General features: G+C 71.9%; 58 protein-coding genes and 2 tRNA genes (2 of these 60 cut by a window edge). 27 read left to right on the top strand and 33 right to left on the bottom strand.

Annotation, left to right across the window (positions count from 1 at the left end; translation table 11 throughout):
* Positions 1 to 52, bottom strand: the 5' end (the start) of a protein-coding gene (locus FED44_RS31300; protein WP_117408489.1) for a VOC family protein. 353 nt of this gene lie to the left of the window's left edge; 52 of the gene's 405 nt are visible here — the first part of the coding sequence; the start codon lies at positions 50 to 52; its stop codon lies off the left edge, out of view.
* A gap of 311 nt (positions 53 to 363) precedes the next feature.
* Between FED44_RS31300 and FED44_RS31295 the strand changes: the two genes are divergently transcribed.
* Both FED44_RS31295 and FED44_RS31290 read left to right on the top strand, forming a co-directional pair.
* Positions 364 to 789, top strand: coding sequence for a pyridoxamine 5'-phosphate oxidase family protein (locus FED44_RS31295; protein ID WP_117408488.1), 426 nt, complete (start codon positions 364 to 366; stop codon positions 787 to 789).
* 2 nt (positions 790 to 791) lie between these two features.
* On the top strand, positions 792 to 1,796 hold the full coding sequence (locus FED44_RS31290; protein ID WP_138462921.1) for a zinc-dependent alcohol dehydrogenase family protein: 1,005 nt from the start codon (positions 792 to 794) through the stop codon (positions 1,794 to 1,796).
* Here FED44_RS31290 and FED44_RS31285 read toward each other — a convergent pair.
* On the bottom strand, positions 1,783 to 2,448 hold the full coding sequence (locus FED44_RS31285; protein WP_117408486.1) for a CBS domain-containing protein: 666 nt from the start codon (positions 2,446 to 2,448) through the stop codon (positions 1,783 to 1,785). The two genes, FED44_RS31290 and FED44_RS31285, sit on opposite strands and share 14 nt — an antisense overlap.
* Positions 2,449 to 2,583: 135 nt before the next feature.
* Here FED44_RS31285 and FED44_RS31280 point away from each other — a divergent pair, with 135 nt between their 5' ends.
* From FED44_RS31280 to FED44_RS31270, 3 genes are read left to right on the top strand one after another with little or no spacing between them, the layout of a single operon-like run.
* Entirely contained in the window at positions 2,584 to 4,242 is a 1,659-nt protein-coding gene (locus tag FED44_RS31280; RefSeq protein ID WP_117408485.1) for an NAD(P)/FAD-dependent oxidoreductase, read from the top strand.
* The gene (locus FED44_RS31275) at positions 4,239 to 5,672 is read left to right on the top strand and encodes an ATP-binding protein (protein WP_138462920.1); all 1,434 of its coding nucleotides are present in this window, start codon (positions 4,239 to 4,241) and stop codon (positions 5,670 to 5,672) included. Before FED44_RS31280 ends, FED44_RS31275 begins: the two co-directional genes overlap by 4 nt.
* Before the next feature lie 31 nt (positions 5,673 to 5,703).
* Positions 5,704 to 6,567, top strand: coding sequence for an NAD(+)/NADH kinase (locus FED44_RS31270; RefSeq protein WP_182875462.1), 864 nt, complete (start codon positions 5,704 to 5,706; stop codon positions 6,565 to 6,567).
* A gap of 1 nt (position 6,568) precedes the next feature.
* Here FED44_RS31270 and mgrA read toward each other — a convergent pair whose 3' ends face one another.
* The 5 genes from mgrA to FED44_RS31245 all read right to left on the bottom strand — a co-directional run bounded on the left by mgrA (position 6,569) and on the right by FED44_RS31245 (position 10,363).
* Positions 6,569 to 7,573 carry an L-glyceraldehyde 3-phosphate reductase gene (gene mgrA, locus FED44_RS31265; protein ID WP_138462919.1) on the bottom strand — a complete coding sequence of 335 codons (1,005 nt, stop codon included), beginning with the start codon at positions 7,571 to 7,573 and terminating at the stop codon, positions 6,569 to 6,571.
* A 108-nt stretch (positions 7,574 to 7,681) separates the two neighbouring features.
* Entirely contained in the window at positions 7,682 to 8,458 is a 777-nt protein-coding gene (locus tag FED44_RS31260) for an aminotransferase class IV (protein ID WP_208759274.1), read from the bottom strand.
* 58 nt (positions 8,459 to 8,516) lie between these two features.
* The gene (locus FED44_RS31255) at positions 8,517 to 9,143 is read right to left on the bottom strand and encodes an alpha-ketoglutarate-dependent dioxygenase AlkB (protein ID WP_117408481.1); all 627 of its coding nucleotides are present in this window, start codon (positions 9,141 to 9,143) and stop codon (positions 8,517 to 8,519) included.
* 29 nt (positions 9,144 to 9,172) lie between these two features.
* Positions 9,173 to 9,805, bottom strand: coding sequence for a hypothetical protein (locus FED44_RS31250; protein WP_138462917.1), 633 nt, complete (start codon positions 9,803 to 9,805; stop codon positions 9,173 to 9,175).
* A 255-nt stretch (positions 9,806 to 10,060) separates the two neighbouring features.
* Complete coding sequence (locus FED44_RS31245; protein WP_244302431.1) at positions 10,061 to 10,363, bottom strand: hypothetical protein; 303 nt, start codon at positions 10,361 to 10,363, stop codon at positions 10,061 to 10,063.
* Between the two features lie 142 nt (positions 10,364 to 10,505).
* Here FED44_RS31245 and FED44_RS31240 point away from each other — a divergent pair, with 142 nt between their 5' ends.
* A complete protein-coding gene (locus FED44_RS31240) occupies positions 10,506 to 11,846 on the top strand; it encodes a helix-turn-helix domain-containing protein (protein WP_138462916.1) in 1,341 nt (446 codons plus the stop codon).
* A 52-nt stretch (positions 11,847 to 11,898) separates the two neighbouring features.
* Here FED44_RS31240 and FED44_RS31235 read toward each other — a convergent pair whose 3' ends face one another.
* Positions 11,899 to 12,552 (bottom strand): HAD family hydrolase, encoded by a 654-nt coding sequence (locus FED44_RS31235; protein ID WP_138462915.1) that lies wholly within the window; start codon positions 12,550 to 12,552, stop codon positions 11,899 to 11,901.
* Between the two features lie 381 nt (positions 12,553 to 12,933).
* Here FED44_RS31235 and FED44_RS31230 point away from each other — a divergent pair, with 381 nt between their 5' ends.
* Complete coding sequence (locus FED44_RS31230) at positions 12,934 to 13,845, top strand: hypothetical protein (RefSeq protein ID WP_138462914.1); 912 nt, start codon at positions 12,934 to 12,936, stop codon at positions 13,843 to 13,845.
* Between the two features lie 125 nt (positions 13,846 to 13,970).
* The gene (locus FED44_RS31225; RefSeq protein ID WP_138462913.1) at positions 13,971 to 14,171 is read left to right on the top strand and encodes a hypothetical protein; all 201 of its coding nucleotides are present in this window, start codon (positions 13,971 to 13,973) and stop codon (positions 14,169 to 14,171) included.
* Positions 14,172 to 14,371: 200 nt separating this feature from the next.
* Here the strand turns inward: FED44_RS31225 and FED44_RS31220 are convergent.
* Positions 14,372 to 14,448: transfer RNA gene (locus FED44_RS31220), tRNA-Lys, on the bottom strand.
* A gap of 136 nt (positions 14,449 to 14,584) precedes the next feature.
* On the opposite strand from FED44_RS31220, the gene FED44_RS31215 reads away from it, so the two are divergent.
* Positions 14,585 to 14,947 (top strand): PRC-barrel domain-containing protein, encoded by a 363-nt coding sequence (locus tag FED44_RS31215; RefSeq protein WP_117408475.1) that lies wholly within the window; start codon positions 14,585 to 14,587, stop codon positions 14,945 to 14,947.
* A gap of 118 nt (positions 14,948 to 15,065) precedes the next feature.
* Here the strand turns inward: FED44_RS31215 and FED44_RS31210 are convergent, their stop codons facing one another.
* Positions 15,066 to 15,662, bottom strand: coding sequence for a nucleotidyltransferase (locus tag FED44_RS31210; protein WP_117408474.1), 597 nt, complete (start codon positions 15,660 to 15,662; stop codon positions 15,066 to 15,068).
* A 55-nt stretch (positions 15,663 to 15,717) separates the two neighbouring features.
* Here FED44_RS31210 and FED44_RS31205 point away from each other — a divergent pair, with 55 nt between their 5' ends.
* Complete coding sequence (locus FED44_RS31205; protein WP_117408473.1) at positions 15,718 to 16,218, top strand: DUF1360 domain-containing protein; 501 nt, start codon at positions 15,718 to 15,720, stop codon at positions 16,216 to 16,218.
* A complete protein-coding gene (locus FED44_RS31200) occupies positions 16,215 to 16,706 on the top strand; it encodes a DUF6328 family protein (RefSeq protein ID WP_117408472.1) in 492 nt (163 codons plus the stop codon). The genes FED44_RS31205 and FED44_RS31200 overlap by 4 nt, the downstream gene beginning before the upstream one ends.
* Positions 16,707 to 16,761: 55 nt before the next feature.
* On the opposite strand, the gene FED44_RS31195 is transcribed toward FED44_RS31200, so the two are convergent.
* Positions 16,762 to 17,724 (bottom strand): TIGR03557 family F420-dependent LLM class oxidoreductase, encoded by a 963-nt coding sequence (locus FED44_RS31195; RefSeq protein WP_138462912.1) that lies wholly within the window; start codon positions 17,722 to 17,724, stop codon positions 16,762 to 16,764.
* Positions 17,725 to 17,844: 120 nt separating this feature from the next.
* On the opposite strand from FED44_RS31195, the gene FED44_RS36135 reads away from it, so the two are divergent.
* Positions 17,845 to 17,994, top strand: coding sequence for a GPGG-motif small membrane protein (locus FED44_RS36135; RefSeq protein ID WP_165900798.1), 150 nt, complete (start codon positions 17,845 to 17,847; stop codon positions 17,992 to 17,994).
* Between the two features lie 141 nt (positions 17,995 to 18,135).
* Here the strand turns inward: FED44_RS36135 and FED44_RS31190 are convergent, their stop codons facing one another.
* Both FED44_RS31190 and FED44_RS31185 read right to left on the bottom strand, forming a co-directional pair.
* A complete protein-coding gene (locus FED44_RS31190) occupies positions 18,136 to 18,864 on the bottom strand; it encodes a metallophosphoesterase family protein (RefSeq protein ID WP_208759273.1) in 729 nt (242 codons plus the stop codon).
* Positions 18,861 to 19,106: a BON domain-containing protein gene (locus tag FED44_RS31185; RefSeq protein WP_117408470.1), complete on the bottom strand. Its 246-nt coding sequence runs from the start codon at positions 19,104 to 19,106 to the stop codon at positions 18,861 to 18,863. Before FED44_RS31185 ends, FED44_RS31190 begins: the two co-directional genes overlap by 4 nt.
* A 499-nt stretch (positions 19,107 to 19,605) precedes the next feature.
* Here FED44_RS31185 and FED44_RS31180 point away from each other — a divergent pair, with 499 nt between their 5' ends.
* The gene (locus FED44_RS31180) at positions 19,606 to 20,814 is read left to right on the top strand and encodes a glycosyltransferase (RefSeq protein ID WP_138462911.1); all 1,209 of its coding nucleotides are present in this window, start codon (positions 19,606 to 19,608) and stop codon (positions 20,812 to 20,814) included.
* A gap of 27 nt (positions 20,815 to 20,841) precedes the next feature.
* A complete protein-coding gene (locus tag FED44_RS31175; RefSeq protein ID WP_117408468.1) occupies positions 20,842 to 21,756 on the top strand; it encodes a glycosyltransferase family 9 protein in 915 nt (304 codons plus the stop codon).
* Positions 21,757 to 21,886: 130 nt separating this feature from the next.
* On the opposite strand, the gene FED44_RS31170 is transcribed toward FED44_RS31175, so the two are convergent.
* Positions 21,887 to 23,026, bottom strand: coding sequence for a DNA topoisomerase IB (locus tag FED44_RS31170; RefSeq protein WP_138462910.1), 1,140 nt, complete (start codon positions 23,024 to 23,026; stop codon positions 21,887 to 21,889).
* Positions 23,023 to 24,072 (bottom strand): glycosyltransferase family 9 protein, encoded by a 1,050-nt coding sequence (locus FED44_RS31165; protein ID WP_117408466.1) that lies wholly within the window; start codon positions 24,070 to 24,072, stop codon positions 23,023 to 23,025. The genes FED44_RS31170 and FED44_RS31165 overlap by 4 nt, the downstream gene beginning before the upstream one ends.
* Positions 24,073 to 24,271: 199 nt before the next feature.
* Between FED44_RS31165 and rfaE2 the strand changes: the two genes are divergently transcribed.
* The 4 genes from rfaE2 (at position 24,272) to FED44_RS31145 (ending at position 28,898) form a co-directional block, all read left to right on the top strand.
* Entirely contained in the window at positions 24,272 to 25,717 is a 1,446-nt protein-coding gene (rfaE2, locus tag FED44_RS31160) for a D-glycero-beta-D-manno-heptose 1-phosphate adenylyltransferase (RefSeq protein ID WP_117408465.1), read from the top strand.
* Positions 25,718 to 25,727: 10 nt separating this feature from the next.
* Positions 25,728 to 25,976, top strand: a complete 249-nt coding sequence (locus FED44_RS31155; RefSeq protein WP_133306076.1) for a hypothetical protein — start codon at positions 25,728 to 25,730, stop codon at positions 25,974 to 25,976.
* 10 nt (positions 25,977 to 25,986) lie between these two features.
* Entirely contained in the window at positions 25,987 to 26,979 is a 993-nt protein-coding gene (locus FED44_RS31150; protein ID WP_138462951.1) for an SDR family oxidoreductase, read from the top strand.
* A 92-nt stretch (positions 26,980 to 27,071) separates the two neighbouring features.
* The gene (locus FED44_RS31145; protein WP_138462909.1) at positions 27,072 to 28,898 is read left to right on the top strand and encodes a transketolase; all 1,827 of its coding nucleotides are present in this window, start codon (positions 27,072 to 27,074) and stop codon (positions 28,896 to 28,898) included.
* A gap of 102 nt (positions 28,899 to 29,000) precedes the next feature.
* Here FED44_RS31145 and FED44_RS31140 read toward each other — a convergent pair whose 3' ends face one another.
* Both FED44_RS31140 and FED44_RS31135 read right to left on the bottom strand, forming a co-directional pair.
* Positions 29,001 to 29,393 (bottom strand): ChaB family protein, encoded by a 393-nt coding sequence (locus tag FED44_RS31140; RefSeq protein WP_138462908.1) that lies wholly within the window; start codon positions 29,391 to 29,393, stop codon positions 29,001 to 29,003.
* A gap of 42 nt (positions 29,394 to 29,435) precedes the next feature.
* Entirely contained in the window at positions 29,436 to 29,693 is a 258-nt protein-coding gene (locus tag FED44_RS31135) for a DUF6458 family protein (RefSeq protein WP_117408497.1), read from the bottom strand.
* Between the two features lie 85 nt (positions 29,694 to 29,778).
* On the opposite strand from FED44_RS31135, the gene FED44_RS31130 reads away from it, so the two are divergent.
* The gene (locus FED44_RS31130; RefSeq protein ID WP_208759272.1) at positions 29,779 to 30,318 is read left to right on the top strand and encodes a shikimate kinase; all 540 of its coding nucleotides are present in this window, start codon (positions 29,779 to 29,781) and stop codon (positions 30,316 to 30,318) included.
* Between the two features lie 35 nt (positions 30,319 to 30,353).
* Here FED44_RS31130 and FED44_RS31125 read toward each other — a convergent pair whose 3' ends face one another.
* The 3 genes from FED44_RS31125 to FED44_RS36130 all read right to left on the bottom strand — a co-directional run bounded on the left by FED44_RS31125 (position 30,354) and on the right by FED44_RS36130 (position 32,517).
* Positions 30,354 to 30,821 carry an ATP-binding protein gene (locus FED44_RS31125; RefSeq protein ID WP_165900797.1) on the bottom strand — a complete coding sequence of 156 codons (468 nt, stop codon included), beginning with the start codon at positions 30,819 to 30,821 and terminating at the stop codon, positions 30,354 to 30,356.
* Between the two features lie 353 nt (positions 30,822 to 31,174).
* On the bottom strand, positions 31,175 to 32,170 hold the full coding sequence (locus tag FED44_RS31120; protein ID WP_167521640.1) for an aldose 1-epimerase family protein: 996 nt from the start codon (positions 32,168 to 32,170) through the stop codon (positions 31,175 to 31,177).
* Between the two features lie 107 nt (positions 32,171 to 32,277).
* The gene (locus FED44_RS36130) at positions 32,278 to 32,517 is read right to left on the bottom strand and encodes a hypothetical protein (RefSeq protein ID WP_117408459.1); all 240 of its coding nucleotides are present in this window, start codon (positions 32,515 to 32,517) and stop codon (positions 32,278 to 32,280) included.
* A 359-nt stretch (positions 32,518 to 32,876) separates the two neighbouring features.
* On the opposite strand from FED44_RS36130, the gene FED44_RS31115 reads away from it, so the two are divergent.
* Complete coding sequence (locus FED44_RS31115; protein WP_138462906.1) at positions 32,877 to 34,052, top strand: cytochrome P450; 1,176 nt, start codon at positions 32,877 to 32,879, stop codon at positions 34,050 to 34,052.
* 34 nt (positions 34,053 to 34,086) lie between these two features.
* Here the strand turns inward: FED44_RS31115 and nhaA are convergent, their stop codons facing one another.
* The 7 genes from nhaA to FED44_RS31080 form a co-directional block, all read right to left on the bottom strand.
* A complete protein-coding gene (nhaA, locus tag FED44_RS31110; protein ID WP_138462905.1) occupies positions 34,087 to 35,445 on the bottom strand; it encodes a Na+/H+ antiporter NhaA in 1,359 nt (452 codons plus the stop codon).
* Positions 35,446 to 35,596: 151 nt separating this feature from the next.
* Positions 35,597 to 35,670 (bottom strand) — tRNA-Lys (locus FED44_RS31105).
* 73 nt (positions 35,671 to 35,743) lie between these two features.
* The gene (locus FED44_RS31100) at positions 35,744 to 36,316 is read right to left on the bottom strand and encodes a hypothetical protein (RefSeq protein ID WP_138462904.1); all 573 of its coding nucleotides are present in this window, start codon (positions 36,314 to 36,316) and stop codon (positions 35,744 to 35,746) included.
* Positions 36,317 to 37,315: 999 nt separating this feature from the next.
* The gene (locus FED44_RS31095; RefSeq protein ID WP_117408452.1) at positions 37,316 to 37,702 is read right to left on the bottom strand and encodes an OsmC family protein; all 387 of its coding nucleotides are present in this window, start codon (positions 37,700 to 37,702) and stop codon (positions 37,316 to 37,318) included.
* A gap of 4 nt (positions 37,703 to 37,706) precedes the next feature.
* The gene (locus FED44_RS31090) at positions 37,707 to 38,771 is read right to left on the bottom strand and encodes a HAMP domain-containing sensor histidine kinase (RefSeq protein ID WP_138462903.1); all 1,065 of its coding nucleotides are present in this window, start codon (positions 38,769 to 38,771) and stop codon (positions 37,707 to 37,709) included.
* Entirely contained in the window at positions 38,768 to 39,481 is a 714-nt protein-coding gene (locus tag FED44_RS31085) for a response regulator transcription factor (RefSeq protein WP_117408450.1), read from the bottom strand. Before FED44_RS31085 ends, FED44_RS31090 begins: the two co-directional genes overlap by 4 nt.
* A gap of 54 nt (positions 39,482 to 39,535) precedes the next feature.
* Entirely contained in the window at positions 39,536 to 39,811 is a 276-nt protein-coding gene (locus FED44_RS31080; protein ID WP_117408449.1) for a hypothetical protein, read from the bottom strand.
* Positions 39,812 to 40,007: 196 nt separating this feature from the next.
* On the opposite strand from FED44_RS31080, the gene FED44_RS31075 reads away from it, so the two are divergent.
* Positions 40,008 to 40,379, top strand: a complete 372-nt coding sequence (locus FED44_RS31075) for a phage holin family protein (protein ID WP_117408496.1) — start codon at positions 40,008 to 40,010, stop codon at positions 40,377 to 40,379.
* Positions 40,380 to 40,413: 34 nt separating this feature from the next.
* Here FED44_RS31075 and FED44_RS31070 read toward each other — a convergent pair whose 3' ends face one another.
* Positions 40,414 to 41,628 carry an MFS transporter gene (locus tag FED44_RS31070; protein WP_244302430.1) on the bottom strand — a complete coding sequence of 405 codons (1,215 nt, stop codon included), beginning with the start codon at positions 41,626 to 41,628 and terminating at the stop codon, positions 40,414 to 40,416.
* Between the two features lie 258 nt (positions 41,629 to 41,886).
* Here FED44_RS31070 and FED44_RS31065 point away from each other — a divergent pair, with 258 nt between their 5' ends.
* Positions 41,887 to 42,975 (top strand): LacI family DNA-binding transcriptional regulator, encoded by a 1,089-nt coding sequence (locus tag FED44_RS31065; protein WP_244302428.1) that lies wholly within the window; start codon positions 41,887 to 41,889, stop codon positions 42,973 to 42,975.
* Here FED44_RS31065 and FED44_RS31060 read toward each other — a convergent pair.
* The gene (locus FED44_RS31060; RefSeq protein WP_117408447.1) at positions 42,911 to 44,188 is read right to left on the bottom strand and encodes an MFS transporter; all 1,278 of its coding nucleotides are present in this window, start codon (positions 44,186 to 44,188) and stop codon (positions 42,911 to 42,913) included. The two genes, FED44_RS31065 and FED44_RS31060, sit on opposite strands and share 65 nt — an antisense overlap.
* A 70-nt stretch (positions 44,189 to 44,258) precedes the next feature.
* Here FED44_RS31060 and FED44_RS31055 point away from each other — a divergent pair, with 70 nt between their 5' ends.
* Positions 44,259 to 45,263, top strand: a complete 1,005-nt coding sequence (locus FED44_RS31055; protein ID WP_138462902.1) for an ArsR/SmtB family transcription factor — start codon at positions 44,259 to 44,261, stop codon at positions 45,261 to 45,263.
* A gap of 17 nt (positions 45,264 to 45,280) precedes the next feature.
* On the opposite strand, the gene FED44_RS31050 is transcribed toward FED44_RS31055, so the two are convergent.
* The 3 genes from FED44_RS31050 to FED44_RS31040 all read right to left on the bottom strand — a co-directional run bounded on the left by FED44_RS31050 (position 45,281) and on the right by FED44_RS31040 (position 48,467).
* The gene (locus tag FED44_RS31050; protein ID WP_117408445.1) at positions 45,281 to 46,174 is read right to left on the bottom strand and encodes a carbohydrate ABC transporter permease; all 894 of its coding nucleotides are present in this window, start codon (positions 46,172 to 46,174) and stop codon (positions 45,281 to 45,283) included.
* Entirely contained in the window at positions 46,171 to 47,055 is an 885-nt protein-coding gene (locus tag FED44_RS31045) for a carbohydrate ABC transporter permease (protein WP_244302427.1), read from the bottom strand. The genes FED44_RS31050 and FED44_RS31045 overlap by 4 nt, the downstream gene beginning before the upstream one ends.
* 125 nt (positions 47,056 to 47,180) lie before the next feature.
* Positions 47,181 to 48,467, bottom strand: a complete 1,287-nt coding sequence (locus tag FED44_RS31040) for an ABC transporter substrate-binding protein (RefSeq protein WP_117408443.1) — start codon at positions 48,465 to 48,467, stop codon at positions 47,181 to 47,183.
* A 230-nt stretch (positions 48,468 to 48,697) separates the two neighbouring features.
* Between FED44_RS31040 and FED44_RS31035 the strand changes: the two genes are divergently transcribed.
* Positions 48,698 to 50,599, top strand: coding sequence for an ABC transporter ATP-binding protein (locus FED44_RS31035; protein ID WP_138462901.1), 1,902 nt, complete (start codon positions 48,698 to 48,700; stop codon positions 50,597 to 50,599).
* Positions 50,600 to 50,723: 124 nt separating this feature from the next.
* Here the strand turns inward: FED44_RS31035 and FED44_RS31030 are convergent, their stop codons facing one another.
* Positions 50,724 to 51,122 carry a MerR family transcriptional regulator gene (locus FED44_RS31030; protein WP_117408441.1) on the bottom strand — a complete coding sequence of 133 codons (399 nt, stop codon included), beginning with the start codon at positions 51,120 to 51,122 and terminating at the stop codon, positions 50,724 to 50,726.
* A 167-nt stretch (positions 51,123 to 51,289) separates the two neighbouring features.
* On the opposite strand from FED44_RS31030, the gene FED44_RS31025 reads away from it, so the two are divergent.
* From FED44_RS31025 to FED44_RS31015, 3 genes are all read left to right on the top strand, one after another.
* Positions 51,290 to 52,975 carry a pentapeptide repeat-containing protein gene (locus tag FED44_RS31025; RefSeq protein WP_138462900.1) on the top strand — a complete coding sequence of 562 codons (1,686 nt, stop codon included), beginning with the start codon at positions 51,290 to 51,292 and terminating at the stop codon, positions 52,973 to 52,975.
* Between the two features lie 45 nt (positions 52,976 to 53,020).
* Positions 53,021 to 53,932, top strand: a complete 912-nt coding sequence (locus tag FED44_RS31020; RefSeq protein WP_138462899.1) for an aldo/keto reductase — start codon at positions 53,021 to 53,023, stop codon at positions 53,930 to 53,932.
* Between the two features lie 312 nt (positions 53,933 to 54,244).
* A protein-coding gene (locus FED44_RS31015; protein ID WP_138462898.1) for an MFS transporter crosses the window boundary here: on the top strand, positions 54,245 to 54,885 show its 5' portion. It continues 601 nt past the right edge of the window; the window shows 641 of its 1,242 coding nt (coding positions 1-641); it begins with the start codon at positions 54,245 to 54,247; the stop codon falls past the right edge of the window.

Raw genomic sequence — 54,885 nt, 5'->3', positions numbered from 1 at the left:
TCGCGGCCCGGTCGGCGGAGCGCACGAGCACGCGGCCGCTCAGCACCTCCATCAGCGCCTCGCTGGGTGATCGGCGTGTGGTTGTCCGTACGGCCTCATCGCGGCGTCCTTCCCGTTGTGGTGATGACGGGGGGTCCTCCCCGTGGCGCTCCCCCGGCGGGAGTCACGTGACGGTCGTGCCCATCCGGGGCATGCGACTAAAGGAGGGATTACGGCAAACGACGGCCAAGGGAGGAGACGCGGCCAAGGGTCTTTCGTCCCCCGGAACGTGACGGACGGCGGTGCCGCCGCCGGCGCCGGGGACGGGACGCTGGTCACGCGCCGAACGAGGCCGTAGGACCCGACTGTGAAGAAGAGGAACGCATGACTGAGAACACCGCACCCGCCGGCCTGCCGCACCTGGAGAAGCTGGACCGCGACGACTGCCTGCGGCTGATCTCCCCCGGGGGCGTCGGCAGGATCGCCTTCACCCACCCCGGCGGCCCGGTGATCCTGCCGGTCAACTACACGGTGGAGCAGGGCGCGGTGCTGTTCCGCACGGCGCTCGGCGGCCCGATGGACGCCGACCTGCGCACGGGCGTCAACGGGGCCGACTTCATGGTCGCCTTCGAGGTCGACCGCATCGACGAGAGGACGCGGGAGGGCTGGAGCGTGCTCGTCCGCGGCGGAGCCCACCACGTGACGGGTGACGTGCACAAGGAGGTCGAGACGTGGGCGGGCGGCGAGCGCCCCCTCTACATCAGGATCGAGCCGGTCGAGATCAGCGGCCGGCGCATCCGGCACGGCTAGCCGTGGACGCCTGGGTCGTGGCCCACCCGGGACCGGTCGAGACGCGGCCCCTGGAGCGGGCCGGACTGCCGGACCCCGTGCCCGGGCCGGGGGAACTGCTGATCCGCGTCGAGGTGTGCGCCGTCTGCCGCACCGACCTGCACCTCGCCGAGGGCGATCTCCCCCCGAGGCGGCCCCGTACGGTTCCCGGGCACGAGGTGGTGGGGCGGGTGGCGGCCCTCGGCCCGGACACGGCGGGGCCGCCGCCCGGTTCGCGGGTGGGCGTGGCGTGGCTGCGCTCGACCTGCGGCCGGTGCCGCTACTGCCTGCGAGGCGCGGAGAACCTGTGTCCCGCGTCCGCCTACACGGGCTGGGACGCCGACGGCGGCTACGCCGAACTGCTGACCGCCCCCGCCGCGTACGTCTACCCGTTGCCGGAGGACGCTCCGGCCGAGACGCTGGCGCCGCTGCTGTGCGCGGGGATCATCGGATACCGCGCGCTGGTCCGCGCCGATCTGCCGCCGGGTGGCCGGCTCGGGATCTACGGCTTCGGCGCCTCGGCGCACCTGACCGCGCAGATCGCGATCGCCGAGGGCGCGACCGTGCACGTGATGACGAGGTCGGCGGCGGCCCGGGAACTCGCGCTCCGGCTGGGCGCGGCCTCCGCCGGGGGCAGCGCCGACCCGCCGCCGGAGCCCCTCGACGCGGCCATCCTGTTCGCCCCGGTGGGCGACCTCGTGCCGGTCGCCCTCGCCGCGCTCGACCGGGGCGGGACGCTCGCGGTCGCCGGGATCCACCTGACCGACATCCCGGTGCTGAACTACCAGCGTCATCTGTTCCAGGAGCGCGCGCTGCGCAGCGTCACGGCCAACACCCGCGCCGACGGCCGGGAGTTCCTCCGGCTGGCTTCCCTCCACCACCCTCAGGTCACGACCACGCCCTACTCCTTCTCGGCCGCCGACCGGGCGCTGGCCGACCTCGCCGCCGACCGGGTGGAGGGAGCCGCCGTACTGATCATGGACGGGTGACGGGCGGGACCACCCGGCCCAGGTCGTCGTTTTCGTACGAGACGTCGGAGTCGACGTCCACCACGCCGTCCACCCGCCAGATGTCCTCCAGCAGCGTCCTGAGCTGGGAACGCCGCTCCACACTGCCCTCCAGGTAGACGATCCCGTCCTCGACCCGGAGGGAGCACCGCCCCGAGCAGGGCCCGATCACCTCGAGGACGTCGTCGCGGATGTCCTCCGCGGAGCGGCAGAACACCCTGATCAGGTCGGATTTGCGGACCAGCCCGGTGATGCGCCCGGTCTGCTCGTCCACCACCGGAAGATCCTTGATCCGGTTCCGGTGCATGAGCCAGGCCGCCTGCCGCACCGGGGTGTCCTCGGTGACCGTGATCGCGGGAGTGCTCATGAGATCGCGCACCAGCCGGCCCGCCGCCTTCCTCCGCTCCCGGTGACGCGTGGGCCCCTCGAAGAGCAGGTCGCCCATCCGCCGGTCCATGTCCTTCAGCAGCAGGTCGTCCTCGCTGACCATGCCCAGCACCCGCCGCTCGCCGTCCACCACGGGGACCGCTCCGACGTGGAACCGGCACATCGCGGTCACCACCTCGCCGAACGAGGCGTCCGCCTCGACCGCGACCACGAACCTGTTCATGACGTCCCGGACGGTCATGGGCATCGCATCTTCCTCCCCGTCCCTCCTCAGACTTCGTCATACCCACCCGTACGGCGACCGACGAACGTCCCCCCGGCATGGGACCTATGGCCCTCCGGGGGCGGACCGGATCATGTTTATCGCCAGTACCGTGGAGACGTGCAGAACGCCGCGATCCTCACCGTCGACGACGATCCCTCTGTCTCGCGTTCGGTGGCGCGCGACCTACGCCGCCGGTACGGCGACCGCTACCGCGTGATCCGGGCGGAGTCCGGGTCCACCGCGCTGGAGGCGCTGCGGGAGATCAAGCTGCGCGGCGAGCAGGTCGCCGTGCTCCTGGCCGACTACCGGATGCCCGGGATGAACGGCATCGAGTTCCTCGAGGCCGCCATGGACGTCTTCCCGCTGGCCCGCCGTGTGCTACTCACCGCGTACGCCGACACGGACGCGGCCATAAACGCGATCAACATCGTGGATCTCGACCACTACCTGCTCAAGCCGTGGAACCCGCCCGAGGAGAAGCTCTACCCGGTGCTGGACGCGCTGCTGGAGGCGTGGCTCGCCACCCCCGCCGTGACGATGCCGGAGACCAAGGTCGTCGGGCACCGCTGGTCGGCGCGGTCGTTCGCGGTGCGCGACTTCCTGGCCCGCAACCTCGTGCCGTACCGCTGGATCCGGGCCGACGAGGCCGAGGGCGCACGGCTGCTCGCCGCGGCCGGGCTGGCCGAGGCGGACGTGCCGGTCGTGATCACCACGGACGGCAAGGCCCTGGCCCGGCCCACGGAGACCGACCTCGCCGCGCACGTCGGCATGGCCACCACCCCCGCCTCCGACCTCTACGACCTCGCCGTGATCGGCGGGGGCCCGGCCGGGCTCGGCGCGGCGGTCTACGGCGCGTCCGAGGGCCTGCGGACCCTGCTGGTCGAGCAGCGGGCGACCGGCGGCCAGGCGGGGCAGAGCAGCCGGATCGAGAACTACCTGGGCTTCCCAGACGGCGTCTCGGGCGCCCAGCTCACCGACCGCGCCCGCAGGCAGGCCCAGAAGTTCAACGCCGAGATGCTCACCACCCGCGAGGTCGTCGGCCTCGAACGGCAGGACCCGGTCACGCTGCTGCGGTTCTCCGACGACACGGCCGTCGCGGCGCACACGGTCGTGCTGGCCACGGGCGTGTCGTACCGCCTCCTGAACGCGCCCGGCCTCGCCGATCTGACCGGCCGCGGCGTCTTCTACGGCTCGGCCGCCATCGAGGCCCCGAACTGCTCCGGCGAGGAGATCTACATCGTCGGCGGGGCCAACTCGGCGGGCCAGGGGGCGGTGTACTTCTCCCGCTTCGCCCGGAAGGTGCACATCCTCATCCGGGGCGACGACCTCACCCGGTCGATGTCGCGCTACCTGATCGACCAGATCGAGGGGATCGCGAACATCGAGGTCCACCCGAACACCGAGGTCGTGGGGGGCGAGGGACGCGACCACCTGGAGCGGCTGACCCTGTGCGACCGGCGGTCCGGCCGGGTCGCCACCGTGCCGACGTCGTGGCTCTTCGTCTTCATCGGCGCCGAGCCGCGCACCGACTGGCTCGGCGACGTGGTGGCCCGCGACGGGAACGGATACGTGCTGACCGGCTCCGACCTGCTCGCCGACGGAAGCCGCCCGGCCGGGTGGGCGCCGTCCAGAGACCCCTACCACCTGGAGTCGAGCATGCCGGGCGTCTTCGCGGCCGGCGACGTGCGGGCCGGATCGGTCAAGCGCGTCGCCTCGGCCGTGGGCGAGGGCGCGATGGCGGTCTCGCTCGTCCACCGCTACCTGGAGGGCCGATGACCGAGACGCTGCCGCCGCACGAGCTGCGCACCCTGTTCCTCTTCGAGTCGCTGGACGACGGCCAGCTCGCCGCCCTGTCGGCGGAGGGCCGGGTGGAGACCCGCGCCGCCGGCACTCTCGTCTACGGCGAGGGCGAGCCCGCCACCTGCTTCTTCGTACTGCTCAGCGGCACCGTCGCGATGAGCAGGCGGGTGCAGGGCGACGAGGTCGAGGTGAGCCGCACCGGCCAGCGCGGCGTGTACGGCGGCGCCACCCAGTCGTACATCACCGGGGAGCCGCACCAGCTCTACCTCAACTCGCTGCGCGCGGTCACCGACGCCGAGTTCTTCGTGCTGCCCGCCGAGGTGATCGCCGAGTGCGTGCGCGAGTGGTTCCCGATGGCGATGCACCTGCTTGAGGGGCTGTTCATCGGCATGCGCGCCACCCAGACGGTCGTGGGCGAGCGGGAGCGGCTGCTCGCGCTCGGCTCGCTGTCGGCCGGGCTCACGCACGAGCTGAACAACCCGGCCGCCGCCGCCGTGCGGGCCACGTCCGCGCTGCGCGGGCGGGTGGCGGGCATGCGGCAGAAGCTCGCCATGATCGCCGACGGGCGGCTGGACGGCAGCCAGCTGCACGATCTCGTGGAGCTCCAGGAGGACGCGGTCAAGCGCGCCGCGTCCGCCCCCGAGCTGTCCCCGCTGGCGCGGTCCGACGCCGAGGACGCCATCGCCGACTGGCTGGACGACCACGACATCGTCGGCGGCTGGGACCTCGCGGCCACGCTGGTGGCCGGGGGCCTCGACGTGGAGTGGCTCGGCCAGATCGCCGGCGCGGTGGGCGAGGAGAACCTGGAGCCGGCGGTGCGGTGGCTCACCTACACCATCGACACCGAGCTGCTGATGGGCGAGATCGACGACGCGGTGAACCGGATCTCCAGCCTGGTCGGCGCGGCGAAGCAGTACTCCCAGCTCGACCGGGCCCCGTACCAGACCGTCGACGTGCACGACCTGCTCGACGCCACGCTGACCATGCTCCACGGCAAGATCCCGCGGGGCGTGCGCACGGTCAAGGAGTACGACCGGTCGCTGCCGCCGATCCCGGCGTACGCGGCGGAGCTGAACCAGGTGTGGACGAACCTCATCGACAACGCGCTCTGCGCGATGAACGGCGAGGGCACGCTCACCATCCGCACCTGGCGGAAGGACGGGCACCTCATCACGGAGATCGGCGACACCGGGCCCGGCATCCCGCCGGAGGTCCGGCCCCGCATCTTCGAGCCGTTCTTCACCACCAAGCCCGTCGGCGAGGGCACCGGCCTTGGCCTGGACATCTCGTATCGGATCGTCGTGAACAAGCACCACGGAGACATCCGGGTGGAGTCCACGCCCGGGGACACCCGGTTCCGGGTCGTCCTCCCCATCACCCAGGCCCCCCGCGACGACGCGCGTTAGGTCGTGCCCGATGCCCCGTACAGTGAGGGGCATGGGCATGGTCAGCACCGTCGGTCTCGTTCTGCACCCCGAGCGCGACTCGAAGGAGGCGATCGACACCATCGTCGAGTGGGCGCGCAACCGGGGCTGCCCGGTGCTGGGCCTGCCCGACGAGGTCGGGCGCATCGACTGCAGCGCGGTCGCGGTGGACGACCAGACGCTGGTGCGGCAGGCCGACCTGCTGGTCAGCCTCGGCGGCGACGGCACGATGCTGCGCACCATGCGCCTGATCGCCGGGCGGCCGACGCCCGTCCTCGGCGTCAACCTGGGCCGGCTCGGCTTCCTCGCCGAGATCGACGTCGCGGACCTCGCGCCCGCGCTGTCGGCGATCGACGAGCACAGGTACACGGTGGAGCCGCGCATGGCGGTCCGGGCGACCACCCATGACGGCCGGACGGTGACCGCCTTCAACGACATCGCGCTCGTCCGCATCCCCGGCGACGGGCTCGCCGCCGTGGCCGTCTCGGTCTACGGCGAGCCGTTCGTCCGGTACGCCGCCGACGCGGTGATCGTCTCCACCGCCACCGGGTCGACGGCGTACAGCTTCTCGGCCGGCGGCCCGATCGTCTCCCCCACCGTCGAGGGCTTCATCGTCGTCCCGGCCGCCGCGCACACGGCGTTCAACCGGGCGCTCGTGCTGTCCGCCGACGAGGAGGTGACGCTCGACGTGCTCCCGACGAGCGGACAGCTCGCGATGGAGGTCGACGGCGCCATCGGCGGCCACCTGTGCCCGGGCGACCGGCTCACCGTGACGGCGCTGCGCGCCGCGGCCCGCGTGGTGCGGCTCGGGACGACGACCTTCTACGAGCGGGCCCGCCGCAAGCTGCGGGTGAACGGCAGCGCCGAGGTCGACTAGGTCAGGCGGCGCGCAGCAGGTTCTCGATGTCGGCCAGCTCCTCCGGGCTGAGCGGCGGCGCGGCCAGCGCGGCGGCGTTCTGCTCGAACTGCTCCACCGAGCTCGCCCCGACCAGCACGGACGTGACCCGCCGGTCGCGCAGGATCCACGTCAGCGCGAGCTGCGCGAGCGACTGGCCACGCGCCTGGGCGATCTTGTCGAGGCCGCGCAGGGTGTCCAGCAGCCCGGGCGTGAGCCGGTCACGCGTGAGGAAGTGGCCGATCGCCATCCGCGAGTCCGCCGGCACCTCGCCGTCGAGGTAGCGCTCGGTCAGCAGGCCCTGCGCCAGTGGCGAGTAGGCGATGCAGCCGGCCCCGGACCGCTCGAGGACGTCGAGCAGCCCGTCCTCCGCCCAGCGGTCGAGCATCGAGTAACGCGGCTGGTGGATCAGGAGCGGGGTGCCCAGGTCGCGCAGCACCGCGGCCGCCCTCTCGGTCTCCTCCGCGGAGTAGTTCGAGATGCCCACGTAGAGCGCCTTGCCGGAGCGCACCGCCGTGTCGAGGGCGCCCATCGTCTCCTCGATCGGAGTGTCCGGGTCGGGGCGGTGGGAGTAGAACACGTCGACGTAGTCGAGGCCCATCCGGCTCAGCGACCGGTCGAGACTCGCCAGCAGATACTTGCGCGACCCCCACTCGCCGTACGGGCCCGGCCACATGTCGTAGCCCGCCTTGGTCGAGACGAACAGCTCGTCGCGGTAGGGCCGGAAGTCCGCCCGCAGGTGGCGGCCGAAGTTCTCCTCCGCCGAGCCGTACGGCGGGCCGTAGTTGTTGGCCAGGTCGAAGTGGGTGACGCCGAGGTCGAAGGCGCGGCGCAGGACGGCGCGCTGCACGTCGAACGCGTGGCCGTCGCCGAAGTTGTGCCACAGTCCGAGGGAGATCTCGGGAAGCAGCACGCCGCTCCTTCCGCTGCGCCGGTACCGCATGTCGTCGTACCGGGCGGGGGCGGGGACGTAGGGGTGCGGGATCATCCGTGACCTTTCGCTCGTGCGGCCGGGACCGGTCCTTCACCGGCGCCTTCCAAGGACTACCAGGAAACCGCACGTGTCGACGGCCGCCCACCTTGGGGCCGCCCGCCCTCAGATCGGGTCCCAGGGAACCGACTCGTAGACCTCGACCAGCGTCCGGGTGAAGTCGTCGTCCACGGGGAGCGTGACGTCGCCGATCCGCCCGACGGGTGCGACGCCGCGGGAGTTGGCCACGAAGGCCGACCGGTACGACGGCAGGCCGGCCAGCCGCACCGGCCCGCGCCGCGACCCGATCCCGGCGGCCGGGAGGCGGGCCTCCAGGAGTTGCATGGTGACGCCGCTGAGGCTGGGCGCGTCGGGCCACACGACCGACGAGCCGTCGAAGAAGCCCACGTTGGTGACGCCGCCCTCGGCGACGGTGCCGTCCGGACCGGTGAGCAGGACGTCGTCGAAGCCCTCACGCTCGGCGATCTTCCGGTGGTAGAGCTGCCCGAACCCGCCGAGGTGCTTGACGTGCGCGACGGGCCGCTCGTACGGCACCGGCTTCAGGCTCTGCGGCCCGGACGGCGGGGGCGCGGGCGGCAGCACGGCCACGAGGAGGCTCACCGCGTCCCGGCCCTCCGGCCAGAAGGCCATCATCCGCACGGAGGCGTCGCGCGCGTCGCCGGCGAGAGCGTGCCGGACGCGCTCGCGCACCAGGTCGCCGTCGAGTCCGGCGCCGAACAGCTCCCGGTTGGCGGCGTCGAGCCGGGCGAGGTGCAGGCCGAGCCCCTGGGCGCGGCCGTTCCTGACCTGCAGGGCGGTGAAGTGGCCGTAGTTGACGAGTGCGGGATGCCATAGCGCCTCGGCCGTGGGTGGGCGGCCGTCGATCTCGACCCGGAGGAACACGATCTCCACGCTACAGGGCCGCCGCCGACGGGGAAGAAGGGCACCCGCGGGCGCTCCGTCAGCGGACGCCCCGGGGGCGGAACTGCACGCTGATCCGGGCGCCGGTCACCGTGGACGACTTCGGGACCGCGTGCTCCCAGGTGCGCTGGCAGCTTCCTCCCATGACGATGAGGTCGCCGTGGCCCAACTCGTGACGCAGCGCCGTGCCCCCGCCGCGCGGGCGCAGCAGCAGCGGGCGCGGCGTGCCGAACGACAGGATCGCGACCATCGTGTCCTCCACGCTCCCCCGCCCGATCGTGTCGCCGTGCCAGGCGACGCTGTCCCGGCCGTCGCGGTAGAGGCACATGCCCGCCGTGACGAACCGCTCGCCGAGTTCCTTCTCGTAGTGGGCGTTGAGCAGGTCCCTGGCCTCGGCCAGCACCGGGTCGGGAAGCTCCTCGCCCTCGTCGTAGAACTTCAGCAGCCGGGGGACGTCCACGACCCTGTCGTACATGTGGACGCGCTCCGCGTGCCACGGCACCCCGTCGCGCAGCCGCTCGAAGAGCGCGTCGGCGCCCTGGACCCAGTGCCGCCGGACGTCGACCCAGGCGCCGCGCTCCAGCGGAGTGCGCCGCACCGAGGCGCCGAGCGGCCCCATGTGAACATCCTCGCCCCAGTCCAGCAGTGAGGCCTGAAAAGCCGTCATGAGTCCATTGTATTAGAACAACCATTCGATCATGATCGGCTCGCCCGCCACAGGGCGACCGCGAGCCAGACACCGCCGATCGCGAGCAGCAGGCCGTGGGCGACTCGCACCGCCGGCGACCCGAAGAACTGGGGGATGAACAGCGCCATCCCCGCGGCCAGCGGAGCGCCGCTCCACCGGGGCAGCACCTTCGAGCGCCCGGCGGAGACCGCGGCCAGGACGGCGCCGACGCCGAGCAGCGCGAGCCCGGACGCGAACATCGCGATCGCCACCGGGCCGAAGCGGAACTCGTCGACCAGCGCCAGCAGCGAGACGTCGCCGTCCCGCACCGCCCGCGCTCCGACGACGTTCAGCCCGAAGTCCTCCGCGCCGTAGTACGGCAGGGTCAGCCCGGCGCCGATCCAGGTCACCACCGTCGCCCGCAGGGCGAGGGGGCGGTCCAGCACCAGGTAGAGGCCGAGAGTCCCCAGCGCGAGCAGGACGAACCCGACCATCGCGAACAGGTGCGCCGCGACCCAGGCGGGCGACGCCATCGTGGCGGCCCCGGACAGCGCCGTCTCGTCCCCGTACGGCCGGACCAGCGGATAGAGGAGGAACAGGACTCCGGCCACGAGAAAGGACAGCCCGGTCAACCGGGCACGGGCGGGCAGGACGGCGTTCATGGGGGGCTCCATCGGCGAGCAGGGTTGGGACATCGCTCCGTTTCGAGAGCAATGCTCTCTCTTAGGAATGGCGATGTCAACACAGTCCCACGCTCTCAAACGGACAGGTGTGGCAGGTCTGTCACCTGAAAGGAACTGCGGCGGCAGACGGGACACAATGCGGACGAGAAGGAGATCGAACACATCCTCCAGGCGGAGGTCCTTCGGTCCGATCTCCTCGCCTGACGGCACGACGGCCGCTGACCGCGCTCCGGGTTATCCGGCGGTGGTGGAGTCCGCGACGACCGGGGCGAGATCGGCGACGATCTCGGCGGTCAACTCCTCCTGAGCGGTCAGGGCGGCGGCGAGCCCGTCGGGGTCGTCGGCGTCGAGCGTCATCGCGCACCCCCTCCGGATGGCCTCCAGGTCGACCGCCCCGCGCCTGGTGGCCCACCAGCGGCCGACGTCCGACCGCCAGATGATCCAGCCGGTGTGGACTCGCGCGATGTCCTCCAACGTGGTCATGTCACCCATCTCCAACGGCTGCTCGCGGAAGTGGGCCAAGTCAAGCGCGTCCACGACGGCGGCGGTATCAGCCAGGAGACGTCCAATCACAGCCAGTAGCCACGCGAACACGGAAACTCCCGTAGTGTCAGCGTGTCACGCCGACGCTGCGTGCATGTGGTCGCGCGAGAAGCGGTCATGCGAGGAGGGGTGCGACATGCCGGCCAGCCACCGTCATCCGCCGAATCGCCGGCTCGCATGGGAACGCCTGCAGCGCGGGTGGTCCTACGAGGAACTGTGCGAACGCATCCGTACGGCCATGCGGGCGTGCGGGGAGAAGGACACGGGCCTCACGGCGAACACCGTCCGCCGGTGGGAGACGGGCGAGCGGTGGCCGGACCCGCGCTACCGCAAGCATCTCGTGACGATTTTCGGCAAGTCCGCGAGCGAACTGGGACTGCTCACCCCCGACGAGATGGCCATGCGGCCGGTGACGGAGGTGGTGGACGAGATTGGGAGGCTGCTGAGCATGATCACCGCAGACGGCATCGACCGCTCCACGTTCCTGCGGAACCTCTTAGGCGCGGGCGTGCTCGCCCCGCTCCTCGGCGAGGGCGGCGAGCGTCTCCCGGCGGCGGTGGAGCGCGGGCGCGGGGTCGACGCCGAGTCGGCCGAGGCGTTCGCCCGGGTCGTCGACCGGCAGGCCGCGCTCTACTGGACCTCGCCCCCGGAGGAGATCTTCCAGGCGTCGGTCGCCCACACCCGGCTCGGCACGAGCCTGCTGCGCGCCGCTCCGGAGGGAGCCGTGCGGCAGACGCTCGCCGAGGCGGCCGCGCGCTCTGCCCTGCTGTCCGGCAGGGTGGCCTTCTTCGATCTGGAGGAGTGCCACACGGCCACGCGGCTGTTCCGGCTGGCCCTGTCGGCGACCCGGGAGTGCGGAGACCACGCGCTCGCCGCCGCCGTGCTCGCCCACGCGGCGTTCGTCCCCGGCTTCGACCGCCGCCGCTCCGACGCGCTGGGGCTGCTCGACGCGGCGTTCGCACACGCCTGGCACGGCGTCGGCCCGCTGACCAGGGCGTGGCTCCACTGCGTCGCCTCGGAGATCACCGCCCGGTGCGGCGAGCCCAAGGAGTGCATGCGGCACATCGACCGGGCCGACCAGATGATCGACACGAGCGGGGACGACCCTCCCTGGCTGGACTTCTTCGAGCGCGCCCGGCTCGACGGCTTCGCCGGATACAGCGCGCTCACCGCCGGCCAGCACGAGGAGGCGGCCCGCCGGCTGCGCACGGCACTCGACCACCTCGGCCCGAACGGCGGCAAACAGCGCTCGGTGCTGTTCGCCGACCTCGCCGCCGCCCACGCCCCGGCCGACGGCGACCAGGCCGCCGAGCACCTCAGGCGGGCCGTCGAAGCACTGGAGGAGCACTGGTACGCGATCGGCCATGATCGCGTCCGTGGGGTGCTGGAGGCGCTGCCGCCCGCGGCGGCGACGCGCCAACTGGGCGAACGGCTGACCGACCTCGGCCGCGCCCGGTTCTCCGAGCTCACGATGTGACCGCGGCCGCGCCGGCCACGATCAGCCGCCACTCCGGACGCCCGGGAGGCTCTCAGTCGCCGTTGTGCTTGCGGACCAGGGCGGGTAACTCGTCGAGCGAGTCGACGTGGAACAGGCACGCCCGGGCCACCGACTCGTCCTTGAGGACGTGGCCCCAGGGGCCCCGCCGTACGAGGGCGGTGCGCAGCCCGGCCCGCTGCGCGGGCCGGATGTCGTTGTCGATCCGGTCGCCCACGTAGAGAACCGACCCCGCGGGACAGCCGGCCTCCGCCACCACGCGCTCGAAGAAGGCCGGGGCGGGCTTCTCCACGCCCCAGCCGTCGGAGGTGCCGATCACGTCCACTGGCAGGCCGAGGGCGCGCAGGATGCCCTCAGCCCGGGCGGTCTGGTTGCCGGCGAGCCCGACACGCAGCCCCATCGCCCGCAGTTCGGCGAGGCACGACCGCGCGTCGGAATAGAGGTTCTCCTCGCCGAACGTCTCGGCCTGCCCCTCGCGGGCCCGGCGCTCCCGTTCCGCGTGGAGGTCGAACCCCGGCCGGAAGTGCTGGAAAGTCTCCCGGTAGTCCCCGCCACGAGCGATGACGGCGCCGAACACGGCGGAGAAGGTGTGCCGTGGCACTCCGAGCCAGTCGGCCCAGGTGCCGTACTCCCGGGTCTCGTCCACGAGGGTCTCTCCGACGTCGAAGAAGACGGCCTCCAGCCGCATCGCCACCTCCAGTCACTCGCGTTTCGAGAACGATACGCGGAGGACCGGGGTTTCACTGCCCTCGCAGGACAGCCGGAAGCGTCACGAGGCGCAGCCGTACGCGCCGCGAGCCGGATGGCATAACGGAGCTTATTCGAGTTGTACGAACACTGTGACGGTCGAGCCTTGATCGGCCAAACTGGATGCCGCACAAGGCCGCCTCCACGGCTTCGCGCAGGGCGAGCACGGTGCCCACATCCCACAGGCGGCGATGCCAGGGCCGCCAGGATTCCAGCAGTTCCTGCACGCGGGGGCGACTGGACCGGGCGCCATGTTCTCTCGCAGGGCTCTCTGGCCGATCTGGAGTCGCATGGCGATCGCGAGTACGAAGGGCTGATCGTCATGCAGGACAAGGTGCCCGCCCCGCAGGTGGCGCTCAAGTCTCCGCACTGGGTGGCGAAGGAAGAGGTGCGTCACCGCCTGCTCACTCAGTTTCCGCAGGTGACGGCCGTCCGTGCGAGTGGCGGGCTGCTCTTCCGCGTACGGGCGCGCGATCATGTCTCGGCGGTGCAGCAGGTGACCGAGCTGTTCGACCGGGTGCGCAACAGGGTGCGGTATCGGCGCGGCCAGACGGCGCTGGACGTCTATCCCAAGGTGTTCCTCACCGGCCTGGCCGACCCGCAGGACTTCCGGCGGGGCGATCCGGCGGTGACCGTGCTCTCCCTGGAACGGGTGGGCGTGCTCTACGATCTGCCCGACTCCGGCGCCCACGGCCTGCGCATCGACGACGCGCTCGAACTGGCCGCGCCGCTCACGGAGAGCTCTCCGAGCACCGCCGTCGCCGGAGCGTGGGCCGCGATCGAGTCACTGCTATTCTGCGACACCGACGAGGCGCACCGCGATGACGGCCGGGCGGTGGCCGCGGATCGCGCCGCAGCCCTGGTGACCGCCGGATGGCCGCGCGCCGAACTGACCGCGCTGAGCTACGACCTCCGCATCCGCGAGGCAGACCCGCGTCTGCGACGCGACCTCGACGTGACGCTGGGCCGGGTGGAGCGTTATCTGCGCGGCTGCTTCCGGCGCCTCTACCGCCAGCGCAACATCGTGCTGTACGGCGGATCGACGCGTTCCATCGCGCTGCCCTCGACCGTACGGACGGCGGGGCCTCTCGTCGGGGCCGCGCTCGACCGGCTCGCGCACGGTCACGCGGTCTCCGGAGTCGCCCCGCTCGACATGGCCGGCCGCGCGGAGCTGGCGTTGCGGGTGGTGGAGGACGCCGACGGCTGGGGCCTGCACGAACTGCTCGGCGCCTGAGACCGCCATGAGGCCGTCTGACCATTTACTTCCGGTAATCGACCAGATTAAATCTCTATTTCCAGATCCATGGTGGTCTGGGTCACAAGCGGTGTCGTGCCAGAGCGTACGAGGAGTGATGCCCGGTGATGTTCGCACTGGTGAAGCGGATGGCCTGCGCTCTCGGCCGGGGATTCGTACGGCTCGGGCGATACTGGGCCGCCCAGTTCGGCGTCCCCGGCGCGGTGCTGTGGTCTCCCGAGCCCGATCCGGTACGGGAGATGGACGAGGCCGAGCACTGGGACTGGTCGATCCCCTACCTCTGGTACGAGGCCTCCCAGCACTGACGCCAGCCGTTCCGGTACCCGGATCCCGCCGTGAAGTTGTTGCCGAGCGTGGCGGCCACCCGCTCGTCCGGCCGGACGGTGACCGTCCGGCCGTCCGTCTCGACGTACTGAAAAAGATCAGCGCGCCACGGCCGGAGCCGGGACGCGCTGAGCTGCTTCGTAGAAGCGGTGTCACGAACCGCGGTAGTGAACCGCGGTGATGGTGCGCCGCCAGGGACTCGAACCCCGGACCCGCTGATTAAGAGTCAGCTGCTCTAACCAACTGAGCTAGCGGCGCCCGCACCACAAGAGTAGCGGCATCCGGAGGTCTCCCGCGCCAGGGCGCGGCCGCGCCCTGTCCTGCTCTTACGTCGCCGGGGTATTCCCATTCCGTGCTCCGGGATAGGTCAGTGACGACGAAGGGAGAGTCACCCATGACACCGGATCTCTGGTCGTATCCCGACACCGTGTACGGCGCCGGAGGGCAGATGGACATCGTCGGATACGACGTCCAGGCCGTGGACGGGAAAATCGGATCTGTGGACGAGGCCACCTACGAGGCCGGCCAGAGCTACATCGTCGTCGACACGGGCCCCTGGATCTTCGGCAGGAAGGTCATGCTCCCCGCGAGCGTGGTGAAGAGCATCGACCGCGAGGATCGCAAGGTCTTCGTCACCAGGACCAAGCAGGAGATCAAGAACGCACCGGAGTACGACGAGGCGGCGGTGATGCAGCCCGAGTACCGGGACCGCCTGGCCGACTACTACGGGCGCTTCCCCCACAGCGAGGCCCTGTGACGGCATGACCGACTGACAGCATGACGAAGTGAGGGGCCGCGCCGCGACGGCGTGGCCCCTCACCACGTGCGGGCCCGCCCGGCCGGGCGGGCCCGCACGTCAGCCGGACGGAAAACCTTCATGGCCAGGTGGCGTCGGATGTCGGATTCGTAGGAGCGACGATGCGCAGTTTCTCCAGCAGCGTGACGAACGTCGAGGCGTACGGCGACGGGGCCACGACAGAGGCGACCCGGTCCCAGTCCACCTGTTCGCGCATCGCCCGGACCATCGGCAGCAGCGAGCCGTAGTCGCAGGCGTGCTCGGACAGCGGCATGATCCAGGAGATCACCAGGTCGGTGGCTTCGAGGACGGGCAGGCTCAGCGCGGCGACGTTGATCGGCTCGGCCCGGGCCAGCATGGCCTCGGTGACGGGCCGTTCGGCGAGCGAGAAGATCAGGTCGACGAGCACGCCTTCCTCGTCGAACGCCTTGACCAGCCAGTCCTCCGGTGGTCTCGCGGTCCGGAAACCCAGGCTCTCCAGGGTCTTCAGCGCGAGCGGGACGTCTTCCTCCAGCAGAGCGAAGTCGACGTCGTGCAGCGATGGCGCGGCGCCCCTCGCATATCCGGCGCAGCCTCCGGCCAGGGCGAAGCGCACCCCGGCCTCCTTGAGCCCGGAGCCGGCGCGCTTGAGCGTTTCGAGAATCGCGTCGGTGACTTCGTGACTGTGACTACCCACTCACGTCGCTTGCCCAGCAATGTTCGCCGCAAACAATCGAGGGTAGGGCGCGCTCATGACCGAGACCCTGCAGGAGATCAAGCGCGCCTACGAGGGCGAGGAGAACCGTCCGCTCTCCTCGTACACACGGGTTCTCGCGGTGTACGGCGGGGCCGTTTCCGCGTTGCTGGCCACGGCCAAGCTGACCGGCCGGAAGCCGCCCGAGAAGATCGGCCCGATGGACCTCATGCTCATGGGCCTGTTCACGCACCGGCTCTCACGGACGCTGGCCAAGGACCCGGTGACCAGCCCGTTACGCGCCCCCTTCACCCGTTATGAGGGCGTCTCCGGCCCGGCCGAGCTGAACGAGAAGGTCCGTGGTCACGGGTTGCAGCACGCCGTGGGCGAGCTGCTGACCTGCCCGTTCTGCCTGTCCCAGTGGGTGGCGACCGGATACGCCGCGGGCACGGTGTTCTTTCCCCGGCTGACCCGGCTCGCGGGCGCCACCATGGCGGCCGTGGCGATCTCCGACTGGCTCCAGTTCGCCTACGTCCGGCTGATGAAGGCCTCCGAATGAGCGAAGTGCTCGAACCCCTGGAGAACACCGACGAGAACCCGAAGGAGCGGGTCGACCGCGAGCTCGGTGAGCTGCTGCAGGGTCTGCGGGTGGCCGCGACGGGCGTGCAGGTGCTGTTCGCATTCCTGCTGACGCTCCCGTTCTCCTCCGGTTTCGGGAAGATCGACACGACCGGGAACTGGCTGTTCTACATCGCCGTCGTCAGCGCGGCGTTCGCGTCGATCTGCACGATCGCTCCGGCGACCCAGCACCGCATCCTGTTCCGGTCAGGACTCAAGGAACTGCTGCTGCGCCGGGCCAACCGGCTGGGCGTGGCCGGGGCGATGTCCCTGGCCGTCGCCATGGCCTGCTCCACCGCTCTGGTCCTGGACGCGCTGACCAGCGCCTGGCCCGCCGCGGCGGTGGGAACGGGAGTGGCGCTGCTCTGCGCCTGGCTGTGGTTCGTCCAGCCGCTGCTGTCGCTGCGCCTGGTCAGGAACGACGCCTGAGACGGGGAGCGCGACCGCGGTTCACCGCGGTCGCGCTCCGCTTCGTACGCGCGGCCTACCGTCCGTCCTTCAGTCTCGGCAGGATCTCCGCGGAGTAGAAGGAGAAGAACCCCTCCTGCTCCGGGCCGATCTGGGCGATGTAGACCTCGTCGAAGCCCGCGTCCACGTACTGGCGGATGGCGTCCAGGTGCGCCTCGGGTGAGGACCCGCAGGGCGTCGAGGCGGTGGCGGCCTCCTCCGTGACGAGCTCCGAGAGCTGCTCGAAGTGCCGCGGCAGCGGCAGGAGCTGGGCGGCCTCACCTGGAATGCCCTGATTGGGCCAGAGCCGGTGGACGGTCTTGCGCGCCTCGGCCTCGTCGTCCGCCCAGCAGACCTTGAGCCCGGCGGCCGACGGCTTGCCCTCGCCGCCCGCCTTGTGGAACGCCTCCACCATGTCGCCCGCCGGAGCGGTGTGGATGTATCCGTCGCCCAGCCGGCCGGCCAGCTCCACCGACTTGGGCCCGAAGCCCGAGATGTAGATCGGCGGAGGCTGGTCGGGAAGCGAGTACAGCCGCGCCGTGTCGACCTCGTAGAACTCCCCGTGGTACGTCACCAGCTCACCCGTCCACAGCTCGCGGATGACGTCGACGGCCTCCTCCAGCATCCGCTGCCGCTCTTCGGCGGGGGGCCACTGGTCGCCGAGGATGTGCTCGTTGAGCGCCTCGCCGGTGCCGACCCCCAGGCGGAACCTCCCGTCGAGCAGGATCTGGGCGGTGGCCGCCGCCTGAGCGATGATCGCCGGGTGGATGCGGATGATCGGACAGGTGACCGCGGTCGTCACCGGCAGCGAGGTGGCCTGCGAGACGGCTCCGATGACGGACCACACGAAGGAGCTCTCCCCCTGCTCGTCGAGCCAGGGGTGATAGTGGTCGGAGATCCAGAGAGCCTCGAACCCGGCCTCCTCGGCTAATTTCGCCTGCCGTACGAGCTCCTTGGGATCGTGTTCCTCGCTCGACAGAAAATATCCGAAAGTAGTCATGTATCACCACATGCCCGAATCAGGTCAAGCAAACGTAACAATGTGTGCTTTGGCCGCAAATTCATTCGGGCTCAGGACTGGATGATGTTACGTGCCCCCTCGCGAGGGCAGTGGAGGGCCATGGCTACTCTGCTTTGGATCATCGCCGTGGTACTGGTCATCGCCGGGATCTACGTCATCCTGGCCCGTCGGGACATCCTCTGGGGGATCGTCCTCATCGTCCTCGGGTTCCTCATCGGCCCCGGGGGTGTCAGCATCTTCAATCCCTAGCCGCGTACACCCTGATCTGGCACCACTCTGATCTCATACGGAACGGCGACCGGTTCCAACAACCGGTCGCCGTTCCGTATCCGGCGGACGCCCGCCGGGGCGCGTCGTCCGCTCGCCCGGCGGTCGCGCGGCAGCGGTCGCTCAGCAGTCGTCGCCGTTGAGGCAGTAGACGGTGTAGGCGTGCTTGATGACCGGCAGGGCCACGTTGCGCACCCGGATGCCGCCGGGGGTGACGCCCTTCTCCGTGCCCGCGTGCGCGTGCCCGTGGATGAACAGGTCGGCGCCCTCCGCGTCCGCCGCCTCGGCCAGCATGTAGCTGCCGAGGAACGGATAGATCTCCGGAGGCTCGCCCATCAGCGTGTCCTTGACCGGGGAGTAGTGGCTGAGCACGATCTTGTGGTCGGCGTCCAGTTCCTTCAGCGCCCGCCGCCACCTCTCGGCGATGTCTTTGGTGTGCCGGACGAACGCCTTCGTCTCCGGCTCCCCGAACTCGCTGGCGCACTTCCCGGCGAAGCCGCCGCCGAAGCCCTTGCCGCCGGCCACTCCCAGCCGTACGCCGTCGACGGGGACCACGGTGCCCTCGTCGTCCAGCACGGTGATGCCCGCGTCCCGCAGGAGGTCGATGATCTCCTGGTTGTGGTCGGAGTGGTAGTCGTGGTTGCCGAGCACGGCGACCACCGGAATGGGCAGGCCGCTCAGTTCCTCGGCGACCACCCGGCCCTCGGCGATCGTGCCGTGCCTGGTGAGGTCGCCCCCCACGAGCAGCACGTCGGCGCGGCGCTCGATGCCCTCGATCTTCTTGCGATAGTGGCCGCGCAGGTCCTCGCCCAGGTGGATGTCCGCTACGGCGGCGATGCGCAACTCCGTCACAGGTGTTCCTCCTCTCCCGGCTCCCGCACCTCCACCAGACTGATCTCGTTGTGTACGTGCAGGCCCGGAGCAGCTTCGCGGGCGACGTTCTCGATCTGGTGCCGCCGCTCGTCGCAGGACACCTGCCCGCGCAGGTAGACCTGTTCTCCCCGCACGTCGACCCGGATGCCCAGCTCGGTGGTCCGTTCGTCCTCCGCGAGAGCCCGCTGCACGCGGGCCGCGACATAGTGCGGCGTCTCCATCTCTGAACCCCCTAGGCCTTTTAGATGAGCGCTGCCCGGAGCTTCCCTGGCGAAACCACTGGCCTTTCCCGGCGAAAACACTGGTTTGGCGGGCCCCAGGGGGTTAAGGTGGTTGATATTCCTGGTGCCTAAGACGCAGGTACCTCCTTGGCGTGAGCATGCCATGTTGGAGGAGCGTCTTGGGAACGTGCGACCAGTCTTCCCCCCGCCCTGAGAGAACCGCCGCGGGCACGGAACACATCGGCGTCGGCACCTGTCTCCCCCTCCTCTCCGACGGCTCCCACGCCGCGGCCTCCCCCCTGACGGCCGCCCCCGGCGACGCCCCTGCGGCGCGCGCCCTGCCGCTCACGGGCCCCGGGCCCGCCCTCCGCCCCTCGCCCGCAACGGCCCGCCGTACACGACCGGCTCCTGAGGCGCCCCCGGTCGCCGGGCCCGTTCACCTGGACTCCCTGACTCCCGAGCCGGGTACCCGCCACTGCCGCTCATGGAGGAACCCCCAGTGAAGATCGCTATGGTCTCGGAGCATGCCAACCCACTCGCCACGCTCGGCGGCGTCGACGCGGGCGGCCAGAACGTGCACGTCGCCGCGCTCGCCCGCGAACTCGCCCGAGCCGGCCACGAGGTCACCGTCTACACGCGCAAGGACCGTGAGGACCTCGCGGAAACCGTCGCCTTCGCCCCCGGTGTGGACGTCGTCCACGTCCCCGCGGGTCCCGCCTCCGTGATCCCCAAGGACGAGATCCTTCCCTGGGTCCCCCACTTCGGGAAGTGGCTGCACGACCGGTGGCTGTTCGACCGGCCCGACGTCGTGCACAGCCACTTCTGGATGAGCGGCCTGGCCGCGCTCGCTGCGGCGGAGAAGCTGCGGATTCCCGTCGTGCACACCTACCACGCTCTCGGCAGCGTCAAGCGGCGCCACCAGGGCCCGGCCGACACCAGCCCGCGCGACCGCGTGGAGGCCGAGGCCGAGATCGGGCGGCGCGTGGACGCCGTCATCGCGACCTGCGGCGACGAGGTGGACGAGCTGATCCGCCTGCGGGTGCCGCGCCGGACCGCACGGGTGGTCCCCTGCGGGGTGGACGTGACCGCCTTCAATCCCCACGTACGGCCGCTGGAGCGGCCGGGCCGCCCGCGCCTGCTGTCGGTGGGCCGGCTGGTGCCGCGCAAGGGCGTGGAGACCACGATCCTCGCCCTGCAGTACCTGAGGGACGCCGAACTGGTCGTCGCGGGCGGCCCCCCGGCGGCCGAACTGCACCGCGACCCCGAGGTGACCCGGCTGCGCTGGCTCGCGGCCCAGGCGGGGGTGTCCGACCGGGTCCGCTTCCTCGGCCGCGTCGAGCGCGACAGGCTCCCCGCGCTGATGCGCTCGGCCACCGCGGTCGTGTCCGTCCCGTGGTACGAGCCGTTCGGCATGGTGGCGCTGGAGGCGATGGCCTGCGGCGTCCCGGTCGTCGCCTCGGCCGTCGGCGGGCAGCGGGAGACCGTCGTCAACAACGTGACCGGCGTCCTCGTCCCGCCTCGTCGCCCCGCCGTGCTGGCCAGGGCGCTGCGCCGGCTGATCGACGACCCGGTGCGGCGCACGGCGTACGGCATCGCCGGGGCGGACCGCGCCCGGGCCAGGTACAACTGGGGCCGGATCGCCGGCGAGACCCTGGCCGCCTACGACCAGGTGCTGCCCGTCCGCCACCTCGACCGGAGCGCGTCGTGAGCGGCGTCGCCCCCCGGAGGTGAGCCGGTGACGTCCACGGCTCTCGTGCTGCGCTCCGACGGCATCGGCGGCTTACTCACCGTCGTGCCGGCGCTGCGCGCCCTGCGCCGGCACGGGCTGCGCGTCGTCCTCGCGTGCCCGCCGGAGCTGAGCGAACTGGCGGCGCTCACCGGCGCGGTGGACCGCATCCTGCCCGCCCGCGGGCTCGCGCCGCTGTCGTGGCCCGGTCCGGGCGAGGAGGACGCCGGGCATCCCCCGCTCCTGCCGGACCTCGCCGTGAACCTGCACGGCCGGGGGCCGCGCAGCCACCACGTCCTGCTGAACCTGCGGCACGAGGGCAGGGGCGTCGACCGCCTGTGGGCGTACGCCAACCGGGACGTGCCCTGGGTCAGGGGGCCGTGGTGGCAACCGGGCGAGCACGAGGTGCTGCGCTGGTGCCGCCTGCTGCGGTGGTACGGCGTGCCTGCCGACCCCGAGGACACGACGCTGCCCACGCCCCTGACGGCCAGCCCGGCGCCGGGGGCGGTCGTGATCCACCCGGGAGCGGGCGGCACGTCGCTGCGCTGGCCCGCGGAGCGCTTCGCCAAGGTGGCGCGGACGCTGGCGGACGACGGCCTGCCCGTCGTGATCACCGGGAGCCTGCGCGAGCGGCCGATGGCGCTGCTCGTGGCGACCCGGGCGGTGCTGCCGCCGCAGATCGTGCTGGCCGGCCGCACGTCGCTGCGGCAGTTGTGCGCGCTGGTCGCCGGGGCCCGCCTGGTGATCAGTGGCGACGTCGCGCTGACGCGGCTCGCGGCGGCCTACCGGACGCCCTCGGTGCTGGTGTCGCCTCCGGACGGCCGCCGGCACCCGCTGCTGCACGAGGCCGGGGACGCCGGGGCGATCTCGGCGACCCAGGTGATCGACGCCGCGGTACAGGCCCTCGGGGCGGGGGTGCGCTGACCGCCTCTCCTCTCGACGTGCCGCCTCGCGCGCGCGAGGCGGCCCCGGAAAGAACGACGGAGGCGGCCGCACGGTGGAGGCGGCCCGTTCGAGGCGGCCTCGTCCAGGCGGCCCCTTTAAGTGACAGGGGTCAGGCGGCCCGGCGGTCCTTGTGGCGCCGGCGCCGTGCCGACCGCTGTGCCGATCGCCGCGCCGATCGCCGGGACGGCGCCTGCCGCAGGAGGGCGATGACGGCCTGCTCGACCGGTCCGTGCGTGGCGAGCCCGCCTTCGGCGTCCTCGGCCAGCCGTTCGAGGGGGATGGTCCGGCCCTTCTCGTACAGCGCGACGAGACGCGGGTCCACGTAGGAGGCGCGGCACACCGACGGGGTGTTGCCGAGATACTCCGACACCTCCTTCATTACCCGGGACACCGCGCGCTTGCGGCCGGCGCCGCTGCGCACCGGCCGGGAGACGGCGAGCCCGACGGCCGCGAGCACGGTGGCGTGCCAGGTGCGGAAGTCCTTGGCCGAGACGTCGGAGCCGAAGGCGTCCCTGAGATAGGCGTTGATGTCGGCGCTGCGCACGTCCACCCACGCCCCCTCCCCCGTCTCGCCGGCCCCCTCACCGGCGCTCTCGTCGGCGCGGTACCGCAGCAGTTCGCCGCGGTGTCCCTTCGACAGCGCGGTCAGGACCTCGCAGACCTCGGCGTCGGCGAGCACCTGCTCCCGCTCCTTGCGGCCCTTGGCGAGATAGCGGCACACGACCCTGCCGTCGCCGCACTTCACGTGCGAGGTCCTGAGCGTGGCCAGGCCGTAGGAGTCGGTGTACTCCTCGCCGCCGACCCGGAAGAAGCCGATGTCGAGCATCCGGGCGGCCGTGGCCAGCACCCGTTCGCGGCCCAGCCCCTCGCCGCGCAGGTCCCGCGCGACCCGTTCCCGGAACGCGGGGAGGCGTTCGGCGATCTCCAGCACATGGTCGAACTTGGCCTCGTCCTGCTGCCTTCGCCACTCGTCGTGGTAGCGGTACTGTCGCCGGCCGGCGGAGTCGGTCCCCACCGCCTGCAGGTGGCCGTTCGGATGGGCGCAGATCCAGACGTCGGTCCAGGCCGGCGGTATCGCGAGGGCCCTGATCCGGAGCAGCGCGGCGCGGTCGCGCACGGGCCGGCCGGAGGCCCAGGTGTAGCTGAACCCGCGCCCCCGGCGGCGGCGCCTGATGCCCGGCTCGGCCGGATCGCTCGGCCGCAGCTCGACGGGCTTCGCCTGGAACACCTCGGCCGCGGCCGTGCTCATCGCAGCAGGTCCCAGGCCTGTTCGAGCACGTCGTCGACGCCGACGTCGGCGACCCAGGAGACGTCCCGGTGGCCGCACTCCCGCATGCCGTCCTTGGTCGCGCCCGCGCCGCAGACGGGGCAGCGCGACGTCCAGGAGATGAGCGGCCGGTTGTGGCCCCTGCTCAGCGGCCCCCAGTTGATCATGTTGCCGCACCAGTAGACGCCGACCGTGGGCGTGCCGGTCGCCGCGGCCAGGTGCCGTGGCCCGGTGTCGTTGGAGACGAGCAGGTCGCAGGCGGCGTACAGCGCGGTGAGGCCGCCGAGTGACAGCTCCCCGATCACGGCTCTCGCCGGGGCCTGCATCTGGGCGACGACCTTCTCGACGAGGTCGCGCTCCTCCTCGACGCCCGTCACCACCACCGGCCGGCCGAGCCGGTCGGCGACCTCCGCGAACCGCTCCGGGGGCCAGCGCCTGCGCCGGTCGCGCGCGCCGGGATGGATCGCCACCAGGCCGCGCGGCACCTTGCCCAGCACGCGGTTGAGCTCGGCCCAGTCCTCCCTGACGACCTCGACCCTCGGTTCGATCTCGCTGGTCGCCGCGCCGAGCAGGCCCGCGACCTCCAGGTAGCGCAGCGTCTCGTGCTGGTAGTGGACGTACGGCACCCAGCGGTCGAGCGGTTCGGCGTCGGGGGCGCGCAGCCCGGCGGTCAGCCGCGCGCCGAGGCGGCGGATGAACGGGTTGGAGTTGCGCCCGCCGCCGTGCATCTGGACGGCCAGGTCGAACCTGCGCTCGCGCAGGTGCTCGTACAGCTCCTCGGGGGCGGCGGACCCGTCCGCCGGGGAGGAGACGCCAGAGATGGGCGGCAGGGGCACGACCTCGTCCACCGGGCCGGGGCGGCCCCGCAGGAACTTCGCGTGCCACTCACGGCCCAGCAGAGTGATCTTCGCAGCCGGGTAGGCCCGGCGCAGCGCCCCGATCGCGGGCAGGGCCAGCAGCAGGTCGCCGAGCGCGTTGGCCCGCAGGACGGCGATCCGCTCGACGCCTTCGACGAGCAACGCGCTCATGGGCACGAACCTCTGGTTCCCCGCGTCCTCTCGTCCATCGGACACCCCCCATTCCGTCCGGCCCGCCGGCTGACCACCGGCGGGGCGCTCGTGTGGAGCGGTCTGCTCCCGGTTACCCCCGTGCCGGCCCGCCAAACCGAGCGGGCGCGCCTGGCGTGACTGTTGTTTTCCCTGCGTCCGCCGGGGTAGCCGCCCTGGTATGACGGAAGAGACGCTCAACCGCTTCGGTGAAGTCACAGCCGTCGTCGTCGGGGACGTGATGCTCGACTCGTGGCTGCGGGGGCGCACCAAGCGAATGGCCCAGGAGGCTCCGGTCCCGGTCGTGACCATCGAACGGATCGAGGACCAGCCGGGCGGCGCCGCCAACACGGCCGTGAACCTCGCCGCGCTCGGCGCGCGGGTCCACATGGTCGGCGTCACCGGCGCCGACCCCGCGGGGGCGACGCTCAACGCGACCCTGGGACGGCTCGACATCGAGGGCCTGGTCATCGTGCGGAGCCTGCGGACGCCCGTCAAGCGGCGGGTGCTGACGGACGGCCAGATCGTGGCCCGGTACGACGAGGAGGACGACGCGCCGCTGCCCGAGGCGGCGGAACGCGAGCTCATCGACGAGATCACCCGGCTGGCGGCGCACGCGGACGTCATCGTCGCCTGCGACTACGGCGGCGGCGTCTGCACCCCGGCCGTACGCCGGCTGCTGTGCGAGCTCAGCGCCGACCGGAGCGCGGGCTCCCGGGGGGCGCCGGTCCTCGTGGTGGACGCCCACGACGTGGCGGCCTGGCGGGAGTGCCGCCCCAAGGCCGTGCTGCCCAACTACGCCGAGATCGTGCGGCTGCTCGGCGAGGGCGGTGACCACGACCGGGTCGCCTTCCTGTCCGCGCGGTCGGAGGAGATCGTCGAGGCCACCGGCGCGGAACTGGTGGTCACCACCCTGGACGGCCAGGGCACCCTCCTGCACCGGCGCGGCCGGGAGCCGCATCGCACCTTCGCGAGCCCCGCGCCCGACACGATGAGCATCGGCGCGGGCGACACGTTCACCGCCGCGTTCTCCCTGAGCCTCGCGGCCGGCGCCGGGCCGGAGCGGGCCGCCGACATCGCGCAGGCCGCGGCGAGCGTGGTGGTACGCCGCCCGGGCACCGCCGTGTGCACCCGTGAGGACCTGGTGCAGGCGCTGCGCCCCGACGTCGCGCTGCCGCCCGGGCGGCTGGCCGCCTGCCTGGAGCGCGACCGCGCCGAGGGCAGGCGCGTCGTGTTCACCAACGGCTGCTTCGACGTGCTGCACCGAGGCCACGTGGCCTGTCTGGAGGAGGCCGCCCGGCTCGGCGACGTGCTGGTCGTGGCGGTCAACGGCGACGCCGGGGTGGCCCGGCTGAAGGGCCCGGGACGGCCGATCAACCGCTGCGAGGACCGGGTCGCGGTGCTCGCAGCGATGGGCTGCGTCGACTACATCACCGTCTTCGACGAGGACAGCCCGGTCGAGCTGCTGCGGATGGTCCGGCCGGACGTGTACGTCAAGGGCGGCGACTACCACCCTGACCTGCTGCCCGAGGCCGACCTGGTCAGGGAGCTCGGCGGCGAGGTGCGGGTGCTCGGGTACGTCCCGGACAGGTCGACGACCGCGATAGTGAACCGGATTCGAGGGTAGGGGGCCGTTCATGACCGAAGAACAACGTTCGCCGACCGGAAAGCCCATGGTCGAGGCGACCCCGATGGACGTTATCTACGTCCGCATCGGGTCGTTCGCTCTGGTCTTCTGCTTCGCCGTGCTGGTGCTCTCCTTCGTCGGCCGCCTGTGGTGGCTGACGGGGGTCGTCCTGGCGATCATGGCGGTCGTCGGGACCGCCATGCTCCTCGCCGTGCGCAGGCAGAAGAGACTCGGCGGCGGGCCGCAATCGAGAGGATGACGAGGTGAGCCTGCGGGGCAAGGTCGTGGTGGTGACCGGGGCGAGCGGCGGGGTGGGCCGCGCCGTGGTCAGGCAGCTCGGAGCCGAGGGCGCGAAGGTCGCCCTCGTGGCACGCGGGGAGGCGGGCCTGGCGGGCGCCGCCGTCGACGTCGGAGCCGAGGGCGGGACCGCCAAGGTCTTCGCCGCGGACGTCTCCGACTACGACCAGGTCCGCGCGGCCGCCCAGCAGGCCGAGGCCGAGCTCGGGCCGATCGACGTCTGGATCAACATCGCGTTCACGACGGTCTTCGCGCCGTTCCTCCAGATCACCCCGGAGGAGTACGAACGTGAGACCAAGGTGACCTATCTCGGCTACGTGTGGGGCACCCGCGTGGCCCTGGAGCTGATGAAACCACGGGACAAGGGCGCGATCGTGCAGGCGGGCTCGGCCCTGGCCTACCGGTCGATCCCGCTGCAGTCGGCGTACTGCGGGGCCAAGCACGCCATCAGCGGCTTCACCGAGTCGGTGCGGACGGAGCTGCTCGCCGAGGACTCCGGCGTGAAGATCACGATGGTGCAGCTGCCGGCCCTGAACACCCCGCAGTTCGACTGGGGGCTGAACCGGATGCGGCGCCACGCCCAGCCGGTGCCGCCGATCTACCAGCCGGAGGTGGCGGCACGGGCGATCGTCCACGCCGCCGAGCACCCGGAGCGGAAGGAGTACTGGGTCGGCGGGATGACCGCGGCCACGATCATGGGGCAGCGGGCGGTGCCCGCCCTGCTCGACCGCTACCTCGCCAGGACCGGCGTCAAGTCGCAGCTCACCACCGAGAAGGCGCCGACCGGCGTCTCCAACCTGTGGGAGCCGGCCGACGAGGACAAGGACTACGGCGCGCACGGCGGTTTCGACCGGCGTTCGCACGGCCGGAGCGCGCAGCTGTGGATGTCGCAGCACCGCGGCCTGGTCGCCGCCGCCGCCCTCGGGGCCGCCGCCGTCGCCGGTATCGGGCTGCGCCGCCGCTGACCGCAGAGCCGTAACTTACAAGAAAACACTGATTTATCGGGTACGCCCCATTTCTGGCGATACGAAGGGGCGTACCCGGGTAGTCGAGGACGATGGACGAGCTTGACTACCGGTTCCTGTGCGAACTCGCGGCCCAGCTCCGGGTGGACTCGGTGCGGGCCGCCGCTGCCGCCGGCTCGGGGCACCCGACGTCCTCGATGTCGGCGGCCGAGCTGATGGCCGTACTGCTCGCGCGGCAGCTCCGCGTGGACGTCGAGAACCCGGCCGACCCGGCGAACGACCACCTGGTCTTCTCCAAGGGGCACGCCTCCCCTCTCCTCTACGCCATGCTCAAGGCTATGGGCGTCGTGTCCGACGAGGAACTGCTGACCTTCCGCAGGCGCGGCAGCCGTCTGGAGGGGCATCCGACGCCGGATGTGCCGTTCGTCGACGTGGCCACCGGTTCGCTGGGATTCGGACTGCCCGTCGGCGTGGGGCTCGCGCTGGCGGCGCGGCGGCTGGACCGGCTGCCGAACCACGTGTGGGTGCTGTGCGGCGACAGCGAGCTCGCCGAGGGATCGATGTGGGAGGCCTTCGAGCACGCCGGGCACGAGGGACTGAACAACCTCACGGTGATCGTCGACGTGAACCGGCTCGGCCAGCGTGGCCCCACCCGGCACGGCTGGGACCTCGCCGCGTACGCCGCCAGGCTCGGCGCCTTCGGCTGGCACACCATCGAGATCGACGGCCACGACCCCGGCCAGATCGACTTCGCCCTCGCGGACGCCCGGGCCACCCGGCGCCGCCCGACCGCGATCATCGCCAGGACCTGCAAGGGCCGCGGAGTGTCGGCGGTCGAGGACCGCGAGGGCAAGCACGGCAAGCCACTGGCCGACGCCGAGCAGGCGCTCGGCGAGCTCGGCGGCCCCCGCTCGCTGACCGTGCCGATGACCCCGCCCGCCTCGCAGGGCGTGCCGTACCGGTACGCCGACGGACCGCTCGTCCTGCCCAAGTACGAGCTGGGCGAGGAGGTGGCGACGCGGACCGCCTTCGGCGAGGCCCTGGCCGCGCTCGGCACGGCCCGGGGCGACGTGGTCGCGCTCGACGGCGAGGTGGCCGACTCGACGAAGCTGGAGACGTTCGCCGAAGCGCATCCGGAGCGCTTCTTCGAGTTCTACATCGCCGAGCAGCAGATGGTGGCGGCCGCGACCGGCATGCAGGCGCGCGGCTGGACCCCGTACGTCGCGACGTTCGCCGCCTTCCTGACCAGGGCGTACGACTTCGTCCGGATGGCCGCGGTGAGCCGGGCCGGGCTCTGCCTCGTCGGCTCGCACGGCGGCGTGTCCATCGGCGAGGACGGCCCCTCCCAGATGGGCCTGGAGGACCTCGCGGCCTTCCGCGCGGTGCACGGCAGCACCGTGCTGTATCCGTGCGACGCGAACCAGACGGCCCGGCTGGTCGCGGACATGGCCGGCCTGGAGGGCATCCGCTATCTCCGCACCACCAGGGGCGAGACCCCGGTGATCTACGGGCCGGACGAGGAGTTCCCGGTGGGCGGGTGCAAGGTCCTGCGGACCGGCGGCCAGGCGACGATCGTGGCCGCGGGCGTCACCGTGCACGAGGCCCTGGCCGCCGCCGACCTGCTCGCCGGGGACGGCGTCTCCGTCACCGTAATCGACGCCTACTCCGTCAAGCCGCTCGACTCGCCTGAACTGGTCGCGATGGCTACCGCCACGGGCAGGGTCGTCACGGTGGAGGACCACTGGCCGGAGGGCGGGCTGGGCGACGCCGTGCTCTCGGCGCTCGCGGAGAACCCGGTGCCGGTGCGCAAGCTGGCCGTGGCGCGGATGCCCGGAAGCGCGGGCTCCGCGGAACAGCTCCGGGACGCCGGCATCGACAGGACCGCCATCCGCGAGGCCGTCCTCGCCATGCTCCCCTGACGTCCGTTACACGTGGAAGCGCCGCCGGACCGTGGCCCCTGAGGGCGGTCCGGCGGCGCGGTTTCCGTGTTCATCGTTGTATGAGCTGGTCCCGCGGCGCTGTCAGCGGGCCTTGGCGGTCGCCCTGCGGTTGGCCTTCTTGATGGCGTCGACCAGCTCGTCCTTGGTCATCTTGGAGCGGCCCGGGATGCCGAGTCGGCTGGCGACGTCGTACAGGTGCTGCTTGGACGCGTTGGCGTCGACGCCCTCGGCGGTCTCGCCCTGCTTGGGCGTGCTCTTCCTCGCCTGCTCGTCCGACGGCCCGCGCCCCTTCTTCTTCTCCCAGTGGTCGCCCACCTTCTCGAAGGAGTGCTTGAGCGCGGAGAACGCCGTGCGGTGGGCGCGCTCGCCCTCGCCGTACGTCTCGACGGCGGAGTCGTGCGCCTTGATCCAGGTCTCCTGGGCCTCCTTGGGCGAGCGCTCCAGGGTCGAGGGCAGTTCCTTACGTCCCGGCATGTCCATGCCTCCCTTCAGACCATCAGAAGTCGGGCGGGGGGATCAGATGGGGTCGTCGTAGCGCCGCTCCTCGTACACCTGACGGCGAGTGGTGGTGGCGTCGAGGGGGGCGGCGGCGGTGACGGTGGTCCGGCGGCGCAGCGTCGTCATGCGCCAGATCCCGAAGAGCAGCCCGGCCAGGCCGCCCACCATCAGGATCACTCCGATGACCTGGATGTCGAGACCCGCGATCGTGAAGTCGACCGCCCAGGTGAGGATGGCCCCCAACATGATGAGGATGATGCTTCCGGCGATGGTCATGGCTTCCTCCTTCGCCTTGTGCTCTATCCCCTCCACGGATTCCAAACGTCGCATGCCGGTGGGCGTATGGGGCAGCATGGCCAACATGACCGATACCCCCGTCGTGGTCATGGGACTCATGGGCGCGGGCAAAAGCACCGTCGCACGGTTGCTCGCCGCCGCCCTCGACCGCCCCATGCGCGACAGCGACGCCGATCTCGAAGCCAGGTACGGCACGACCGCCGCGGTGATCGCGGCGGATCTGGGCCCCGACGAGCTGCACGCGCGCGAGGCGCTGGTGCTGCGGGACGCGCTGACGGACGACCGGTCACCGGTGATCGCCGCCGCGGCCAGCACGGTCGAGGACCCCGAGACGCGCAACGCGCTGGCCCCCGCCTTCGTGGTGTTCCTCGACGGCCCGCCCGAGGTCCTCGCCGAGCGGATGAAGTCGAGCCCCCACCGGCCGCATTTCAAGCCCGACCTGGTGCGCATGCTGACCGAGCAGCGCGACCTGCGGCTGCCGGGCTTCCAGGAGGTGGCGGACCTGACACTCGACCCCGCCGCGCACACGCCCGAGGAGATCGCGGACGCCGTGCTGGCCCATCTGGACGGGGCGCGGATCTCCGGAGCGTCCGAGAAACGGTGAGGGGGACGGCGAGGCGGACGGCTGGGCGTCCGGGGTCAGCAGACGGCGATGCGTGACTGGTGCGGAACGACGGGCAGCAGCGACCGGCTGCCCGTCCCGGCCAGGAACCAGACGGTCTTGCCGCCCCGGCCCGCGGCGGCCACGCCCCAGTCGTCGGCGAGCTCGTCCACGATGAGCAGCCCCCGGCCGCTCACCGACTCCGGGTCGGCGTCACGCTGGCACGGCACTCCGTCGCCCTGGTCGAACACCTCGCCGTACACCCAGCAGCCGTTGCTGCCGAGCCGGAGAGTGAAGACGTTGCCGCCGTGCCGCACGACGTTGGAGGCGAGCTCGCTCACGATCAGACAGCAGTCGTCGACCAGCGCGTCCAGGCCCCATCGGCCGAGCTCACGACGGACGAGGGAGCGCGCGGTCGCGACACTCGCGCCGACGGCGGGCAGGAGGCACTCGGCGGTCCAGACGGGGGCCGGGTCAACCGGCGCCGCACCGAAGGGGAGAGACACGCGCGCCTCCTTAAGGCTATGGGAGCGCTCCCACGACTCAAGATACGGGACACAACGTGGTCGTGTGAATTCAAAGAAACAAGATTGTTTCCGGTCAATGCCCGATCTGTGATGCGTGCGGAGACCGCGACGGCGGCGTGACCGGCCTTCCGGCGCCGTCGCCGCAGCTAGGGGCGCGGACTACGGGAGCGCGGGGCGACCGGCCGCCGCGCCGGTGTCCGCGCGGGCCTCGGGAGTGGTCATGAAAGTAGCTGAAATCAGCCACTTCCGTCTCTTCCGTTTGGCGCGGACCGGAATCCCGCCGTGCCGTGTCGTGCCCGCTCCGGAGGCGTGCGGCCTCTCCGGCCGGCCGGTCAGGCTCCGGCCGCGGGCAGGGCGGTGATCCCCCACCGGTGGGTGGCCCGCTCGCCCGGGGCCAGGCGCACCAGGCACTCCCCGCTCGCGAAGGCGTTCGGCGGGCAGCTCATCGGCTCGACCGCGACCCCCGAGCGCCGGTAGGGCGCGGCGAGCGTGTCACCGGTGAAGACCTGGAGCCACTCGATGCCCGGCCCGCCCCACAGCTCCACGCCCCGGGAGCCGTCGGCGGTCCTGAGCCGTGCCCGCACCAAGCCGCCGGCGTCGCGCTCCAGGTTCGTGAAGGGCGTGTCGAGCACGGTGCCGCCGACGCGGCGTCCCGCCCGGAAGTCGTACTCGGTGCCCTCGACCGTCCGGCGGCCGACCGGGATCTGCTGCTCGTCCACAGGCGTCCACTCGGCCGCGGGCAGTTCCAGCACGGCGTCGTCCGCCGTGCCGTGCCCGGCGTCATGGCCCGCGTCGTGCCCGGTTTCTACGGCCTCCTCGCCGAGCGTCAGGTAGGGATGCGCCCCCATGCCGTACGGCGCGACGCCCTCCCCCACGTTGACCGCCGACACCTCGACCTCCAGGCCCGCCTCACCCAGCGCGTACGACGCCGTGAGGTCGAGCACGTGCGGATAACCGGGCTGGGGGAACAGCCGCAGCCCGAGGCGGACCGAGGTCTCGCCGGCGTCGAGGACCGTCCAGGGCAGCAGGCGGGTGAAGCCGTGCGCGGCGTTGCCGGTCCGCGGCTCGGTGATCGCGAGCTGCCGCGTATCGCCATCGGCGTCGTACCGGCCGTTCCTGACCCGGTTCGGCCACGGGAGCAGCAGTTGGCCGGCGCCGCCCACGGGGGACTTACCCTCCGGGTACGACATGACGAGGGGCCGGTCCCGGAACGTGAGGGCACGAAGGCCCGCGCCCACCTCGGTGACGATCGCCCGGTAGCCGTGCGCGGCGATGACGTGCTGCGTACCGGTCGGGGGGACGGGTCGGCGGTCCACCGGTTCTGTCATGAAACCGATCTTCCCCCCCCGTTTTCCCACTAATCCCACCAGACCCGCACCCGCCCCGCCCTGCCCCTGGCCCGCACCCCGCCCGGCCGTCACGGCTCTCACGGCTGTCAGGAGGAGGGGAGCGGCTGGCCCGCCAGGCCTTCCTGGACCATGAGAAGCGCGCGCAGCTCGTCCGCGCTCTCCCCGCAGGCGGTCATGATCAGCCCCCGGTCCATCTCGATCCTGGACAGCGACCGCGTCATGCGGGTCGCGTACCAGCGGCCGGCGTCGCTTCTCCAGACCGACCAGCGGCCGGCGTACTCGCTGCTCAGTTGTCTGTACGCAGCGTCCTCGGCGGAGAACCGCACTCGTCACCACCTCCAGGCTCGGTGCCGGGACACAACGATGTGCTCGTCCGGACACGATTGGTAGTGAGAGGCCATCTCCCCCATCCGGAGGGCCCGCCACCGCGGCCCGGGTGAAGATCTCCCCCAGGGCTGCGGTGACTTCACCACCACCTGATCCCCGTTCCTCCAACCCCATCCGTCCCATGCCTCGCCCGGGCGCGACCCTGACGATCCACGCCGGAACCCGGAGGAACGGGACGGTGGCAGGAGGCAAACGTCCGCTCTCCTGTCACACCGGACATGGTTTTACTACCTTGTCAGCCAGGCGGTCAGGGGGGAGATTCGAGTGGTTCACGCCTAGGCCGAAGGGAAGACCGCCCATGCCCGAACTGCCACGACTGCCGTTCGATCGGCCGGACATACTGGATATCTCTCCATATTTCGGGGAGCTGCGCGCCAGCACGCCGATCACCAGGGTCAGAACCCATGTCGGGGACGAGGCATGGCTCGTCACGGGCTACGACGAGATCCGGCAGGTCTTCGGCGATGACCGGTTCGGCCGCTCGCACCCCGCTCCCGCGACGGCGGCCCGGCTGTCCAACAACGTCCTGCTCGGCGGCCCGACCGGCGACTACGCCACCGAGCGGATCATCCACAAGGAGATGCGGCGCCTGCTGTCCCCCGCGTTCTCGGCCCGGCGCATGCGCGCCCTGTCGGACGGCGTGCGGGCGCTCGTCGGGAACCTCCTCGACGGGCTCGCCGAGCAGGGCCCGCCGGCGGACCTGCACGCGGGGCTGTCGCTTCCGCTCCCCATCCAGGTGATCTGCGAGCTTCTCGGCGTGCCGTACGAGGACAGGGACAGGTTCCGGGCGGTGGCCGAGGCGATGACCGACCTCACCGATCTCGCCCGGTCCGCGGACGCGCAGATGGAGCTGAACTCCTACACCTACGAGATCGTGAAGGCCAAGCGCGAGAACCCCGGCGAGGACGTCTACACCGACCTCGCGAACGCCTCGCTGCCCGAGGAGGACATCGCGAGGATCGCGGGCGGTCTGCTGTTCGCCGGCCACGAGACCACGGTCAACCAGATCGACTACGGCACGCTGCTGTTCCTGCGCAATCCCGCCGAGCGCGACGCGCTGCTGCGTGATCCCTCCCTCCTCGACGCCGCCGTCGAGGAGATCATGCGGTTCGGCGCGCCGAGCCAGCACGGCCTGATCCGTTACGCGCACGACGACGTCGAGGTCGGCGGGGTGCGCATCCGGAAGGGTGAGCTGGTGGCGCTGGCGATCCACGCGGCCAACAGGGACGAGCGCGTCTACCCCGACCCCGAGAGATTCGACATCCGCAGGCGTGATCCGCGGCCGCACATCGGCTTCGGCCACGGCCCGCACCACTGCCTGGGAGCGGGCCTGGCGCGGATCGAGCTCAACGCCGTCTTCGGCGCCCTGTTCGCGCGCTTCCCCTCGCTCGCACTCGCCGTGCCGTACGAGGAGCTGGAGGCGCGGACCGGCAGGCTGACCGGAGGGCTCGACGCGCTCCCCGTCACCTGGTGAGCCGTCACCTGGTAAGCCGTCGCCCGGCGAGCCGTCACGTGGTGGGCGGGGCGGCGGCCCGCGCTTCGGCTTCGGCTTCGGCGTCGGCTTGGGCGTCGGCTTCGGTTTCGGCGAGACGGCGGTAGACGCGGTCCCGCAGGCGCAGGATCACCGTGGCCAGCAGCGCCGCGACCAGCGACCCGGTCAGCACCGCGACCTTGACCTGGCCGTCCCTGGTGGATCCGGCGCCGAACGCGAGCTCGCCGATGAGCAGCGACACCGTGAACCCGATGCCGGACAGGACCGCCACCCCCACGATGTCCACCCAGGCCAGGCCCTCGTCGATGCCGGCCCGGGTGAACCGCGCGACGAGCCAGGTGGCCGCCGTGATGCCCAGCGGTTTGCCGGCGACGAGCCCCGCGACGACGCCGAGAGGAACGCCGTCGGTGAGCAGTCCCGGCAGGCCCCCGGGCCCGCCGAACGCCACCCCGGCCGAGAGGAAGGCGAACAGCGGCACCGCCACTCCGGCGGAGAGCGGCCGGAACCGGTGCTCGAAGTGCTCGGCCGGGCCCGCGCCCTCCGCCGTGCCTTCCCCGGCGGTCTCCGCCGTGCCCTTCCGACGGGCCCGGAGGACCGGGACGGTGAAGGCGAGCAGCACGCCGGCCACCGTGGCGTGTACGCCCGAGGCGTGCACCAGGGCCCAGGTGACCGCGGCGAGCGGCGCCAGCAGCCACCACGCGCGCACCCCGCGCCGTACGAGCACGGCGAACAGGCCCAGCGGGAGCAGTGCCGCGAGAAGCGGAAGCGGCGCGAGGTGCGTGGTGTAGAACACCGCGATGATCGCGATGGCGAGCAGGTCGTCGACGACCGCGAGGGTGAGGAGGAACGTGCGCAGGGCCGACGGGAGGTTCCTGCCCACCACGGCGAGCACGGCCAGCGCGAAGGCGATGTCGGTGGCGGTCGGCACCGCCCAGCCCCGCAGCGCGCCGTCCGCGCCGGGGCCGGTCAGCGGGTTGAGCTGCGTGTTCACCAGCAGGTAGAGCAGCGCGGGCACGACCACGCCGCCGGCCGCCGCCACGACCGGCACCGCGGCCCGCCGGGGGTCGCGCAGGTCGCCCGCGACGAACTCGCGCTTCAGCTCCAGCCCGGCGACGAAGAAGAAGATCGCCAGAAGCCCGTCGGCGGCCCAGGCCGCGAGGCTGAGGTCGAGGTGCAGCGCCTCGGGCCCCACCCGGGCCGACCGCAGCGTCTCGTACCCGGCCGACCAGGGCGAGTTGGCCCACACGAGGGCCGCGAGCGCGGCGATCAGCAGCAACGCGCCGCCGATGGTCTCCTGCCGCAGGATGTCGGCGATCCGGCGGGTCTCCGTCCGGGACCCGGGGCCGAGAAGAGGGGTGCGGCGGGGCGTGCTCATGAGGCTCCGTTTCCGGGATCGGGTCAGCGACAGCCGACCAGACTTCCCGGCACCCCATACGCATCTTAGACAAACCGGGCGTCCCGTGCACGGAGCGCGGGACGAATCAGGCCCGGCATCCGTTCCGGATGCCGGGCCTGATCACATGTTGTGCGCCGCCAGGGACTCGAACCCCGGACCCGCTGATTAAGAGTCAGCTGCTCTAACCAACTGAGCTAGCGGCGCCCGCGATGTCCGTAACCATAGCAGTCCCGCGCAGGTCGCGCACATCGCCGGATGCGGGGATCACCCGTGCCGGTCAGCCCCGCCACGCGCCGCTGGAGAAGGGAGCGGGCTCGCCGCGCAGGCCCGGCCCGTCGCCCCACCTCGTGATGACGTACTGGATCGGGATGTGGCCGACGTCGCCGCTGATGGTCAGCGTGTGCTCGTTCCAGGTGGTGCCGGTGAGCTCGGCGAAGGTCTTGCCGTCGATGTCGAGCATGACGCCGCTGTCGGAGGGGATGCCCGGGCCGCGGTCGCCGATGAAGAACTTGGCCTTCCGGCCCTTGTACATGATGTAGCCCTCGGTGCCGAGCGGCCAGCTCGGGCTGGCGAAGAGGCCCTTCTGCATCGGCGTGCCGATGGCCGGCATGCCGGTGTCTCCCTGGCGGCCCGACGCGTCATCCCAGAAGTACGAGCCCGTGGTAGCCCCCGCGTACAGGACCTCCTCGTGCATGGGGACGATGCTGGAAAGGTTGACGGCTTCCCCGACCGGCGGCTCCGCGGGCGCGGGGGCGGCGGCCACGAGGGACGTGACCAGCACCGCGGCGCCGGCGAGCGTGGCCACGGCGGTGACCCGTCGCTTGCCACGCAGGTCGGACAGAGTCTTCATCAAGGCTGGGGATCTTTCGTGAGACGACAGTGGATGGCCATGCGTCATCAAGGGACCCGCCGTACGGCGGGTCGCGGTGACGGGCCACGTGTCCGGGCGGGACAGATCGACCACCCGGAGGCGTGTGCGCTGAAGCTATGGCGATCGGCCGGAAGGCCGTCGTGAGTCAGACGTGGGATCCGAAGCGTCTTGGGTCGGAGGTCCGGGCGGGGTCGCCCACCGTGATCTCCTCCCCCAAGTCCAATCCAGCCACCGGTCGGCGGCAACGAATAGGACACTACAGGACGAGTCAGGACGGAGCAAAGTAAACCGCACATAACACGCGGAAGATCTACCTGTCGGCTTGTTTGTGCAGCGGCAACGTCGGCCACGCCGCGCATCTGGGGCGATCCGCCACAGGCGCTCCTTCATGAAAGTAAAGCGCCCCGCGCCACGCACGGTGAGGCGCGGCCGGCAGGCCGGGGAGGAGAGAGCAGCTGGCACAGCCGGTGGAAGGCGGCGGTCAAGAACCCGAGCCGGACCTGCCGGTACGGCCGGCGGCGCGCGGAGAAGGGACCGAGCGGGGGCACGGGAAGACGCCCGGGCGAGGAAGGGACCAGGCGGGGGTGCGCGGAGAAGGGACCGAGCGGGGGTCCGTGGGGAGGGGACCGGGCACGGGTGCACGGAGAAGGGAGCGAGCGGGGGTGCGCGGAAAAGGGACCGGGCGGAGTGCGCGGGGACGGGATCGGCCTTCGGACGAGCCGGGCCGGAAAATGCCGGAGCCGGGCAGTCCCCCAACTGCCCGGCTCCGGATCAAAGCGGTTCCGCCAGGAATGCCCTCCCCAAAGGCACCGGCGGGTCCCCCGCTTTCCGGACGCGGTTCCCCCATCCGCGCCCTTATCGAAAAAGTCTCTCGTCCTCTCCCGAGGACATGCTTCAACAGTACAAGCCCGCTTGCCATGAAGTCGTCATACGCAGGTTGACTTTCGGCCTGCATCCGGCGGGCTACGCCCGCCCGTGCTACTCGCCGAGCACGAGCCTGACCTCGGTGCCCTGCTGCAGGGACCGGCTCACCGTGCAGTGCCGTTCGTGGACCCGTCCGGCGACGGCCTCGAAGATCTCTCCCGTGTCCCCCGGCGGCAGTTCCACGTCGTACGTCACGGTGACGGACCGCAACAGGGTCGGGCTCTCCTTCTCCGCCGAGACCTCCACGGCGAGCCGCGCGAGCCGGTGGCCGCGCTTGGCGGTGAGCGGCTCGACGGTCATGATGTTGCACCCGCCCACGGCCGCCAGCAGCAGCTCCACCGGGCTGAACAGCCCGTCGCCGGAGCCCATCACGATCTCCGCACCGCTCTCGTTGCGGGCGACGAAGCCGTCCTCGGTCCGCTCGACGCGTACAGAGCCCATGCGTCTACCCTACTGGCAGCGCCAGCCGGACGAGCGTGCCTCCGCCGGGAGCGGGACCGGCGGAAACGCTGCCGCCGTGGCTGTCCACCACCTGGCCCACGATCGCCAGCCCCAGCCCCGACCCGGGCAGCGCCCGCGCCGAGGGCGCCCGGTAGAAGCGGTCGAAGACGTGCGGCAGGTCGTCGGTCGAGATGCCGGGGCCGTGGTCGCGGACGGTCAGCACGCCGTCCTGCAGGGACACCTCGACCCGCCCGCCCCTGGGGCTGTACTTCGCCGCGTTGTCGAGCAGGTTGGCGACGGCCCTGGCGAGCCGGTCGGGCACGCCGCGGACCACTGCGGGCTCGACCGACACCGCGTACTCGGTCGCGGGCCAGTGCCTGGCCGCGCGGGCGACCTCCCGGGAGACCAGCTCGTCGAAGCGCACGCGTTCCACTAGTACGGCGGGCTCCTCGTCGCGGGCCAGTTCGACCACGTCCGCGACCAGCGCGGTGAGCTCCTCCAGCCCGCTCATCACGGCCCTGCTCGCCTCGTCGCGGTCCTCCGGGGGCAGGTTGCCCCTGATCAGCAGCTCCACGTTGGTCCGTACGGCGGTGAGCGGCGTGCGCAGCTCGTGGGAGGCATCGGCGACCAGGCGTTTCTGCGACTTCGCGGAGCGTTCGAGGGCGTCGAGCATGGCGTTGAAGCTCCGGGCGAGGCTGCTCAGCTCGTCGTCCCCGGACACCTGGATGCGGGTGGTGAGATCCCGGGTCGCGGTGACCCGTCCCGCGGCGTCCTTGAGCGCGTTCACCGGCCGCAGCGCCGCCCGGGCGGCCAGCCAGCCGAGCGCCCCCGACAGCACCAGCCCGCCGACGGCCACGGCGACGAAGGGCCAGCCCAGGTCGTCGACGTCCGCGAGCGCGGCCAGCACGCCGCGGGGCGGGGGGTCGCCGTACCCCTCGTACGTCCCGTAGTGGTCCCTCGCCCACTCGACCCGGCGGCAGGTGATGAAGTAGGCGGCCACGATGACGACGATCACGCTGACCGCGGCGGCCAGCGCCGAGGCCATCGCGAGCCGCCAGCGGAGCTTCACCGCTCCTCCCCCGCCGGCTCACCAACCGGCTCACCGACCGGCTCTCTCAGCGCGTACCCCAGGCCGTGCACGGTGTGGATCAGCCGGGGCTCGCCCCCCGCCTCGGTCTTCCTGCGGAGGTAGCGGATGTAGACCTCCAGGGGGTTGGAGCCGGGCCGGAAGCCGTAGCCCCAGATGCGCTCGTGGATGACCTGCCGGGTGAGCACCTGACCGCCGTTGCGAATCAGCAGGTCCAGCAGGGCGTACTCGGTCCTGGTCAGGTCGATGAGCCGGCGGCCGCGCCGGGCCTGCCTGCTGTCCGGCAGCAGGTGGAGGTCGGCGAAGCCCGCCTCGGGCGACGGCGCGGCGCGGCGCAGCAGCGCCCGCACCCGGGCGAACAGCTCCTCCAGCGCGAACGGCTTGACGAGGTAGTCGTCGGCGCCCGCGTCCAGCCCGGCGACCTTGTCGCCGATCCCGTCCAGCGCGGTCAGCATGAGGACCGGCAGCCGGTTGCCGTCGCCGCGCAGCGCCCGGCAGACCTCGATGCCGTCCATCCCCGGCATCAGGACGTCGAGCACCATCAGGTCGGGCGCCGAGCCGCCGATGACGTCCAGGGCGTCGAGGCCGTCGCCCGCGGTCGCCACGCCGTACCCCTCGACCCGCAGGGCGCGCGCGATCGCATCGCGGACCTCGGGCTCGTCGTCGACCACCAGCACCTGTGTCTTGACCACGCCGTCATTGTGACGTGGGGAGATGAGAGGTTGCTGAGCAGGGGCGGAGTGCGCTCAGGCGTCGGGGTGTCTGGACAGGTAGTCGACGTAGACCGGCCGGAGCGCGTCGCCGAGCTCGCCCTCGCCCGCCGCCATGGCATCGCTGAGCAGCGCCGACACCCTGCTGAGGTCGTTCGCGGTCTCGTCGGTGTTTCCGCTGGCCGCCTCGGCCGCCGGGATGACCTTCAGCAGATCCCACAGGAAACCCAGGTCACCGTGTCGCACGGCGTAGCGCACGGCCCGGTCGTGCAGCTCCTTCGCGGGTAGCGACTCCAGCTCTTCCACGTCCATTCGATCTCACCTCCGCAAGGAGGGTTTCCCCGATGTTTGCCGCTTATACCCGGCGCCGGGAGAAAGGCGTGCCGGGGCCCACACCCGCCGCGCCGCCGCGCCCGGTCAAGCCGGGGGGAACCGGGCGTACGGCTCCGGCCGTTCCCCGGACACGGAAACCGCGCACTCTTTGCCGCACCGTGGAAGGATCGTGGACGTGAAGGTCATACTCAAGATCGTTGTGGTGGCCGCGGCCCTATGGGCGTCCACCAAGCTGGTGGACGGCATCACCGTGAGCGCCGGCTCCACCGCCAAACAGATCGGCACCCTCCTCGCGGTCGCGCTGATCTTCGGTCTGGTGAACGCCGTCATCAAGCCGGTCATCAAGACCATCGGATGCGCGTTCTACGTGCTCACGCTGGGCCTGTTCGCCCTCGTGGTGAACGCCGCGCTCCTGCTGCTGACGAGCTGGCTCGCCGGGCAGCTCGACCTTCCCTTCCACGTCAGCGGATTCGTCGCCGCCTTCTGGGGCGCCATCGTCGTGGGCGTGATCAGCTGGGTCCTCAACATGATCCTCGGCGACGACTGACCTCGCCGCGGCCCTTCCGGCGACGGGTCGATCCTCAGACGGGTGCGGGGCGGGCGGCGAGCACGCCGACGGCCAGCTGGACGACGCAGGCGCCCAGCGCGGCGAGCAGGGGCACGGTCCAGCCGCCCGAGACCTCGTGGAGCACGCCGATCGCGAGCGGCCCGAGCGCGGCGAGCAGGTAGCCGCCCGTCTGGGCGACCGCCGACAACGCCGTCACCGAGGCCGGGTCCGGCGCCCGCACGGTGATCACTAGCAGGGCGAGCGCGATCGCGGCTCCCTGCCCGAGGCCCAGGACGACCATCCACAGCCAGGGCGCCGTCGTGGGCGCGAGCAGCAGTCCGGCGTATCCGGCGATGACCAGCAGCATGGCGGCGACGACGTGCGGCACCTGGGAACGCGCACGTCCCGCGTGCAGGGGGACGATCAGCGCCGCGGGGATCTGCACGAGGTTCGTCAGGCCCAGCAGGTATCCCGCCTGCCCGGCCGGCAGACCGGCCGCCTGGAAGATGGTCGGCAGCCAGGCCAGCATGACGTAGAAGGTCAGGGACTGCAGGCCCATGAAGGCGGCGACCAGCCAGGTGGCGCGTGCGCGGAGCAGGGCGAAGTAGGGCCGCCCACCGGCCCGCCCGTCCCCCGCCGCCGGGACCCGCCGCGCCCCCGGAGCCGTCGCCCGGGCGCCGGCCCTCCGGTTCTCCGCGGCCAGGACCTCCGCCGATTCCGCCCGTGCGATCGGGGCCGGATCCGTCCCCACGCGCGGCGCCCGGCGTACGGCGCCCGGCCGGACCGCGACCACCGCCCACAGAGCCGCCGCCAGCAGCGCGAGCGGCGCCGCCGAACCGGCCGCCGTCCGCCAGCCGAAACCGTCGGTCACCGGGACCATGACCGCCGAGGCCAGGGCGGCCCCGCCCACCATGACCGAGACGTACAGACCGGTGAAGAGGCCGATCCGGCCGGGGAAGTGCTGCTTGACCAGCCCCGGCATGACCACGTTCATGACGGCGATCGCCGCGCCGGCCAGCGCGGCCCCGCCGTACAGGGCGCTCACCCCGTCCGCGCTGCGCAGGGCCACGCCGGCCGCGAGGACGAGCAGGCCGGCCAGCAGGGTGCGGTCGAGCCCGATCCGGGTGGCCAGCACGGGCGCGGCCGGGGCGAGCAGGCCGAGGCACCCCACCATGACCGTGGTGATGGCACCGCCGCCCGCGGGGCCGAGGCCGAGGTCGCGCATGATCGTGGGGAGGATCGGCGACACACCCGCAAGCGCGGGCCGGAGATTCAGCGCCGCAAGGACAAATCCGACTATCAGCAACACATCGCCCCGATAGCCCACAATCCCCCTCATCACCCGCGAAACCCTACCGCCGCTGTTCAAAGCCGACCTCGGCGACCGCCGATCGCTGGACCTGCGCCCCGCCCGATCGCGCGGCGACCGGACACGCCGATGGAGTCGTGACGTGACGGCGTGCTGACAACGTTGTCCAGGCGTCGTGGAATGGGAGATGATCCCTGCGTGGGAGAGACCAGACGCGGCCGTCCGACCATGAACGACGTGGCCGCCGCGGCCGGCGTGGCGTTGAAGACCGTCTCCCGCGTCGTCAACAACGAGCCCGGCGTGAACGCGGCGACGGCGCTGCGGGTGCACGCCGCGATCGACCGGCTCGGCTACCGCCGCAACGACAGCGCGCGGACGCTGCGCCGCGGCCGTACGGCGAGCATCGGCCTGGTCATCGAGGACGCCGCCGACGTCTTCTACTCCAGTCTCAGCCGGGCGGTCGAGGAGACCGCGCTGCACCACGGATGCCTGCTGTTCACCGGGTCGTCCCAGGAGGACGCGGCCCGGGAGCGCGACCTCGTGCTCGCCTTCTGCGCCCGCCGGGTGGACGGGCTGATCATCGTGCCCGCCGGGACGGACCACACCTATCTGGCGCCCGAGTTCGAGGCGGGGACCAGGGCGGTGTTCGCCGACCGGCCGCCCGGCGCGGGCTGCGAGGCGGACGTCGTCCTGTCCGACAACGTGGGTGGGGCCCGGGCGGGCACGGCGCATCTGATCGCGCACGGTCATCGCCGCGTCGCCTTCCTCGGCGACCTTCCCAGGATCTTCACGGCCGCCGAGCGGCTGCGCGGCTACCGGGAGGCGCTGGCCGCCGCGGGCCTGCCGTACGACGAGGACCTGGTGGCCATGGGACCGGCGGAACCGGCGCGGTTGCGGGCCGACCTCACCCGGCTGCTGGGGGCGTCCGACCCGCCGACCGCGTTGCTGACCGGCAACGGCCGGACCACCGTCGAGACGCTGCGGGCGCTGGCCTCGATCACCGGCTCCGCGCCCGGCCCGGTGACGACCGGCGCCTTCCCGGACCGTGCGCCACCCGGCCTCGGCGGCCTCGCCCTGGTCGGGTTCGACGACTTCGAACTGGCCGACCTGCTGGGCGTGACCGTGGTGGCGCAGGACCCCGCGCGGCTCGGCCGTACGGCGGCCGACCTGCTGTTCCTGCGCCTGGCCGGGGACGACGGCCCGGTCACCCGGTTCGAACTGCCTACCCGGCTGATCCCGCGCGGCTCGGGCGAGCGCCCTCCCCCGCCCCGCCGGGACCGCGGCTGACACCGGGACGCGCGCCGCCACGCAGGTGCCGGCGCAGCACGACCACGGCGGCGACGGAAGCGCAGCCCGTCAGCGCGATGGCGAGATGGGCGGGCACCACCTCGGCGAGCGCCCCGGCCGCCGCGGCGCCCAGCGCCTGGGCCGTCATCACGCCGGAGGTCTGCAGGCCGAACGCCTGGCCCCGGGCGTGCGGCGGCACCGCGTCGAGGAACCGCCGCTGCAACCCCAGGTTGTAGGCCAGCCCGGCCCCCGAGAGCGCCGCCAGCGCCGCCGCTCCCGCGACGCCCGGCCGGACGGCGAACCCGAGCAGCGGCACGCCGAGCACGAACGCCAGCGGGAAGGCCAGCCGCTCCCGCACGGCGGGCGCGGCGAACCTGCCGACCACGAACTCCCCCGCGCCCATCCCCGCCGCCGCGGCGGCGAGGACGATCCCCACGCCCGGCGCCGATCCCTCGTCCGTCAGGTACGGCAGGTAGACGGCCTCCGCCCCGACGGACAGCATGGCCGGCAGCCACCCGGCCAGCAGCAGCCCCCGGACGGCCCGGTCGGTCAGCAGCGCCCGGTTGACCCGCAACGTCGTCCGTACGGCCCCGGCCTCCCGCTCGCCCCTCGTGGCCCGCGCCGGGCGGTCGCGCAGCCCCAGCCGTACGACCACCGCGCTGACCAGTGACAACGCCGCGGTGATCAGCAGGGCCCGGGCGGGACCCGACACGGCGAGCAGGCCGCCGCCGGCCGCCAGGCCCGCGATCTGCGCGCCCGCCGCGGTGGTGCCGAACACCGCCCGGCCGAGCACGTACGCGTCGCCGTCCAGCACGTCGGGCAGCACGGCGGCGCGGGCGGCCGAGAACAGCGGCGTGGGCACGCCCGCCGCGAACACCAGCGCGAGCATGACCCCGATCGGCAGGTCGCCGAGGCCGAGGACCAGGCACGTGGCCACGCGCAGGAGATCGCCCGCGACCATGAGCGCACGCGGGCGCCACCGGTCGGCGAGCGACAGCAGGAACACGCCACCCGCGACCTGCGGCAGAAACCCGATCATGTACGCGAGCGCCGCCAAACCGGGCGACCCCGTCCGCGCGTAGACCAGAACGGAGAACGCGAGCATCTTCACGGTGTCGCCCAGGACCAGCAGAAGCTGGCTCCCGAACAGCACCCGGAACTCCGCGACGGCGAAGCACGCCCGGAATGTGGATCTGTCCTGGCCCGGTGTCATGGCCACCTCCCGGCGACCATGCTCGGCACCCGGCCTCCGGCCGCGCCAATCCTTCGGAAATGGCCGAAGAATGGACGTCGTGTACCTGATCGAGGTCGGTCCCCAGGACGTCGCCGCCAGCCGGTTCGCCATCTCCCCGCTGAACGAGACCATGCACGCGATGTGGATGCTGTCCGGGCGGCAGCAGGCGGGCGCGCACGCGGCCTGGGCCGCCGTGGCGCGTCCCCGGTTCGCCCGGCTGCTCACCGCGAGCGCGGGAGCGCGGGCGTTGGTGGCGCTGTTCCGGCAGGGGGCCTACAACGCCGACTTCATCGCACCGCCGCCGGCGGGCGTGAACGTCTCCTTCGCCGAGGAGATCGCGGCGATGCGGGCCACACCGCTGGACCGGGCGCGCACCGAGATCGCGCTGTCGCTGGACGGACGGCCGCCCCCGCCCGCCGAGATCATGACGGTGCTGGACGACGAGCACGTCGTCGCGTCGCTGGCCGACGGGCTGGAGCGCACCTGGACCGACCTGGTGGCGCCGGAATGGCCGCGTTTCCACGCCGTCCTGGAGCGCGACGTGATCCAGCGGGCCGGGCGGCTGGCGACGTACGGGTGGGCGGCCGCGCTCGGCGACCTCGGCCCGCGGGTCCGCTGGCGGCCGGAACCGGGCCGGATCGAGGTCGGGGCCCCCGGCAAGGGGGACGAGCGGCACCGGCTGGACGGCCGGGGCCTGCTGTTCCTGCCCAGCGTCTTCGTACGGAACGTGATCGCCTATCTCGACGACGCCTGGCCGTACGCGCTGGTGTATCCGGCGCGCGGGGTGGCGGCGGGGCGCCTGCGGGCGGGCGGCGATGCGGCGCTCGCCGGGCTGGTCGGCCGGTCCCGGGCCCGGATGCTGGCCGAGCTGGAGACTCCGGCGACCACGACGCAACTCGCCGCCCGCCTCGGGCTGGCGCTCGGCACGGCCGGCGGCCACGTGGGCGCGCTGCGCGCCGCCGGGCTGGTGGCCGGCACCCGCGTCGGGCGGCAGGTGCTCTACCGGCGCACCCCTCTCGGGGACGCCCTGGTGGCCGGTGCCCCCGCTCTGTGACGACCGGCCGCCGAGCGTCAGCCCTTGAGCGCGCCGGCCATGAGGCCGCGCATGAAGAACCGGCCGAGCAGGACGTACACGACCATCGTGGGGATGGACGCCAGGATCGCCGCGGCCATCTGCTGGCTGTACGGCGTCGTCACCGCGCCCGCGATGTTGTTGAGCATGACCGTGGTCGGCCACGAGGTGGGCCCGGTGAGGAAGACGGCGAAGAGGAAGTCGTTCCACATCGAGGTGAACTGCCAGATGATCACCACGGCGAACGCCGGGCCGGAGACCGGCAGCACGATCGACCAGAGCGTGCGCAGCATGCCCGCGCCGTCGACGCGGGAGGCCTCGATCAGCTCGTCGGGGATCGTCACGTAGTAGTTCCGGAAGATCAGCGTGCAGATCGGGATGCCGTACACCACGTGGGCGAGGACCAGGCCCGGGATGCCGCCGTAGAGCTGCACGCCGAGCGCGTCGCCCAGGTCCACCATCAGCTGCACCAGCGGGATCATGACGCCCTGGTACGGGATGAACATCCCGAAGAGGAACAGCGTGAACAGCACGTCGGCGCCGGGGAAGCGCCACTTCGACAGCACGTACCCGTTGAGCGACCCGAGCGCGGCGGAGATCAGCGACCCGGGGATCGCGAGCAGGAAGCTGTTGACGATGCCCGGTTCGAGCTTCTCCCAGGCGACGCTCCACGCCTCGGTCGTCCAGACCTTCGGGAGGTTCCACGCCTGGGCGGGGTCGGCCTCGCTGAGCGGCTTGAAGCTCGTGACCAGCAGCACGTAGACCGGGATCAGGAAGACCAGGACGAACAGCAGCAACAGGACGAGCCGCACCCACGTGCCCGCCCTGCCCTTCTCGCGGGCCGGGGCGGCGGGCGCCGTACGCGGGGCCTTCCCGGCGACGTGGGCGGTCATGAACGGTTCCCCTTACGGGCGTTCCAGATCAGGTAGGGCACGACGAAGATCACGACGGACAGCACGATGTAGGACGCGATCGTCGCGCCCTTGGCCGGGTCGTGCGAGTCGTAGACCGCCGTCCACATGAACGTCGCGGGCACGTCGGTGATGATCTGCTTGCCCGACACCGCGACGACGAGGTCGAAGACCTTCAGCGAGATGTGGCCGAGGATGATCAGCGCGGAGAGCGTCACCGGGCGCAGCATCGGCAGCACCACGTGCCGGTAGACCCCCCACTCGCCGCAGCCGTCCACCCGGGCGGCCTCCCGCAGCTCGTCGGGAACGCCGCGGAACCCGGCGAGGAACAGCGCCATGATGTATCCGGACATCTGCCAGACGGCCGGGATCGCCATGGCCGCCATGCCCCAGTCGGGATCGCGGAACCACTGCCACTGCAGGAAGTCGAGCCCGATGTAGTGGAAGAGCCGGTTGAGGCCCACCGCGTGCTCGCCCGTCGCGCTGTTCATCAGCCACCGCCACACCACTCCGGTGGCGATGAAGGAGACGGCCATCGGGAACAGGTAGACGGTGCGGAAGCCGCCCTCCGCCCGGATGCCCTTCTCCATCAGGAACGCGAGGAGCCAGCCGAGGACGAGCGCGCCGGCGACGAAGACCAGCGTGAAGACGATCGAGTGCCGGACCGACAGGCCCCAGCGCTCCTCGCCCCAGATGCCGGTGAAGTTCTCCAGCCCCACGAACCTGCCGGGGATCTCCGCGATCTCGTTGTGCTTGTCGGTCATGGCGAGCTTGAAGTTCCAGCCCAGCAGGCCGTACACGAAGACCGCGATGAGGATGATCGACGGCGAGACCAGGAGCAGCCCCGGCAGCCATCTGCGCACCCGCGTCACTTGCGCCTCTCAGAAGTCAAGCACGGCCCACGCCGCGCCGGCCGGAGCCCGGCGGCGGTCACGGCGTGGGCCGTACGGGGAGATCAGCTCACTGGCCGGTGGTCACCGGCCACTGTTCACTGGCCGCTGTTCTTGGCCGCCGCGACCAGCGCCTGCTGGAACTTGGCGACGTTCTTGTCCTGCTGGAACAGGCCGACCGCGTCGGTGATCGCGGTACGCCAGGTGTCGTTGGCGACCACGCCGTGCTGGATGGAGCCGGCCAGCTTGTCGGCGGACCACTGCTCCAGGCTCCAGGACAGGTAGTCCTTGTAGAGCGACTGGTCGGCGTCCTTGCGGGCGGGGATCGAGCCCTTCAGCGGGTTGAACGCGTCCTGGCCCTCCTTGCTGGCGGCCACCTTCAGCCACGCGATCGCGCCGTCGCGGTTGGGCGCGCCCTTCGGCAGGGTGAAGCTGTCCGACAGCCACATGAACGTGCCGTCCGTGCCCGGGGACGCGGCCCAGTCGAAGTCCTTCTTCGACTCCTTGCCGAGACCGCCCTCCGGCGGGTTGTGGAAGTAGCCGTAGGCCCAGTCGCCCATGATGTTGAAGGCGGCCTCGCCGTCGGCGACCTGCTTGGCCGCCGGCTGCCAGTCGTCCTGCGGGGTCCCGGCGTAAGACAGGATCGTCTTGAAGTTCTCCAGCGCCTTGGTCACGTTCGCGTTGGACCAGTCGGAGGTGGCCGTCCACAGCGCGTTGTAGGCGTCGGTGCCGAGCGAGCCGAGCAGCACGGACTCCAGCAGGTGGACGAGCGTCCACTGCGAGCCGATCGACAGCGGGATCTTGCCGCTCTTCTTGACCTTCTCCAGGTCGGCGATGAACTCGTCCACCGTCTTCGGCGCGCCGGAGATCCCGGCGTCCTTGAGGACCGAGGGGTTGAACCACAGAACGTTCGACCGGTGGATGTTCACCGGCACGGAGTAGACCTGGCCCTCCACCGTGATCTGGTCGATCAGCTGCTGCGGCAGCACGTCCTTGAGCTTCAGCTCGTCGTACAGGAAGTTCAGCGACTCCAGCTTGCCGCTCTTGATGTAGCCCTGGAGCTCGGCCCCGGCGTGCCCCTGGAAGGTGTCCGGAGGCTGGTTGGCCTGCAGCTTGCTCGACAGCAGCGCCCTGGCCTGGTCGCCCGAGCCGCCGGCCACGGCCGCGTCGAAGAACTCGAAGTTGGAGTTCTCCTTGGCGAAGATCTCACGCATCGCCTTCAGGCCGTCGGCCTCACCCGGGCCCGTCCACCACGAGAAGACCTCGACCTTCTTGTGCGCGGCCGGACCGCCCGCGGTGTCCTGCTTGTCACCGCCGCCGCACGCGGAAAGGGTCAGCAGGCCTGCCACCGAGACCGCGACGGCCGCCATCCACCGTCGTCTCATCGCAACATTCCCTTCAGGCTTTTCGCGAGGATTTCGGGCTCCCCGAAGACACATATGGCTGACAACGTTGTCAGCAGAGCCCATCCACCCACTTCCACGGGCACGCCGTCAAGTTTGTCCCGATAACGTCTCTGCATACGGAGGTTGGCGGACTGTTAGGGACGTGCGTCAAAGGGAGCACTGCGGCCGGAGCCCGCGAAATTGTCGGTACGGGCGCACACACTGCTGGCATGACGGTCACACAGCAGGGGGGACACGACCATCTGTCCGAGGACGACCTACCCGATCTGGAGGAGATCGAGTCACCTCAGTGGGCCCGGCACTACGGCACGATGGCGGGGCTCAGTTTCCTGACCGTGGCGCGGAGGCTGCCCGGCCTGACCCGCCAGGCCCTCCGGATCGCGTGGGAGGCGAGCCCTCGCGACACCCTGGCCACCATCGCGCTGAGCGTGCTCGGCGGCGTCTTCACCGCCTTCGGCCTGCTGGCCACCACCGGCGTCCTGACCGCGCTGCTCCAGGCCGGCCCGACCCCCGACCGGGTCCGGGCCGCGCTGCCGAGCCTGCTGCTCGTGGGTCTCGCCGCCACCGTGCGCACGGCGGTGCAGGCCGCTGCGGGCTGGGCCGAGTCGCGGCTGTCACCCCAGGTCAGCCGCATCACCGAGCGACGGCTCTACACGCTGACGAGCCAGGTCGAGCTCGTCTGCTACGACGATCCGGAGTTCCACGACGCGCTGCAGCGGGCCCGCATGCGCGGCATGGTGGCCGACTCGATCGTGAGCGCGGCCATCGACACCGTGACCGCCCTCGTCGGGCTCGCGGCCGCGGCGGGCGTGCTGGGCGTGCTGCACCCCGTGCTGCTGCCGCTGCTCCTGCTGGCGGTGCTGCCCGACGCCTGGGCGACGGTCCGGTCGGCCAGGATGCGCTACACGACCAACCTGCAGCTGATCTCGGCCCGCCGCCGCAAGTGGATCATCGAGGAACTGCTCGCCGACAAGGACACCGCGGCCGAGGTGCGCACGTTCACCATGCGCCGTTTCCTGCTCCGCATGTTCGACACGGTCGCCATGGGCGAGCAGCGGGTGATGCTCGCGCTCGCGCGGCGGCAGACGTTCGCGAGGATCCTGGGCGAGGCGCTCGGCGGCGTCGGGCAGGGCGTCGTCTACGTCACGCTCGGGGTGCTGCTGGTGATCGGCGCGGTGCCGCTCGCGGTGGCCGGCACCGCGGTGCTCGCCATCCGGACCGGCCAGGGGTCGCTGGCGAGCCTCCTGTACGCGACGAACCGGCTCTACGAGGAGGGCCTCTACTTCACCGACTTCCTGGACTTCGCCGCGCACGCCGAGGGCAGGGTCCCGCCCCTCCGCGAGCGGCAGGCCCCGGAACGCTTCGAGCGCATCACGGTCGAGGACGTCACGTTCACCTACCCCGCCACGCCGGCCCCGGCCCTGCGCGGGGTGTCGGCCCGCGTCGAGCGCGGGGAGGTCGTGGCCCTCGTCGGGGAGAACGGCTCGGGCAAGACCACCCTCGCCAAGATCCTCGCCGGGCTGTACGAGCCGGACGGCGGCCGGGTGCTGTGGGACGACGTCGACGTGACCGGGGTCGATCCCGACAGCCTGCGCCGCAGGATCGCGGTCATCGCGCAGGACCACACCCGGTGGCCGCTGACCGCCCGCCACAACATCACGATGGGCATGCAGAGGGGCGAGGACGAGGTGGTCCGCGCCGCCGAGGTGGCGGGCGCCGACCAGGTAATCGCCGAACTGCCGCACGGCTACCGCACGCTGCTGGACCGCCGGTTCAAGAACGGCCACGAACTGTCGGGCGGCCAGTGGCAGCGTGTGGCGGTGGCGCGCGGCTTCTACCGCGACGCGCCACTGCTGATCTGCGACGAGCCCACGGCGGCCCTCGACGCCCGGGCCGAGCACGCGTTGTTCGACCGGATCAGGCGGCACGCCGACGGGCGGACGGTGCTGCTCATCACGCACCGGCTCGCCAGCGTCCGCTACGCCGACCGCATCTACGTGCTCGACCACGGCCTCGTCCGCGAGCACGGCACGCACGACGAACTGATCGCGCTCGACGGGCTCTACGCCGAGCTCTACAACCTCCAGGCCGAGGCGTACCGGGCCTCCTGAGCCAGCCTTACAAGCCGCCCGCCCGCCCGGCCCGCCACGAGCGGGCCGGGCACCAGCGGGCCGGGCACCAGCGGGCGCAGTCCAGCATGGCCGGTCACGCACCTGGACCGGCCCGGTCCGGCCCTCAGGAGGCCTGCTCGCAGTCGGGGAGCATGGCGCGCATGGTGAGCACGTCCTTGTAGTACTGCATCTTCCGCTGCACCCCGCCCTGCTTCTGACGCAGGTCGGCGATCTGGGCCTCGACCTTCCGGTCGTGCTCCTCCAGCAGCGCGATGCGGTCGGCGATGGTGTGCTCACCCTGCCGTACGAGCGCGGCGAAGCGCAGCATCTCGGCGATCGGCATGCCGGTGTCCCTGAGGCAGCGGACCATGCCGAGCCAGCTCACGTCCTCCTCGGTGAAGCGCCGCTGGCCCGACGCGTTCCGGCCGATCGGCTCCAGCAGCCCGATCCGTTCGTAGTAACGAAGGGTGTCGAGGCTGAAACCGGTCTCCTCGACGACCTGTCCAGGTGTGTACACGGCCACGCCATTGATCCTGTCACAGCGGATGCCGTACCGCCGCGAGCGGTTGTGTCTGTAGGCGGTTCGCAAGCGGATCGCAAACAGTTCCCCATATAACGGGTGCTGTTCAACGCCTTTCCCGGGGACCTGCTCCGAAAGGCGGCTCTTCCGAAGGAGACAGTGAGACAGAGATGCCCGGCCTTCCCCGCCTACTCGCCGGCATGACACTCGCCGCCGCCGTCGTCCTGCCGGTGGTCCTGGTCTCGCCGGCCTCCGCCGCGCCGCTCCCGTGCCGTCCCGGCAGTGGCCCGAAACTGGCCGGGCGGGATCTCACCCGGGCCGCCCTGCCCGCCGACCTGTCCTGCGCCGACCTGCGCGGCGCCACGCTGGACGGGCTGTACGTACGCGTCCCGCTCACCGGGGCAGACCTGCGCGGAGCGTCGCTCAAGGGGACGCATCTCGGGAACGCCCAGATGGCCGGGGTCAGGCTGGGCAAGGCCGACCTGTCCGAGGCCGAGCTCTACTACGCGGACCTGCGGGGCGCGGACCTGCGCGGGGCGACGATGGACGACTCCTCGCCGTACGGCGCGCACCTGGAGGGAGCCGACCTGAGCGGGGCCACGCTGACGCGGGCCAAGGCGTACTCCGCCCAGTTCGACGACGCGAAGCTGGTCGGCACCGACCTCACCGACGCCGACGTCTACGGCGCCGACCTGCGCCGGGCCGACCTCACCCGGGTGAAGGCCCCGAAGGCCCGGCTCTACGGCGCCACTCTGATCAAGGCCGTGTTGCGGCGGGCCGACCTCCGGGACGCACAGCTGTACGGGTCGGTGATGGACGGCGCGGACTTCCGGGACGCCGACCTCGGCGGGGCCGACCTGCGTGACGTACGGGGCGCCCGGCTGGCCGGGAGCACGGGCGTGCCGAAGGACCTGCCCGCTCCCGGCGCGGCGTGCGAGCCGGGCGAGGGCCAGCACTACGCGGGGTGGGACCTGACCACGGTCACCGACTTCCCCGACGACCTGAGCTGCGCCGACCTCACCGGCGCCAAGCTGGACGGCCTCGACCTGAGCAGCGTCAAGCTCAACCGGGCCATCCTGCGGAACGTCTCCGCGGCCGGGACGACCTTCCGCTCCCTCAAGGGCGCGAACCTGACCGGCGCGCACCTGCGACGGGCCGCGCTCGGCAGCGCGGACCTCACCGGGGCGAACCTGACCCGGGCGGACCTCTCGGAGGCCGCGATGAGCAGCTCCGACCTGACCGGGGCCACACTGACCGGCGCCGATCTTCGCGGGGCGGAGATGACCAGCGTCACGGCGGACCAGGCCGACTTCACCGCCGCGCGGATGGACCGGGCACAGCTCAACAGCGGCAGGCTCCGGGACGCGGTCTTCCGTAAGGCGACGCTGACCGACGCCAGCCTGCAGTCGGCCGAGCTGCGGGGCGCGACCTTCCAGGACGCCGAGGTCACCGGCCTGGAGGTCGACTACGCGGAGGACGCCGACCTGTCCGGGTCCACCAGCAGGCTCGGCGCCGGCTGGGTGGTCTTCTTCGGCATCGTGGGCCTGATCGTCTTCTGGATCGTCCTCGGGCTCGTCGTACGCGGAACCCGCCGGAGGAAGGCCGCCAGGAAGCAGGCCGCGGAAAGGGCCGTCCGGTTCTCGGACGCCCGGAGCGTGCAGGAGGAGAACGTCACGCGGCTGGGAGAGGAGATCGACGGCGCAGCGGACAGAACCGGCGAAATCGACTGGAACGCTGCCCTGGACGCCTACGACGCGGCGAAGGAAGCGCTGGCGACCGCCCACGACATGGACGACCTCAAGGACGTCGAGACGATCGTGGCGCGCGGCCGGAAGGCCCTCACCCGCCGCCGGTGAAAGCGGCTTGCGCTGGAGTGCGCTCCAGGCGGCAGGGTGATCGGCATGAGAATCGCTCTGGGGACGATCCCCTTCGGGACAGCCGTGGACGAAGAGACCTCTTTCGCCATACTCGACCGCTTCGTCGAAGGCGGCGGAACGATCCTCGACACGGCCAACAACTACCCCTTCTGGCTGGACGGCGCGACCGGGGATGAGAGCGAGGCCACCATCGGCCGGTGGCTCGCCTCCCGCCGCGACCGGGACGCGGTGGTGATCAGCACCAAGTGCGGCGCCCGCCCGTCCGTGCCCGGCGCCCGTACGCTCGACGCCGCCGAGGGCCTGTCAGCCGGTGTCGTGCGGGCCGCGATCGAGGGCAGCCTGCGGCGCCTCGGCACCGATCACGTGGACGTGTACTGGGCCCACATCGACGACAGGACGACGCCGCTGGAGGAGACCGTCGCCGCCTTCGACGAGGTGGTGCGGGCCGGCAAGGCCAGGGAGATCGGCGCGAGCAACCACGCCACCTGGCGGCTGGAGCGGGCCCGCGCACTGGCGGCCGCGCGCGGCGGCACCCGGTACGGCCACGTGCAGCTCCGTCACTCCTACCTCCGTCCCCGCCCCGGCGTACGGCTGCCGGAGGGCGGCCACACCCTGGTCACCAAGGAGCTGCTCGATTACGTGCGCTCCGAGGGCGACCTCAAGCTGTGGGTCTACTCCTCACTGCTGGCGGGCGCGTACACGGCCAAGCCGCTGCCCGAGCACTACGACCACCCGGGCACCACCAGGCGGCTGGCCGTGCTCGACGAGGTCGCGGGCGAGATCGGCGCGACGCGCAACCAGGTCGTGCTCGCCTGGCTGCGCGCGCAGGACATCCTCCCGATCGTCGGGGTCAGCTCGGTCGCCCAGCTGGAGGAGGTCATGGCCGACGTGAAGCTCGACGACGACCTGCTCTCCCGCCTCGACGCCCCCGTCTGACCCCCACCGGCCCCGGCGCGGGACCTCTCCCGCCGGGGCCGCTCAGCCCGATCCGGCACCGGGTCGGCCATGCCGGATCGCCACCAACGCCTGCCTAGACCTCCTCGCCAGGTGCCGCCCGGAACCCGCGACCGGAGGCGAGGTGCTGTGGCTGCAGCCCTACCCGGTGCTCGCGTCACGAGGTGGCGCGCATGATCCCTGTCCTGGCGTGGAGCCCCCGCATCGGACCGGCTGACGGCCGTCGGTTGGCTCCCGGTCCCGGACGGGTGTTGGATCGACCTCTGTTCGCTTGGGGAGAGGCGGGGGCGGCCGATGGCGCGGGGGCTGGGACGAGACTTCGCGTGGCTCTGGGGGGCCTATGCGGTGAGCTCGCTGGGGACATGGCTGGCGCTGGACGCGTTTCCGCTGATCGCCATCCTGGCCCTGCACGCCGGCGCCGCACAGGTGTCCCTGATCGCGGCGGCCGGCGGAGCCGCCGGCGCCCTGCTGGCCGTGCCGCTCGGCCCGTGGATGGAGTTCCGGAGGAAGCGGCGGCTCATGATCCGGGCCGACCTGGTCCGCTTCCTGACGCTGCTGACCGTGCCGGTCGCGTACGCCGCCGGCGCGTTGACGTACGCGCACCTGCTCGTCGTGGCCGTGGTCGTCGCCCTGGCCGACATCGTCTTCGTGGGGGCAGGCGGGGCCCACCTCAAGGCCCTCGTGCCCAGGAGCCACCTGATGGAGGCGAACGGCCGGTTCGAGATGGTCATGTGGACGTCCACCGCTGTCGGCCCGCCGGCCGGAGGCGCGCTGATCGGGATGCTCGGCCCTGTCGTCACGGTCGCCCTGAACGCGGCCAGCTATCTCCTGTCCGCGCTGGGCATCCGCGCGATCACGGCTCCCGAGCCGGACCCGCCCGTCCGCCGTACGGGCACCTCGCGCCGGGCGGAGATCGCCGAGGGGTGGCGGACGAT

This window comes from Microbispora triticiradicis (assembly GCF_005864065.1).
GTDB lineage: Bacteria > Actinomycetota > Actinomycetes > Streptosporangiales > Streptosporangiaceae > Microbispora > Microbispora triticiradicis.
Note: the sequence above shows the minus strand (reverse complement) of the source record. Positions and strands in the feature narration are given on the sequence as shown.

Coding starts and splice junctions, on each gene's coding strand:
- nhaA (WP_138462905.1), bottom strand. CDS start 35,445: ATGAGCACGCCCCGCCGCACCCCTCTTCTCGGCCCCGGGTCCCGGACG.
- FED44_RS31255 (WP_117408481.1), bottom strand. CDS start 9,143: ATGACGGCTTTTCAGGCCTCACTGCTGGACTGGGGCGAGGATGTTCAC.
- FED44_RS31165 (WP_117408466.1), bottom strand. CDS start 24,072: ATGAGCGCGTTGCTCGTCGAAGGCGTCGAGCGGATCGCCGTCCTGCGG.
- rfaE2 (WP_117408465.1), top strand. CDS start 24,272: ATGACGGAAGAGACGCTCAACCGCTTCGGTGAAGTCACAGCCGTCGTC.
- FED44_RS31080 (WP_117408449.1), bottom strand. CDS start 39,811: ATGGACGTGGAAGAGCTGGAGTCGCTACCCGCGAAGGAGCTGCACGAC.
- FED44_RS31200 (WP_117408472.1), top strand. CDS start 16,215: ATGAGCGAAGTGCTCGAACCCCTGGAGAACACCGACGAGAACCCGAAG.
- FED44_RS31235 (WP_138462915.1), bottom strand. CDS start 12,552: ATGCGGCTGGAGGCCGTCTTCTTCGACGTCGGAGAGACCCTCGTGGAC.
- FED44_RS31095 (WP_117408452.1), bottom strand. CDS start 37,702: ATGGGCTCTGTACGCGTCGAGCGGACCGAGGACGGCTTCGTCGCCCGC.
- FED44_RS31145 (WP_138462909.1), top strand. CDS start 27,072: ATGGACGAGCTTGACTACCGGTTCCTGTGCGAACTCGCGGCCCAGCTC.
- FED44_RS31025 (WP_138462900.1), top strand. CDS start 51,290: ATGCCCGGCCTTCCCCGCCTACTCGCCGGCATGACACTCGCCGCCGCC.
- FED44_RS31230 (WP_138462914.1), top strand. CDS start 12,934: ATGCAGGACAAGGTGCCCGCCCCGCAGGTGGCGCTCAAGTCTCCGCAC.
- FED44_RS31240 (WP_138462916.1), top strand. CDS start 10,506: ATGCCGGCCAGCCACCGTCATCCGCCGAATCGCCGGCTCGCATGGGAA.
- FED44_RS31135 (WP_117408497.1), bottom strand. CDS start 29,693: ATGACCATCGCCGGAAGCATCATCCTCATCATGTTGGGGGCCATCCTC.
- FED44_RS31100 (WP_138462904.1), bottom strand. CDS start 36,316: ATGAAGACTCTGTCCGACCTGCGTGGCAAGCGACGGGTCACCGCCGTG.
- FED44_RS31115 (WP_138462906.1), top strand. CDS start 32,877: ATGCCCGAACTGCCACGACTGCCGTTCGATCGGCCGGACATACTGGAT.
- FED44_RS31040 (WP_117408443.1), bottom strand. CDS start 48,467: ATGAGACGACGGTGGATGGCGGCCGTCGCGGTCTCGGTGGCAGGCCTG.
- FED44_RS31120 (WP_167521640.1), bottom strand. CDS start 32,170: ATGACAGAACCGGTGGACCGCCGACCCGTCCCCCCGACCGGTACGCAG.
- FED44_RS31270 (WP_182875462.1), top strand. CDS start 5,704: ATGGGCATGGTCAGCACCGTCGGTCTCGTTCTGCACCCCGAGCGCGAC.
- FED44_RS31215 (WP_117408475.1), top strand. CDS start 14,585: ATGACACCGGATCTCTGGTCGTATCCCGACACCGTGTACGGCGCCGGA.
- FED44_RS36135 (WP_165900798.1), top strand. CDS start 17,845: ATGGCTACTCTGCTTTGGATCATCGCCGTGGTACTGGTCATCGCCGGG.
- FED44_RS31205 (WP_117408473.1), top strand. CDS start 15,718: ATGACCGAGACCCTGCAGGAGATCAAGCGCGCCTACGAGGGCGAGGAG.
- FED44_RS31020 (WP_138462899.1), top strand. CDS start 53,021: ATGAGAATCGCTCTGGGGACGATCCCCTTCGGGACAGCCGTGGACGAA.
- FED44_RS31140 (WP_138462908.1), bottom strand. CDS start 29,393: ATGCCGGGACGTAAGGAACTGCCCTCGACCCTGGAGCGCTCGCCCAAG.
- FED44_RS31060 (WP_117408447.1), bottom strand. CDS start 44,188: ATGACACCGGGCCAGGACAGATCCACATTCCGGGCGTGCTTCGCCGTC.
- FED44_RS31035 (WP_138462901.1), top strand. CDS start 48,698: ATGACGGTCACACAGCAGGGGGGACACGACCATCTGTCCGAGGACGAC.
- FED44_RS31295 (WP_117408488.1), top strand. CDS start 364: ATGACTGAGAACACCGCACCCGCCGGCCTGCCGCACCTGGAGAAGCTG.
- FED44_RS31170 (WP_138462910.1), bottom strand. CDS start 23,026: ATGAGCACGGCCGCGGCCGAGGTGTTCCAGGCGAAGCCCGTCGAGCTG.
- mgrA (WP_138462919.1), bottom strand. CDS start 7,573: ATGATCCCGCACCCCTACGTCCCCGCCCCCGCCCGGTACGACGACATG.
- FED44_RS31275 (WP_138462920.1), top strand. CDS start 4,239: ATGACCGAGACGCTGCCGCCGCACGAGCTGCGCACCCTGTTCCTCTTC.
- FED44_RS31195 (WP_138462912.1), bottom strand. CDS start 17,724: ATGACTACTTTCGGATATTTTCTGTCGAGCGAGGAACACGATCCCAAG.
- FED44_RS31130 (WP_208759272.1), top strand. CDS start 29,779: ATGACCGATACCCCCGTCGTGGTCATGGGACTCATGGGCGCGGGCAAA.
- FED44_RS31250 (WP_138462917.1), bottom strand. CDS start 9,805: ATGAACGCCGTCCTGCCCGCCCGTGCCCGGTTGACCGGGCTGTCCTTT.
- FED44_RS31155 (WP_133306076.1), top strand. CDS start 25,728: ATGACCGAAGAACAACGTTCGCCGACCGGAAAGCCCATGGTCGAGGCG.
- FED44_RS31055 (WP_138462902.1), top strand. CDS start 44,259: ATGGACGTCGTGTACCTGATCGAGGTCGGTCCCCAGGACGTCGCCGCC.
- FED44_RS31185 (WP_117408470.1), bottom strand. CDS start 19,106: ATGGAGACGCCGCACTATGTCGCGGCCCGCGTGCAGCGGGCTCTCGCG.
- FED44_RS31285 (WP_117408486.1), bottom strand. CDS start 2,448: ATGCCCATGACCGTCCGGGACGTCATGAACAGGTTCGTGGTCGCGGTC.
- FED44_RS31050 (WP_117408445.1), bottom strand. CDS start 46,174: ATGACCGCCCACGTCGCCGGGAAGGCCCCGCGTACGGCGCCCGCCGCC.